Origin of the sequence: Paraburkholderia sp. BR10872 (genome assembly GCF_040965835.1) — a bacterium.
Classification (GTDB): Bacteria; Pseudomonadota; Gammaproteobacteria; order Burkholderiales; family Burkholderiaceae; genus Paraburkholderia; species Paraburkholderia nodosa_A.
Genome location: NZ_JBFRCN010000039.1, coordinates 1 through 57,671, shown reverse-complemented (window position 1 = coordinate 57,671; position 57,671 = coordinate 1). Strand labels below are relative to the sequence as shown.

General features: G+C 65.2%; 47 protein-coding genes (1 of these 47 running past the window's edge). 27 read left to right on the top strand and 20 right to left on the bottom strand.

The window, feature by feature from the left end:
• From AB4Y43_RS26895 to AB4Y43_RS26850, 10 genes are all read left to right on the top strand, one after another.
• On the top strand, positions 1 to 87 hold the end of the coding sequence (locus AB4Y43_RS26895; protein WP_368729175.1) for an aldehyde dehydrogenase family protein. 1,419 nt of this gene lie to the left of the window's left edge; the window shows 87 of its 1,506 coding nt (coding positions 1,420-1,506); the start codon falls outside the window, past its left edge; it ends in the stop codon at positions 85 to 87.
• A 146-nt stretch (positions 88 to 233) separates the two neighbouring features.
• Complete coding sequence (locus AB4Y43_RS26890) at positions 234 to 1,331, top strand: PotD/PotF family extracellular solute-binding protein (RefSeq protein ID WP_368619668.1); 1,098 nt, start codon at positions 234 to 236, stop codon at positions 1,329 to 1,331.
• Positions 1,332 to 1,336: 5 nt separating this feature from the next.
• Positions 1,337 to 2,263, top strand: coding sequence for an ABC transporter permease (locus tag AB4Y43_RS26885; RefSeq protein ID WP_368619669.1), 927 nt, complete (start codon positions 1,337 to 1,339; stop codon positions 2,261 to 2,263).
• Complete coding sequence (locus AB4Y43_RS26880; RefSeq protein WP_368729174.1) at positions 2,260 to 3,102, top strand: ABC transporter permease; 843 nt, start codon at positions 2,260 to 2,262, stop codon at positions 3,100 to 3,102. The genes AB4Y43_RS26885 and AB4Y43_RS26880 overlap by 4 nt, the downstream gene beginning before the upstream one ends.
• 41 nt (positions 3,103 to 3,143) lie before the next feature.
• Positions 3,144 to 4,217, top strand: a complete 1,074-nt coding sequence (locus AB4Y43_RS26875) for an ABC transporter ATP-binding protein (RefSeq protein WP_368729173.1) — start codon at positions 3,144 to 3,146, stop codon at positions 4,215 to 4,217.
• Positions 4,218 to 4,302: 85 nt separating this feature from the next.
• A complete protein-coding gene (locus tag AB4Y43_RS26870; protein ID WP_368729193.1) occupies positions 4,303 to 5,097 on the top strand; it encodes a transporter substrate-binding domain-containing protein in 795 nt (264 codons plus the stop codon).
• 43 nt (positions 5,098 to 5,140) lie between these two features.
• The gene (locus tag AB4Y43_RS26865) at positions 5,141 to 5,899 is read left to right on the top strand and encodes an amino acid ABC transporter permease (protein WP_368729172.1); all 759 of its coding nucleotides are present in this window, start codon (positions 5,141 to 5,143) and stop codon (positions 5,897 to 5,899) included.
• A complete protein-coding gene (locus AB4Y43_RS26860; protein WP_069267222.1) occupies positions 5,899 to 6,555 on the top strand; it encodes an amino acid ABC transporter permease in 657 nt (218 codons plus the stop codon). The genes AB4Y43_RS26865 and AB4Y43_RS26860 overlap by 1 nt, the downstream gene beginning before the upstream one ends.
• 39 nt (positions 6,556 to 6,594) lie before the next feature.
• The gene (locus AB4Y43_RS26855) at positions 6,595 to 7,320 is read left to right on the top strand and encodes an amino acid ABC transporter ATP-binding protein (RefSeq protein ID WP_069267223.1); all 726 of its coding nucleotides are present in this window, start codon (positions 6,595 to 6,597) and stop codon (positions 7,318 to 7,320) included.
• A 34-nt stretch (positions 7,321 to 7,354) separates the two neighbouring features.
• Positions 7,355 to 8,251: a LysR substrate-binding domain-containing protein gene (locus AB4Y43_RS26850; protein WP_368729171.1), complete on the top strand. Its 897-nt coding sequence runs from the start codon at positions 7,355 to 7,357 to the stop codon at positions 8,249 to 8,251.
• A 25-nt stretch (positions 8,252 to 8,276) separates the two neighbouring features.
• On the opposite strand, the gene AB4Y43_RS26845 is transcribed toward AB4Y43_RS26850, so the two are convergent.
• The 9 genes from AB4Y43_RS26845 to AB4Y43_RS26805 all read right to left on the bottom strand — a co-directional run bounded on the left by AB4Y43_RS26845 (position 8,277) and on the right by AB4Y43_RS26805 (position 18,958).
• A complete protein-coding gene (locus AB4Y43_RS26845) occupies positions 8,277 to 9,917 on the bottom strand; it encodes a Na/Pi cotransporter family protein (protein ID WP_069267225.1) in 1,641 nt (546 codons plus the stop codon).
• 62 nt (positions 9,918 to 9,979) lie between these two features.
• Positions 9,980 to 10,777 carry an ABC transporter permease subunit gene (locus AB4Y43_RS26840; RefSeq protein WP_368619674.1) on the bottom strand — a complete coding sequence of 266 codons (798 nt, stop codon included), beginning with the start codon at positions 10,775 to 10,777 and terminating at the stop codon, positions 9,980 to 9,982.
• Positions 10,761 to 11,657, bottom strand: coding sequence for a 2-aminoethylphosphonate ABC transporter permease subunit (locus tag AB4Y43_RS26835; protein ID WP_069267227.1), 897 nt, complete (start codon positions 11,655 to 11,657; stop codon positions 10,761 to 10,763). Before AB4Y43_RS26835 ends, AB4Y43_RS26840 begins: the two co-directional genes overlap by 17 nt.
• Complete coding sequence (locus tag AB4Y43_RS26830) at positions 11,650 to 12,804, bottom strand: ABC transporter ATP-binding protein (RefSeq protein WP_368619675.1); 1,155 nt, start codon at positions 12,802 to 12,804, stop codon at positions 11,650 to 11,652. Before AB4Y43_RS26830 ends, AB4Y43_RS26835 begins: the two co-directional genes overlap by 8 nt.
• Positions 12,804 to 13,835 carry a 2-aminoethylphosphonate ABC transporter substrate-binding protein gene (locus AB4Y43_RS26825; protein WP_342948051.1) on the bottom strand — a complete coding sequence of 344 codons (1,032 nt, stop codon included), beginning with the start codon at positions 13,833 to 13,835 and terminating at the stop codon, positions 12,804 to 12,806. Before AB4Y43_RS26825 ends, AB4Y43_RS26830 begins: the two co-directional genes overlap by 1 nt.
• An 89-nt stretch (positions 13,836 to 13,924) precedes the next feature.
• A complete protein-coding gene (gene phnY, locus AB4Y43_RS26820; protein WP_368729170.1) occupies positions 13,925 to 15,373 on the bottom strand; it encodes a phosphonoacetaldehyde dehydrogenase in 1,449 nt (482 codons plus the stop codon).
• Between the two features lie 87 nt (positions 15,374 to 15,460).
• Positions 15,461 to 16,732, bottom strand: coding sequence for a phosphonoacetate hydrolase (phnA, locus tag AB4Y43_RS26815; protein ID WP_368729169.1), 1,272 nt, complete (start codon positions 16,730 to 16,732; stop codon positions 15,461 to 15,463).
• A gap of 11 nt (positions 16,733 to 16,743) precedes the next feature.
• Positions 16,744 to 17,904 (bottom strand): 2-aminoethylphosphonate--pyruvate transaminase, encoded by a 1,161-nt coding sequence (locus tag AB4Y43_RS26810; protein ID WP_368729168.1) that lies wholly within the window; start codon positions 17,902 to 17,904, stop codon positions 16,744 to 16,746.
• Positions 17,905 to 18,136: 232 nt separating this feature from the next.
• Positions 18,137 to 18,958, bottom strand: a complete 822-nt coding sequence (locus tag AB4Y43_RS26805) for a DeoR/GlpR family DNA-binding transcription regulator (RefSeq protein ID WP_069267232.1) — start codon at positions 18,956 to 18,958, stop codon at positions 18,137 to 18,139.
• Positions 18,959 to 19,248: 290 nt separating this feature from the next.
• Here AB4Y43_RS26805 and AB4Y43_RS26800 point away from each other — a divergent pair, with 290 nt between their 5' ends.
• The 6 genes from AB4Y43_RS26800 to AB4Y43_RS26775 all read left to right on the top strand — a co-directional run bounded on the left by AB4Y43_RS26800 (position 19,249) and on the right by AB4Y43_RS26775 (position 28,045).
• A complete protein-coding gene (locus AB4Y43_RS26800; protein ID WP_368729167.1) occupies positions 19,249 to 21,729 on the top strand; it encodes an FAD-dependent oxidoreductase in 2,481 nt (826 codons plus the stop codon).
• A 71-nt stretch (positions 21,730 to 21,800) separates the two neighbouring features.
• Entirely contained in the window at positions 21,801 to 22,664 is an 864-nt protein-coding gene (locus AB4Y43_RS26795) for a LysR substrate-binding domain-containing protein (protein WP_368729166.1), read from the top strand.
• A gap of 83 nt (positions 22,665 to 22,747) precedes the next feature.
• Complete coding sequence (locus AB4Y43_RS26790) at positions 22,748 to 23,137, top strand: NUDIX hydrolase (RefSeq protein WP_368729165.1); 390 nt, start codon at positions 22,748 to 22,750, stop codon at positions 23,135 to 23,137.
• Between the two features lie 209 nt (positions 23,138 to 23,346).
• Positions 23,347 to 26,289: a molybdopterin oxidoreductase family protein gene (locus AB4Y43_RS26785; RefSeq protein ID WP_368729164.1), complete on the top strand. Its 2,943-nt coding sequence runs from the start codon at positions 23,347 to 23,349 to the stop codon at positions 26,287 to 26,289.
• A gap of 15 nt (positions 26,290 to 26,304) precedes the next feature.
• On the top strand, positions 26,305 to 27,039 hold the full coding sequence (locus AB4Y43_RS26780; RefSeq protein WP_368729163.1) for a 4Fe-4S dicluster domain-containing protein: 735 nt from the start codon (positions 26,305 to 26,307) through the stop codon (positions 27,037 to 27,039).
• 52 nt (positions 27,040 to 27,091) lie between these two features.
• Positions 27,092 to 28,045 carry a dimethyl sulfoxide reductase anchor subunit family protein gene (locus AB4Y43_RS26775; RefSeq protein WP_368729162.1) on the top strand — a complete coding sequence of 318 codons (954 nt, stop codon included), beginning with the start codon at positions 27,092 to 27,094 and terminating at the stop codon, positions 28,043 to 28,045.
• Between the two features lie 20 nt (positions 28,046 to 28,065).
• On the opposite strand, the gene AB4Y43_RS26770 is transcribed toward AB4Y43_RS26775, so the two are convergent.
• The gene (locus AB4Y43_RS26770; RefSeq protein WP_368729161.1) at positions 28,066 to 28,830 is read right to left on the bottom strand and encodes an IclR family transcriptional regulator; all 765 of its coding nucleotides are present in this window, start codon (positions 28,828 to 28,830) and stop codon (positions 28,066 to 28,068) included.
• 217 nt (positions 28,831 to 29,047) lie between these two features.
• On the opposite strand from AB4Y43_RS26770, the gene AB4Y43_RS26765 reads away from it, so the two are divergent.
• The 3 genes from AB4Y43_RS26765 to AB4Y43_RS26755 are packed head-to-tail and all read left to right on the top strand — an operon-like array spanning position 29,048 to position 33,604.
• Entirely contained in the window at positions 29,048 to 30,502 is a 1,455-nt protein-coding gene (locus AB4Y43_RS26765; RefSeq protein ID WP_368729160.1) for an aldehyde dehydrogenase family protein, read from the top strand.
• On the top strand, positions 30,499 to 32,163 hold the full coding sequence (locus AB4Y43_RS26760; RefSeq protein ID WP_368729159.1) for an AMP-binding protein: 1,665 nt from the start codon (positions 30,499 to 30,501) through the stop codon (positions 32,161 to 32,163). The genes AB4Y43_RS26765 and AB4Y43_RS26760 overlap by 4 nt, the downstream gene beginning before the upstream one ends.
• A 58-nt stretch (positions 32,164 to 32,221) precedes the next feature.
• Positions 32,222 to 33,604 (top strand): MFS transporter, encoded by a 1,383-nt coding sequence (locus tag AB4Y43_RS26755; protein ID WP_368619737.1) that lies wholly within the window; start codon positions 32,222 to 32,224, stop codon positions 33,602 to 33,604.
• Between the two features lie 94 nt (positions 33,605 to 33,698).
• Here the strand turns inward: AB4Y43_RS26755 and AB4Y43_RS26750 are convergent, their stop codons facing one another.
• From AB4Y43_RS26750 to AB4Y43_RS26735, 4 genes are all read right to left on the bottom strand, one after another.
• Positions 33,699 to 34,616 (bottom strand): NAD(P)-dependent oxidoreductase, encoded by a 918-nt coding sequence (locus AB4Y43_RS26750; protein ID WP_368729158.1) that lies wholly within the window; start codon positions 34,614 to 34,616, stop codon positions 33,699 to 33,701.
• Positions 34,617 to 34,748: 132 nt separating this feature from the next.
• Positions 34,749 to 36,068: an MFS transporter gene (locus AB4Y43_RS26745; RefSeq protein WP_368729157.1), complete on the bottom strand. Its 1,320-nt coding sequence runs from the start codon at positions 36,066 to 36,068 to the stop codon at positions 34,749 to 34,751.
• A 137-nt stretch (positions 36,069 to 36,205) separates the two neighbouring features.
• Positions 36,206 to 37,843, bottom strand: a complete 1,638-nt coding sequence (locus AB4Y43_RS26740) for a GMC family oxidoreductase (RefSeq protein WP_368729156.1) — start codon at positions 37,841 to 37,843, stop codon at positions 36,206 to 36,208.
• 197 nt (positions 37,844 to 38,040) lie between these two features.
• Positions 38,041 to 38,904: an IclR family transcriptional regulator gene (locus AB4Y43_RS26735; RefSeq protein ID WP_368729155.1), complete on the bottom strand. Its 864-nt coding sequence runs from the start codon at positions 38,902 to 38,904 to the stop codon at positions 38,041 to 38,043.
• A 331-nt stretch (positions 38,905 to 39,235) separates the two neighbouring features.
• Here AB4Y43_RS26735 and AB4Y43_RS26730 point away from each other — a divergent pair, with 331 nt between their 5' ends.
• The 4 genes from AB4Y43_RS26730 to AB4Y43_RS26715 all read left to right on the top strand — a co-directional run bounded on the left by AB4Y43_RS26730 (position 39,236) and on the right by AB4Y43_RS26715 (position 45,531).
• Entirely contained in the window at positions 39,236 to 40,651 is a 1,416-nt protein-coding gene (locus AB4Y43_RS26730; protein ID WP_368619734.1) for an NAD(P)/FAD-dependent oxidoreductase, read from the top strand.
• A gap of 631 nt (positions 40,652 to 41,282) precedes the next feature.
• The gene (locus AB4Y43_RS26725; RefSeq protein WP_368729154.1) at positions 41,283 to 42,752 is read left to right on the top strand and encodes an amino acid permease; all 1,470 of its coding nucleotides are present in this window, start codon (positions 41,283 to 41,285) and stop codon (positions 42,750 to 42,752) included.
• A 62-nt stretch (positions 42,753 to 42,814) separates the two neighbouring features.
• Positions 42,815 to 43,807 (top strand): AAA family ATPase, encoded by a 993-nt coding sequence (locus AB4Y43_RS26720; RefSeq protein WP_342948354.1) that lies wholly within the window; start codon positions 42,815 to 42,817, stop codon positions 43,805 to 43,807.
• Positions 43,804 to 45,531: a cobalt chelatase gene (locus AB4Y43_RS26715; RefSeq protein ID WP_368729153.1), complete on the top strand. Its 1,728-nt coding sequence runs from the start codon at positions 43,804 to 43,806 to the stop codon at positions 45,529 to 45,531. Before AB4Y43_RS26720 ends, AB4Y43_RS26715 begins: the two co-directional genes overlap by 4 nt.
• A 60-nt stretch (positions 45,532 to 45,591) precedes the next feature.
• Here AB4Y43_RS26715 and AB4Y43_RS26710 read toward each other — a convergent pair whose 3' ends face one another.
• The 5 genes from AB4Y43_RS26710 to AB4Y43_RS26690 form a co-directional block, all read right to left on the bottom strand.
• On the bottom strand, positions 45,592 to 46,353 hold the full coding sequence (locus AB4Y43_RS26710) for a sulfite exporter TauE/SafE family protein (protein WP_368729152.1): 762 nt from the start codon (positions 46,351 to 46,353) through the stop codon (positions 45,592 to 45,594).
• Positions 46,350 to 47,390, bottom strand: a complete 1,041-nt coding sequence (pta, locus tag AB4Y43_RS26705) for a phosphate acetyltransferase (RefSeq protein ID WP_342948029.1) — start codon at positions 47,388 to 47,390, stop codon at positions 46,350 to 46,352. The genes AB4Y43_RS26710 and pta overlap by 4 nt, the downstream gene beginning before the upstream one ends.
• Positions 47,391 to 47,556: 166 nt before the next feature.
• The gene (xsc, locus tag AB4Y43_RS26700; RefSeq protein ID WP_368729151.1) at positions 47,557 to 49,368 is read right to left on the bottom strand and encodes a sulfoacetaldehyde acetyltransferase; all 1,812 of its coding nucleotides are present in this window, start codon (positions 49,366 to 49,368) and stop codon (positions 47,557 to 47,559) included.
• Between the two features lie 157 nt (positions 49,369 to 49,525).
• A complete protein-coding gene (locus tag AB4Y43_RS26695) occupies positions 49,526 to 49,930 on the bottom strand; it encodes a nuclear transport factor 2 family protein (protein ID WP_342948028.1) in 405 nt (134 codons plus the stop codon).
• 151 nt (positions 49,931 to 50,081) lie between these two features.
• Positions 50,082 to 51,632: a PLP-dependent aminotransferase family protein gene (locus AB4Y43_RS26690; RefSeq protein ID WP_368729150.1), complete on the bottom strand. Its 1,551-nt coding sequence runs from the start codon at positions 51,630 to 51,632 to the stop codon at positions 50,082 to 50,084.
• 568 nt (positions 51,633 to 52,200) lie between these two features.
• On the opposite strand from AB4Y43_RS26690, the gene AB4Y43_RS26685 reads away from it, so the two are divergent.
• Genes AB4Y43_RS26685 through AB4Y43_RS26675 form a run of 3 tightly spaced genes read left to right on the top strand, consistent with a single transcriptional unit; the run spans position 52,201 to position 54,842 of the window.
• Positions 52,201 to 53,025 (top strand): ABC transporter permease, encoded by an 825-nt coding sequence (locus AB4Y43_RS26685; RefSeq protein WP_368729149.1) that lies wholly within the window; start codon positions 52,201 to 52,203, stop codon positions 53,023 to 53,025.
• A gap of 23 nt (positions 53,026 to 53,048) precedes the next feature.
• Positions 53,049 to 54,068 (top strand): ABC transporter substrate-binding protein, encoded by a 1,020-nt coding sequence (locus tag AB4Y43_RS26680; RefSeq protein ID WP_069267254.1) that lies wholly within the window; start codon positions 53,049 to 53,051, stop codon positions 54,066 to 54,068.
• A 36-nt stretch (positions 54,069 to 54,104) separates the two neighbouring features.
• Positions 54,105 to 54,842: an ABC transporter ATP-binding protein gene (locus tag AB4Y43_RS26675; protein ID WP_342948024.1), complete on the top strand. Its 738-nt coding sequence runs from the start codon at positions 54,105 to 54,107 to the stop codon at positions 54,840 to 54,842.
• An 8-nt stretch (positions 54,843 to 54,850) separates the two neighbouring features.
• Here AB4Y43_RS26675 and mdtD read toward each other — a convergent pair whose 3' ends face one another.
• Entirely contained in the window at positions 54,851 to 56,317 is a 1,467-nt protein-coding gene (mdtD, locus tag AB4Y43_RS26670) for a multidrug transporter subunit MdtD (RefSeq protein ID WP_368662039.1), read from the bottom strand.
• An 84-nt stretch (positions 56,318 to 56,401) separates the two neighbouring features.
• Between mdtD and AB4Y43_RS26665 the strand changes: the two genes are divergently transcribed.
• A complete protein-coding gene (locus tag AB4Y43_RS26665) occupies positions 56,402 to 57,262 on the top strand; it encodes a LysR family transcriptional regulator (protein WP_069267257.1) in 861 nt (286 codons plus the stop codon).
• Positions 57,263 to 57,671: the final 409 nt, after the last annotated feature.

Below are 57,671 nucleotides of genomic sequence, written 5' to 3'. Positions count from 1 at the left end.
TTCGGGCTCGCCGCCTTTCAGGAAATCAAGCAGGTGCTCATGCCTGCCGGGGCCGGCGCGGCTCCGGAAAACGTTCGCGGTGCATGAGCTTTTGTCATGGCGCGCATGCAGAGATTTCGTTTGTTGCGGGTTTTTGACGCACGTAGAGTCCATTCACGCAGCACGTTCGCGTGATTTTTGGTAATGGCAGCGCGCATCGGGCAGCGCCCATACGGTTCAATCAGGAGATGACCATGCAGGGGATCAAGCTGGGGAGAAGGCAGGCCATTCAGGCAATCGGCACGGCTCTGGCGGCATCGGCCTTGCCCATGCCATTCATCAGTACTGCCAGGGCACAGGAAAAGAGCTATGCGGGCAAGACCCTGCGGCTGCTCACCTGGTCCGACGACACCGGCGCAGCGGCCTTGCGCAACATCGCCGCCACGTTCAGCCAGAAGACCGGCGCGCAGGTCATCGCCGACCGCGCCGATGGCACCTCCGGCATGGTCGCGAAACTCAAGGCGGCCGGCGACCGGCCGACCTACGACGTGATCACGCTTGCCGGGGTCGGCGCCTCCGGTCTCGCCGATGCGGGCCTGCTGATGAAGCCGGATCTGAACAAGCTGCCCAACCTGAAAGACGTCGCGCCGCAATACCGCACGGGCGCCAATGGATTCGGCGTCGGCTACCTGCTGTGGTCGGACGGCCTCGTCTACAACACGTCCACCGTGAAGGCCGCCCCCTCGACGTACGAAGCCCTTTGGGATCCGAAGTATGCGGGACGCCTGTTCCTGCCGCCGCCCGAGTGGGCTGAAGCGGTCGATCTCGCGATCATCGCCGCGAAGATGGCGGGCGGTTCGCAGCAGAACATCGATCCGGGGTTCAAGAAGCTCGCCCAGTTGAAGGACCGCGTGCTGACGCTCGGCGAAAACCCGAACCAGGTCGCCGACCTGTTCCGCACCGGCTCGCTCGACATCGGCGGCATCTATGCACCGGCATTCTTCCCGGAGCAGATCCGCAAGCCCGAGTACAAGATGGCCGTGACCTATGGCATGAAAGAGGGCTTCGCAACCCAGCTGATGTTTACGGTGATTCCGAAGTCGCATCCCGGCGATGTCGATCTCATCCACGCCTTCATCGATCATTCGCTCGATGCCGGCGTGCAGGGCCGCATGGCCGCCGACGTGCTCAACGGTCCGGTGAACTCGCGCGCGGTCATTCCCGCCGAAAGCCGCGCCTTCGTGCCGTCGCCGCAGCAGATCGCCGAGAAGGCCGTGCTCCACGACGACAAGGCGCTCGCCGCGTTGCAGCCTGCGTGGATCAAGCGCTTCACCGAGATCTTTTCCGCGTAAGCGCCATGTCAGCCCTCTCTTCACATCGCGCGGGCACGCCGGCGCAGGCCGGCGAATCGACAGCCCAGCCCGGCACCGCAACGGCGCTGCCGCGTGTGCCGCCGTTGCTGCTGCTCGCGCCGATCCTCGCGTTTCTCGCCGTGCTGATCGCGGCGGCGCTCGCCGTGCTGCGCATGAGCTTTGGTGTGCCAGGCAACGAGTGGCATGCCTTCACGCTGCAGAATTACGTCGACCTCGGGGACGCCTACTTCCTGCGCTCGCTCTGGCTGACCTTGCGGCTGGCTTTCCAGAGCATGATCGTCGCCGTCGTGCTGGCGATTCCCGTGGCACTCGCGATGGCGCGTACGCAGTCGCGCACCGCGCGGCGCCTCCTGCTGGCCGGTGTGCTGCTGCCGCTGCTGGTCAATCTGCTGCTGCAGGGCTACGGGTGGCTCGTGATGCTGGGGCCGGCGGGCCTCGTCAATCACGTGCTCATGGCCACCGGCCTGATCGGGCGTCCGGTGTTGTGGCTGTATCGCGAGAACGGCGTGCTGCTCGGACTGATTCAAACGGCGTTCCCGCTCGCCGTGCTTCCCATCTCGAGCGCGATGCGTGCGGTGTCGCGCTCGTACGAAGAGGCGGCGGCTACCCTCGGCGCAAGCCGCTGGCAGACGATGCGCCACGTGATGCTGCCGCTGGCGATGCCTGGCATCGTCTCGGGCGCGCTGCTCGTGTTCGCCTATAACGCAAGCGCGTTCGCGGTGCCATTGCTGCTGGGCGGACGCCGCGTGCCGATGCTCGCCGTGCTCGTGCACGATCAGGTCGCGCCGTTGCTGAACTGGCCGGCCGCGTCTGCCTCGGGTGTCGTTCTGATGGCCGCGACGCTTGCGGTGATGGCCATCTCGCAACGACTGGTGCGCAACCTGCAACGCCACGCGGAGTCCCGCTCATGAATGCCTTGCGTATTCCCCTGACGATGCCCGGCCGCCTCAGCCGCGTGACCGGATGGTTCGCGACGATCGTGGTCTTTCTCGCCGCGCTGCCGATTCTGACGATGATCACGATGTCGTTCGGCAATTCGGACACGCTCGAATTTCCGCCACAGAGCTTCGGCCTGCACTGGTATCGGGCCGCATGGCACACGTTCGTGTCGCCCGATGCGAGCGATGTGCTGTCCATGGGCACGGCGCTCACGACGAGCCTCATCGTCGCGGTCTCGACGATGTTCATCGCCGCCGCCGTTTCCGTGCCCGCTGCCTACGCGCTCTCGCGCTACCGCTTTCGCGGCAAGGCCGTGATCGAGCAACTGGTCGCGCTGCCGCTCGTCTATCCGCTCGTGATGCTGGGGCTTTCGCTGCTGCTCGTCTTCAATGTCCTGCCGGTGGAACTGGGCATGGGGCGGCTCGTCATTGCGCACGTCATCCTGGCGCTGCCGTTCACGGTGAAGAACTGCGCGGCATCGGTTGCGTCGATCGGACCGGAGTTCGAGGAAGCCGCCTGCGTGATGGGTGCGAGCCCGCGGCGTGCGCTCGTCGACGTCGTGCTGCCGCTCATGCGTCCCGGCATTCTCGCCGGCATGCTCTTCGCGTTCATCATTTCGTTTAACGAATTCACGGTGACGTTCTTCCTCTACGGCATCAACACGATGACGCTGCCGGTCTGGCTCTACAGCCGCACCGTTTCGTCGCTCGACCCAACCGTGTTTTCGTTCGCGGTCTTCATCGTGCTGATCGACTTCGCCTTGATCTGGCTGCTCGAAAAGCTCGTCGGCGACGAAGGCGTGGCGCTCTGATCGCCGCCCCTCACGCGGTCCCCGGGCACAAAGGAACTCTCATGACTCATCTGTCTTTGCAGGCCATCACCAAGCGCTTTCACAACGCGTTCGCGGTCGACCACGTCGATCTCAACGTTCCGGACGGCAAGCTGGTGTGTTTTCTCGGGCCTTCGGGCTGCGGCAAGACAACCCTGCTGCGTATCATCGCGGGCCTGGAGACGCCGACTTCCGGATTGGTGATGTTCGCGGGGCGCGACCTCACGCAGGTGCCGGCCAACCGGCGCGACTTCGGCATGGTGTTTCAGTCGCTCGCGCTGTTCCCGCATATGACCGTTGCCGCCAATGTCGCCTATCCGCTGCGTTTGCGTGGCGTCGACAAGCGCGCACAAGCGAAGCGCGTGGCCGAACTGCTCGACCTGATCCAGCTTCCGCACATGGCGAACCGGCCCGTTACGCAGCTTTCCGGCGGGCAGCGCCAGCGCGTGGCGATTGCGCGTGCGATTGCCTCGTCGCCGAAACTGCTGCTGCTCGACGAGCCGCTTTCGGCGCTCGATGCGAAGCTGCGTGAAGCGATGCAGGTCGAGATTCGCCTGCTGCAACAGCGGCTTGGCATCACGACGATCATGGTCACGCATGACCAGCGCGAAGCGATGACGATGGCCGACGAGATCGTCGTGATGCAGAAAGGGCGCATCGCCCAGGTCGGCAGGCCGCTCGACATCTACCGCGATCCCGTGAATGAATTCGTGGCGGACTTCATCGGCCTCGGCAACATCTTGCCCGTGACGCTCGAAGCCGACGCCGGCATCGCGCTGCCGGGCGGCCAGCGGATCGCCGTCAATGCCGCGATGCGCGCGCCGGAGCGCTCGGGCGACATCCGCCTGCTGATTCGTCCAGAAGACGTGTGTGTGCGGCCGATGACTGCGAATCCCGGTCCGAACGTCGTGGCCGGCAAGGTGACGTTTGTTCGCGACGTGGGCGCGCAGATCGAAGCGACGATCGATTGTGACGGCTTCACGCTCACTGCCGCTACCACGCCTCGCGAGACGCCGGACCTCGAAGTGGGGCGACCCGTGCTCGCCGAGATGCCGGCCCACGCGTGCAGGCTGATTCCGGCGCATACCACGCACTGAAATTTCGCGTCGAAATTTTTACCCCCAAAGAAGCAGTTGGAAGGAGACATCCGTCATGAACACCACTCACGTCACCACGAACCCCATGCAGCGCCTCGCGGCTCGCACCATCGCAGCCTTCGCGCTTGCCGGCATGGCCGGCCTCAGCGCGTTCGCGCCGCTCGCGCATGCGGACGCGCTCGACACGATTGCGAGATCGGGCGTCGTGCGTGTCGGCGTATTCGAGGACTATCCGCCGTTTGGATCGATCGGACCCGACATGAAGCCGCAGGGCTACGACATCGACGTGGCCAATCTGATCGGCAAGGCCCTGAATGCGAAGGTCGAACTCGTGCAGGTGACGGGCGACAACCGCATGGCCTATCTGGCGGATCACAAAGCGGACATGCTGCTTTCAGTTGGCCAGACGCCCGAGCGCGCGAAGGTCATCGACTTCTCGCAGCCGTATGCGCCGTACTATCTCGCGGTATTCGGGCCGAAATCGCTGGCGGTGAAGAATGCGGGCGATCTGGCCGGCAAGACGGTCGCCGTCGCGCGCGGCACGCTCGAAGATCTGAGCGTGTCCAAGGTGGCGCCGCCTTCCGCGGTCATCAAGCGCTTTGACGACCCGAACGGCGCGATTTCCGCATTCCTCTCCGGTCAGGCCCAACTGCTCGTGGTTGGCAATGACGTTGGCGCGACGATCATGGCCCGTCATCCCGCCAACGATCCGGAGCAGAAGTTCTCCTTGTTCAGCTCGCCAGATCACGTGGGCCTGAACAAGAACGAGCCGCGCCTGAAGCAGAAGGTCGACGACGCCATCGCGGCCGCAAAGAAGGACGGCTCGATGAACGCCATCTCGCTCAAGTGGCTGCGTGCTCCGCTGCCGGCCAGTCTTTGATGCGCTCCGGCTCCCGCTTACCTGAACGACAGACGGCGCAGCGATGACTTACACATTCGACTTTAGTGACTTCGGTCTCTACGCGGGTATGCTCGCGCGCGGCGTGGAAGTGACGCTAGGCCTGACGGCGGTCTCGACCGTGCTGGGCGGCCTGCTCGGCATTGCCGGCGCGAGCCTTGCCGTTGCGGGCCCGAGGTGGGTGCGCGCGCTGGTTGCGTCCTACGTCGAGCTGATTCGCAATACGCCTTTTCTCGTGCAGCTCTTCTTCGTGTTTTTCGGGCTGCCGGGTCTGGGCGTGCAGATCAACGAGATGCAGGCGGCGTTTTTGGCGATGACCGTCAATCTGGGGGCCTACGCGACCGAGATCGTGCGCGCCGGCATCGACTCGGTCCCTCGCGGCCAGCGCCAGGCGGCCATGGCGCTCGGGTTGCAGGGGCGGCAGGTTTTCCGCCATGTCGTGCTGCCCCAGGCGCTCGCCAACGTCTTTCCGGCGCTGCTGGGCCAGGTGCTGATCGTGATGCTCGGCTCGGCCGTCGTCTCGCAGATTTCCGTGCCCGACCTGACGTACGCAGCCAACTTCATCCAGTCGCGCAACTTCCGCTCGTTCGAGAGCTACGTGATCGTCACGGTGATCTACCTTCTGCTGTCGATCGTCCTGCGGTTGCTCATCAACCGGCTCGGCAAGGGCCTCTTCGCCGGACGCACGGCACGCGGCGCCGGCGCCTCACGCACAACCCTGCGCGCGTGGTTTTCCGGTCGCGTCCGCATGGCTGCATCCGGCCTTTCGAAGGAGCGTTCGTAATGGTCGAGTTCACTCTCTGGGACATCGCGCGCAATCTGCTGCTGGCCGCGCGCTGGACCGTCCTGCTCTCGCTTTGTGCGTTCGTTGGAGGCGGCATCGCGGGCCTCGTGCTGCTGGCGATGCGCGTGTCGCCGTTGGCCTGGCTGCGTCGCATTGCCGTGCTGTACGTCGAACTGTTCCAGGGCACGCCACTGCTGATGCAGCTCTTCCTCGCGTTCTTCGGGCTGCCGCTCGTGGGAATCGAAGTGTCGCCGTGGCTCGCCGCAACGGTGACGCTCACGCTCTACACGAGCGCCTACCTGGCCGACATCTGGCGCGGCTGCGTCGAAGCCGTGCCACGAGGGCAGTGGAGCGCCGCGGCCAGCCTCGGCATGACATGGCCTCAGCAACTGCGTTACGTCGTCTGGCCGCAGGCATGGAAGATCGCCGTGCCGCCCACGGTCGGCTTTCTCGTGCAGGTGGTGAAGAGTACGGCGCTCACCTCGATCATCGGCCTGACCGAGCTGACCAAGACCGGGACCATGATCACGAACGCCGTGTTTCGTCCGTTCCCGATCTACGCGATGGTCGCGCTGCTGTACTTCGCGATGTGCTTTCCGCTCACGTGGTACGCACGTGTGCTCGAAGGCCGCCACCAGCGTGCCCGTCACCGCTGAACGCATGAACTTCAACGCTTTTCAGAAGCAGGTTTCCACATGATTACCATTAGCAACGTATCGAAGTGGTACGGTCAGTTCCAGGTGCTCACTGACTGCACGACGGAAGTGAAAAAAGGTGAAGTCGTCGTGGTATGCGGGCCGTCGGGCTCGGGAAAATCGACGCTCATCAAGACGGTCAACGGCCTCGAACCGTTTCAGAACGGCGAGATCAGGATCAACGGCGAGTCGGTCGGCGACAGGAAGACCAATCTGTCGAAGCTGCGCTCGAAAGTGGGCATGGTTTTTCAGCATTTCGAACTCTTCCCGCATATGTCGATTACCGAAAACCTCACGCTCGCACAGGTGAAGGTGCTTGGCCGGCACAAGGAAGAGGCCGCGCAAAAGGCCCTGGGGCTGCTGCATCGCGTGGGCTTGCGCGCTCACGCGGACAAGTTTCCTGCCCAGCTCTCCGGCGGTCAGCAGCAGCGTGTCGCAATCGCCCGCGCGTTGTCGATGGACCCGATTGCGATGCTGTTCGACGAGCCAACCTCGGCACTCGATCCGGAGATGATCAACGAGGTGCTGGACGTGATGGTCGAACTCGCCCAGGAAGGCATGACGATGATGTGCGTCACGCACGAGATGGGCTTCGCGAAGAAGGTGGCGAATCGCGTGATCTTCATGGACCAGGGGTGTATCGTCGAAGACGATCTCAAGGAGGCGTTCTTTGCGCAGCCGAAGTCCAGTCGCGCGAAGGACTTCCTTTCAAAGATCCTTCACTAGCCTGCTTCCGTCAAAGCGGAAACGCGAATCCCCCATGCGACGCCTTCCTCCACTCAACGCACTGCAGGTATTCGAAGTGGTCGCGCGCCACCGCAGCTTCACGTGTGCTGCAGAACACCTGTGTCTCACGCAGGGCGCTGTGAGCCGACAGATCCTCTCGCTGGAGGACTACTACAAGTTTTCGCTTTTCATCAGAGGAAAGAAGGGGCTCACGCTGACGACCGAAGCCGAGATGCTGCTGCCCGTCGTGAGGGAGGGCCTCGCACGCATCGAGGAGACGTCGGCGCGCTTGACGCGGCAGCGCACCGATCTCGCCATGAAGGTGCCGACCTGCATCATGCGTTGGATGTTGCCAAGAATCATGCGGTTTCAGGGCGAGCACCCAGACTTGCTGGTGCAGATTACGGCAACCTGGCAGCATGACGTCGACTTCCAGGCCGAGCCGTTCGACGCCGCGATCATCTACGGTTCGTCCCCGGGCGCCGATGTTCACGCGGTGCCGCTCTTCGACGAGCAGATCACGCCGGTATGCGCGCCGGAACTGCTGAACAGCAAGCCGCTCGCACAGTTCGACGATCTCTCGCAATTTACGCTGCTGCATCCGACGCGAGACCATCGTGACTGGAGACAGTGGCTCGATCAGGTTGGCGCGACCCAGGTGGACGCAAACATGGGTCCGAGTTTCGAAACGCTCGATCTGGCCACGAACGCGGCCATGCAAGGCTTCGGCATTGCGATCGGCGACCGCACGCTGGTCGACGACGACCTCGTGGCGAAGCGGCTTGTCATGCCGTTCGACACGGTGATCGAAACGGGCGCGCGCTATTACTTTGTCTATCCCGAGTGCGTGGCACATCAGCCGAAGGTGAAGCTCTTCAGCGAGTGGATGGCACGCAATCACCAACGACAACCGGCGATTGCGCCGGTATAGCAACCGCCAGGCGAGCGGCGCCCCCTCAAACCTGCGCCGCGGCTTCATCCGCTTTGTCGCGTTCCAGCAAAGGATAAGCGAGCGCGCAAATATGTGACTGGATGCGCACGAGATCGCGCAGCACGTCGAGATGCAGCGAACTCGAGGCCAGGCTGTCCGGCTGGCCGTCGCGCAACCGTTCGAGGTGGCGTTCGCGCGCCGATCGTTCGAGTTGCCTCAGGGCCTGCTTGTCGGCGATGAGCTGCGCGGCGGTTTGTGTGCGCCCCGACACGAGCAGGGCCTGGGCGCGGCGAAAGCTGTCGATCACCGAGTCATGCAGCATGCGCAGCTCTTCGGTGCCTTCCGCCGAAAAGCTCAGCTGCATCTTGATCTTCTTCTGTGCGATCTCGAGCAGATTCTTGTCGATGATGTCGCCGATATGCTCGAGATTGATCACGGCGGTCATGATGTCCGATGCCCAGCGCCGGTCCTCTTCGCTGAGCGGCTCGCGGGTCAGTTCGGTGACGTAGCGCTTGATCGCGTCGTGGAGCACGTCCACGGTGTCGTCACGGCTCGCGACATCGCTCACTGCGCGGCGGTCATTGGCAAGCAGCACCGGCACGCTCTCGCGCAGCATCGCCTCGACGATCTCGCTCATTCTGATCACTTCGCGCGCCGCGCACGCCAGCGCCAGCGGCGGAGACTGCAAGGCGCTTTCATCGAGGTAGCGCGGCGAGCACGCATCGTCGCCCGCAGCGGGCGAGGGCATGATGCGCTCCAGCAGACGCGCTACCGGATCGAGCAGTCCGATGAACACGACTGCGATGGCGACGTTCAGGCCAGTGTGAAAATCGGCGATCGTGCGGCTGGCGTCGCCGGGCAGCGTGTCGAGCAGGCGCGCGAGCGGCGAGCACACGGCGAGCAGCAGCACGCACACGCCGCCGCGCAGCAGCAGGTTGCCGGCGGGCAGCCTCCGGCGGCTGAGATCGTGCCCCTTCGCCGCCTCGAAGTACGGATTGAGCGCGCTCCCGACGTTCGCGCCGAGCACCATGGCGATCGCGATGTCCAAAGGCACGGTATGCAGCTTCGCGAGCGACATCACGAACAACACGACCGGAATGCTCGAATGCGCGGCCCACGTGAGCACGCACGCCAGCGCGGCGTTGAGCACGGGCTCGCCGGACAGCGCGCCGAGTACCGTACGCAGCGCGGGCGCGGTTTCCGCGGGCTGCACCGTCGAGACGAGCAGCGTGAGCGCGAGCAGCATGAGTCCGAGCCCGATCGATGCCCGGCCGATATCGCGGTTGCGCGAGCCCTTGCCCCTTTCGAACAAAGCCATGCCGATCAGCAGGCACGCGGGCGAAATCCAGCTGAGGTCGAGCGAGAACGCCTGCACGATGAGCGTCGAGCCCACGTTCGCGCCGAGCATCACGGCGAGTCCCGTCACCGCTCCCATCAGGCCGCGCGCCGCGAAGGACGACGCGATCATGCCGGTTGCCGTACTGCTCTGCAGCGCGCCGGTGATCGCGAGTCCTGCACAGAATGCATTGAAGCGGTTGCCGAGGCTGCGCGCCATGAAGCGCCGCAGCGAGGCGCCGAACGCGCGCATGAGCCCGGACTCGACCATGTGCAGGCCCCACGTGAGCAGGGCGACACCGCCCGCGAGATGAAGCACGATCAAGATCATCCGGCGCCTCCTTTGTGTTGTTTTCGGCTACACGCCTGCCTCGATTGCCTCCTCGAGTATCATCAGCGCACCGCCGCTTTGGTCGAGACGCGCGAGAGCGCGAGCAGCACGAGCAGCGTGCCGCCTCCCAGCACCATCGTGAGGGTCGACGCATCGAAGATCGCACCACGGTCGGACAGCGCGAAGATGCCCACGGGCAGCGTGACCCAGCCAGGTGGATAGATCATCAGCGTCGCGCCCAGTTCGCCCATCGACAACGCGAAGCTCAGGCTGAACGACGCGAGCAGATACGGTGCGATGAGCGGCAGTGTCACGCGGGTCAGCTGGTAGAACGGCCGTGCGCCGAGGCTTTCGGCGACCTCGCCGTACTCCGGCGCCAGACGCGCGAGCCCCGCCGACACATTGCCGTACGTGAACGCCGAAATCAGCAGGAAATGGGCGAGAAACACGATCGACGCCGTGCCGTTGAGCAGGACGGGCGGCTGGCTGAACGCGACGAGCAATCCAAGCCCGATGGAAACCGACGGCACCGCGCTCGGCACGAAGAAGACGACGTCGAGCACGCGTCTCGGCATGCCCTTCATGCCGCGCAACGCGAGTGCCGCCCATGTGCCGCTCACGAGTGCCGCCGCACTGGCGAGCGCCCCGGTGAGCACGCTCACGCGCAACTGGTCGGCCGAATCCGTGTGGAACACCCGCGCGTAGTGCGCGAGCGTCAGGTGGCTCGGCAGAATGCCGTTCCACTGTCCGCTCACGCTGGCGAGCGCGATCATCGCGACCGGCAATCCATAGATCGCGGCGAATAGCAGCGCCGTCGCACTCCAGGTCGACACCTTTGCCCATTTAGCCCAAAGCAGCACGGCGACCTCCGCAAAGTGACACGACTGTCCGGTAGCAGGCGTAGAGCCCGAGCGACAGCGCGATGTTGATGACGGCGATCACGCAGGCCGTGGTGTAGTCGAACTCCTGAATCGCCTTGCCGTAGATGAGCAGCGGCAGGGTGATCACGTCTTTCGCGCCGATGAACAGCACGATGCCGAACTCGTTGACGGTCAGCAGCAGGCAGAGGCTGCCGCCCGCGAGCAGCGCGGGCAACGCGGCGGGCAGGATGATCTGCCGGATGATGCGCAGCGGCTTCGCGCCGAGACTGCTCGCCACTTCGATCTGCGCGTTGTCGATCTGCGAGAAGCAGGCGAGCAGCGGGCGCATGATGAACGGCGTATAGACCGTCACCTCGGAGAGCACGACGCCCCACTGCGTGTACAGGAAGTCGACGGGCGGCAGGTTCAGGTGGAAGAACGTCATCAGCGACTGGTTCAACAGACCCGCCGAGCCGTACACGAACGTGAAGGCGAGCGCGACGAGAAAGGTTGGCAGTGCGATGAACGTATCGATCAGCCGACCGACGAAGCGCGCGCCGGGAAACGGCACGAATGCGATCACGAGCGAGAACACGAAGCCCAGCACGAGGCAGCCCACCGACGCGCTGACCGCGATGGCGATCGTGTGATAAAGCCCGCTCAGGAACTGTCGCGAATGCAGCACGGCGGCGAAGTTCGCGAGCGTGAGCGTGTGAGTGCTGGAGTCGGCCCCGCCGCCCAGGGCCTGCAGCGCGATGAGGCCGAACGGGTAGAAGAAGATTGCCGCCAGCACTACGAGCGGCGGCGCGATCCAGAGGCCGCGCCAGCTGGCCGGGGAGCGGCCGGCCGGCGCGGGCGGCGCAATGACGAGATCAGCCATGGCCTTCGACCTCCGGTACGAGCGTGACGTCCGCGGCGTCGAAGTGAACGGACATCGCCGTGCCGGGCTCCGGCGGGCTTTCGAGCGGCGCACGCGTAAGACGTAGCGCTTCGCCGCCGACATCGAGCACGACGCTGTGCAGTTCACCAAGCCATTGCACGCTCTGCACGACGCCCGTCACGCGATTGGACGCTTCCGTGCGCGGCCTGAAGTGCAGATCGTGCGGCCGCACGCATACGTAACACGCGCTGGCGGCGGGCAGGCCGTGATGATTGCGCCCGACGATCGAAAAATCCCCGCAGCGCACCCGCGCGTAGCCGTCGGTCGTGGGCACCAGCTGCTGCGCCGGCAACACGTTCGCACGCCCGAGGAATTCCGCCGCAAAACGGTTCGGCGGATGCCGGTAGAGCCCCTGGGTCTCGCCGTGAGCCACCAGCTTGCCGTCGCGCATGATGCCGATGTGGTTCGCGAGTGTGAGCGCCTCGGTCTGATCGTGCGTCACATAAAGCACGGTCAGCGAGGGGAGGCTGCGATGCAGCTTCGCCAGCTCGTCGAGCATCGAGCGCCGGATCTGCGCGTCGAGCGCGGAGAGCGGCTCGTCGAGCAGCAGCACCTGGGGCTGGATCGCGAGCGCACGCGCGATTGCCACGCGCTGCTGCTGGCCGCCGGAGAGTTCGCGCGGATAGCGCTTCGCATACTTCGACATGCCGACGAGGCCGAGGCACTCGGGCACCCGCGTGCGGATCGCGTCCGCGTCGGTGCCGCGTGCACGCAGGCCAAAGGCGACGTTGTCTTCCACGCGCATGTGCGGAAACAGCGCGTAATTCTGCACGACCATGCCGATGTTGCGTGCATACGGTGGCAAACGCGTGACGTCGCGCGCGCCGATCACGATGCGTCCCGCGCTCGGCTGCACGAAGCCCGCGACGGCCCGCAGCGCGGTCGTCTTGCCGGAGCCCGAGGGGCCGATGAGCGCGACGATCTCGCCGGGCTTCACGGTGAGCGTGAGCGAGTCGAGAATAGTCTGGCCGCCGTACGTCACCGAGACATTCTCGAAGCCGATTCCGCTGGCGCCGTGCGCGACCGCCGCCGGCACCGCGGGGGCCTGCGGCGCAGGCCCGCGTTCCATGGTGAAGGTATTGGCCATTAGTTGCTCGAGATCGCCTGGTTGTAAGTTGCCACGTCGGACTTCAGGTCGTGCATGACCTGGTTCCAGTCGGGCTCCCAGATTTCGACGCCCTGCAGCATCGCGCTGAGCGTCTTGAAGTTGGCGTCGGTGGGATGCACGTCGGTGCGCACGGGCATGCCATAGGCGGACTTGCTCACGTCCTGCTGGGCCTCGGCGCTCAGGAGGAAGTCGATCAGTTTCTTGCCGTTGTCCGTATGCGGCGCGCCGGCGACGAGACCGATGTAGTAGGGCAGTGAGAACGTGGCGCGGCGCCCGCTCGGGCCGGCGGGGAAGAAGACCGAAATGTTCGGGTTGTCGCGCATCTGCGAGAGGTTCATCTGCAGATCGCCATTGGCGACGTAGAGTTCGCCCTTGTTCACAAGCGCCGTGAGCTTGCCCGTGGAAGCGGACGGTCCGAGGTTGTTCGCCTGGAGCTTGCGCAGATACGCGAAGCCGCCGTCCTTGCCGTCGAACGCATGGAAGGTCTGCAACATCAGCGCGGTACCGTCACCGGCCTGGCCCGGCGTCGAGTACTGCACCTTCTGCTTGAACTGCGGCGCGAGCAGGTCCGTATAGGCCTTGGGCGCACTCTTGAGCACTGCGGAGTTGTAGATGAACGTGGGGTAGTTGTCGACCATGGCGACGTACAGCCCCCTGGCATCCTTGTCGCGCGCGGCGATCTTGTCGGCGCCAGCCGGAGAGTAGGGTTGCAGCAGGCCGTCGGCCGCGGCCTTCTGCATAAACGGCGGCAACGTCACGAGCACGTCGGCCTGAATATTCGACTTCTCCTTGCCGAGACGATCCACCACGCCGCTCGACCCGGCCTCGATATATTGCACCTTGATGCCCGTTGCCTTCGTGAAGGCTTCGAACTGGTTGCCGAACCAGCTGGGCGTGCCGTCGTGAAGACCGTCCGCGCTGTAGAGGGTCACGACGCCGGATTGTGCATGCACGGAGCCCGCTGCGAAAGCGAAGGCACAGGTCACCGCGGCGATCAGTTGAGTTTTCATATTCAACCTTCCTTGAGTTCGGATGCTGAAAAAAACCTCGTAGGGCCGCGCGCTGGCGGCTTGCATCGCAATCCTGCCGGATGCTGCAGTCACTCCCAGGGCATGGACCAGGTCCTGACGTTGGTGTAGCTCTTCATCGCCTCGACCATGCCTTCCTTGTAGCCGTTGCCGGAGTCCTTGATGCCGCCGAACGGCGACATTTCGGTGCGATAACCCGGCACTTCCCAGACGTTCACGGTGCCGACCTCCAGCTCGTTGACGAACTTCGTGGTGTAGTCGAGGCGGTTCGTGCAGACGCCCGAGGAGAGGCCGTAGGCGGTCGAGTTCGAGATGCGGATGACGTCTTCGATCTGGTTGGGAACCCGAATGATCGGGATGACCGGGCCGAAGGTCTCCTCGCGCACGAGTTCGCAGTCGTAGGGCACGTGATCGACGACGGTGGGGGCGAACAGCGCGCCCTGGCGTGGGGCGCCGTAGAGCACGCGTGCACCGTGCGCTTCGGCGTCGGCCACGCGGCGCTCGAACAGTTGCGCGGCCGCTTCGTTGATGACCGTCCCCACGTCGACACTGGGGTCCATCGGGTCGCCGCACTTGAGCTTCTTCGCGTGCACGAGCACTCGCTCGACGAAGGCATCCGCCACGCTTTCCACCACGAGAATGCGCTTGACCGCCGTGCAGCGCTGGCCGGAATTCCTGGTCGCGCCCGTCACCGCAAGCAGTGCGGCACGGTCGAGGTCGGCGTCTTCCATGACGATGAGCGGGTCGTTGCCGCCCAGTTCCAGCACGGTGCGGCGGTAGCCCGCGTGCTGCGCGATGTACTTGCCCACGCGTACCGAACCGGTGAACGTAACCAGATCGCAATGCGGGTCCGTGATCATGCTGTCACCCATCGTGCGAGGATTGCCGGTGACGACGCTCAGCATCTCGGGCGGCAGGCCCGCTTCGTAGAGCACGTCGGCGAGCGCGAGCGCGGTGAGCGGCGTGAGTTCGGTGGGCTTGAGCACCACCCGGTTGTTCGTTGCGATGGCCGGCGCGAGCTTGTGGCTCACCATGTTCAGCGGATGGTTGAACGGCGTAATGGCTGAAATCACGCCGAGCAGCGGCAGACGCGTCGTGAAGATCTTGCGGTTCTTGCCGTTCGGGCTGATGTCGCACGAGTAGACTTCGCCGTCGTCCTTGATCGTGAGCTGCGCGGCAAACGACCAGACATCGTAGGCGCGGCTTGCTTCGTAGAGCGAATCTTTCCAGCACAGACCCGACTCCGCGGTGATGAGGCGCGCGAAGTCCTCCTTGCGGTCGCGCAGCGCTTCGGCGGTGGTCTGAAGGATGCGCTGACGCTCGAAGCGCGTGAGGTGCGGGCGCGCGGCGTGCGCTTTGGCGAACGCTTCCTGCACGTGTTCGGGACGGCCCGCGGGCACGGTGCCGACCACTTCGTTCGTGTAGGGGTTGAAGACTTCGATCACTTCGTCGGTCGAGACCTGCCGGCCGGCGATGCGCATGGACTCGTGCTTGAATGCGGGTTTGGTCATGACGTTCATCGCATACCTCGTTCTATGATCCGGTTGGGCGCGCCCCCTCGCGGATGCGAGCGGCGGCGTGCGGGGGCCTTCGTGTTGATACGTGTGTCAAGCGACGGCGGCTTGTGCGACGTGGTTCAGCGCGACATCGAAGATGTCGAAATTGCGCAGCGCGCGGCCCTGCGGCCAGTCGGTCTTGCGGTTGACAATGAGCGGCACGTCCTGCTCAGAGATCCCGCCATGCGAGCGCAACGGCTCGGTCAGGCCGGAAAAGTCGTGGCGCGCGGCGCTCGTGCCGAACACCTTGGCGCGCGTGCCGACCACGACAATGTCGCCGATCCGGTCGGGCGGCAGCTCGAAGCGCTCGCATGCGGCATCGCTCGTCAGCGCGAGTTCCACGCCCGCGGTGTGGCGCAGCTTGTCGAGCAGCGTCGCCGCGCCTGCGGCGTCGGTGCCCTCCGGGAGGTAGATGGTGGCGAACGAGCCGAGCGCGCCGTGGTGCGCGACGTAGGGATCGGTGATCGGCAGGATCACGCGCGCGCGACCCTTCCCGGTCCACTCGTCGAACAGATCCTGGAGGTAGAGCACGTCGGGCTCCCCATTCGCGCGGTGCTTGTCGTTCATGCCGTGGTCCGCCGTGATCGCGAGTACGCAGCCTGCGGCGTCGAGTTCGCCCACGTAGCGGTCGAACATTGCGTAGAAGTCGTTGGCTTTCGGCGCTCCAGGTGCTGCCTTGTGCTGCACGTAGTCGGTCGTCGAGAGATACATCAGGTCGGGGCGAAACGTATCGAGAAGCTTCACGCCGGCGGCGAATACGAACTCGGAGAGATCGGCGGAGTAGACGTCGGGCAGCGGCTTGCCAACGAACGCGAGCACATCGCCGAGACCGTTCTGCTCGCGTGTCGCCTGATCGGCTTTTTCGGCCGAGAACGCGATGGCGCGGCCGCTCGCGAAGTTGAGCCCCTTGCCGAGCAGCGTGCGCAGTTTGTCCTTCGCGGTGACGACCGCCACCTTCGCGCCGGCGTCGTGGAACGCCGCGAAGATCGTGGGTGCGCGCAGGAAACGCGCGTCGTTCATCATCACTTCTTCGCCGCTCGCACGGTCGTAGAAGTAGTTGCCCGCAATACCATGCACTTTAGGCGGGCGGCCCGTGAGGATCGAGAGATTGTTCGGGTTGGTGAAGCTCGGAATCACGCACTGCGCAATGCGGCTCGTGCCGGTGCGCAGCAGCTTGGCCAGATGCGGCGCGCGGCCTGCCTTGATGGCCTCCTCGATATACGCCGGCTCGGAACCGTCGAGGCAGATCACCACGACGGGCGCGGCGGGAAAGCGGTATTCGCGACCGTTCACGGCCACTGCGGTGTCATTCAGCGTGCTCATTGCATCTCCATTCAGGCTGTTTTTTCGATCTGGCCGACCATGCCCATTTCCTCGAGGACTTCGCCGATCGCGGCGAGTGCGGCGCGTATTTCCTTTTCGCCGATCCGGCCAATACAGCCGATGCGGAACGAGTCGGCCACGGTCAGCTTGCCCGGATAGATCACGAAGCCGCGCGCCTTCAAACTTTCGTAGAACTGCGCAAAGACGAAGAGTGGGTCCTCGGGCATATGGAACGTGACGATGATCGGCGCCTGCAGCGCGTCCGCGAGCAGCGGCCTGAAGCCGAGCGCGCGCATGCCGTCGAGCAGGATCCGGCAGTTGTTGCGATAGCGTCCCCCGCGACCGGCTACGCCGCCTTCGGCATCGAACTCATCGAGCGCCTGGTGGAAGGCAACGATCACGTGCGTGGGCGGCGTGAAGCGATACTGGCTCGTCTTCTCCATGTTGAGCCACTGGTCGTGCAGGTCGAGCACGAGCGTGGTGGCGTTGCCCTGTGTGCGCTTGAGCGCTTCGACGCGGCAGATCACGAAGCCGAGTCCCGGGACGCCTTCGATGCACTTGTTGGACGATGCGGCGACCGCGTCGATGTGCATGGCCTGCACGTCGATGGGCAGCGCGCCGAAGGCACTCATCGAATCGACGAGATAGCCCTTGCCGTATCTGGCCGCCAGTGCGCCGATCTGCGCGATGGGGTTGAGAATGCCCGAGGTCGTCTCGCAGTGAACGGTGAACACGTGCGTGATGGACGGGTTGCTCGTCAGCAGCGCTTCGACCGCGGCGAGGTCCGGCGGCGTGTCCTCGGCCGTTTCGTGCACCACGGTCCTGCGCCCGGCGATATCGAGAATGCGCTTCGCCCGCTTGCCATAGGCGCCGTTGATCAGCACGAGGACCTCGCCGTCGGCGGGCACGAAGGTCGTGAGCATGGCCTCGACGGCGAAGGTGCCCGAGCCTTGCATGGGCACCGTCGCCCAGTCGTCCGAACCGTTCGCTATCCTGACGAGTCGCGTGAGCACTGAGCGGTTGATTGCGATGAAGTTCGCATCGCGCGAGCCCCAGTCGTGAACCATTGCCGCTTTGACGGTGCGCGAGGTGGTGAGTGGACCGGGCGTAAGGAGCAGCGGATCGCCGGTTTCTGAAGCTGCAGGGGAGGAAGCCGTGGAAGATGCCGTCATGGGGTGTCTCCGTGAAGGTCTGTTCTGACTGTCTGACTGCGTGTTGAAGTCACTTTAGGCCGCGCAACAAAAACAGTCAATACGCCACTATTTGCCACAACACCAGGGGATACGCGGATGCGTTGCCAGCGATTGCGTCAGATGCGGCGCGGCAAGCGGCAGCGCGACCCGGCACTACGTGCGCGCTGAGGAACGATGGGGAGATGGATGGGCAAGCGCCCGTGTGTGCGGCTCAGCGCTCGCCGCGCGCGACGATCACTCGCCACTGCTGCAGTTCGAACGCACGAGCGATACGCGGGGGCGGCGGCGCATCGACGACGACGCCTGCGATGTGCGGCACGGGCGTGATCCGCACGGGCGTGCCGTGCTCGAACTTGGTGTGGTCGGCGAGCACGTAGACCGCCTTGCCGGCGTTCATCATCAGATGCCGCTGCTCGGCGGCGAGCCGCGAGTAATCGGTGAATTCGCCCTCCGGTGAGATGCCGCTCACGCCGAGAAAAACAAGGTCGACGCGATAGTGGGCGAGCGCGGTCATCGTCTCGATGCCGAATGCCGCTTCGTCGTTCGGCTCGATGTCGCCACCGAGCACGATCACTTTCACGCCGGGCGCGCGGCACAGGAGCAGGCCGATCGGCAGGCTGTTGGTGATAACGGTGAGGTCGCTGTGGTTCGTGAGCGCAGCGGCGAGGCCCAGCGTGGTGGAGCCCGAATCGAGCAGCACGACCATGCCGTCGGCGACGAGCTGCGCCGCCGCGGCGCCGATGGCCGCCTTGCCCGCAGCGTTCGCCGCTTCGCGCGTGGCAAGCGACGGTTCGTCAACCGCGCGCTTCGCCGCGCCGCCGTGGACGAGACTCAGGCGGCCCTGTTCCGCGAGCGCCTTGAGGTCACGACGGATCGTTTCGCGCGAGACGCCGAGCGTCATGCTCATGTCGGCGACACTCACTGAGCCGCTCGCATCGAGGCTTTGCAGAATGTAGTCGGTGCGTCCGACGGCGAGACGGCGGTTCAGCGGCATGGGTGGAGCAAGGGGTGGGGCGGCGCGGTCATCTGGCATGGTGTTGCCTTTCAGGAAAGGAAAGCGCGGCGGTGCCCGTGAACTGGACGCACGAGGATAAGCCACAAAATACCACAAATTGCCGAGCGATTCGTTCCTCTCGAAGAGGGGTGAATCGTCGTTGTATTTTGGCAGGTTCGTGATGCCAAGCCGCCCAGACCAAGCAAATATCCCCCATCAAGCGCGCCCGTCTTGTGGCAAATTGAGTTGTTTTGTGTGGCATCTTGTTGCATTATTTGGCCTGGTAGCTGTCCTCGCAACGCATTTCACTCCGCATCGAGGCCCACCCTATGCCTACCCCTGTCCCTGCGCATGCGCGCGTCGTGATCATCGGCGGCGGTATCGTCGGCTGCTCCGTGGCTTACCATCTCGCGAAACTCGGTTGGCGCGACATCGTGCTGCTCGAACAGGGCGTGCTGTCGTGCGGTACGACGTGGCACGCGGCGGGTCTGGTCGGCCAGTTGCGCGCGCAGCACAGCATGACGAAGCTCATTCGCTACTCCACAGCCCTTTATGCCGAACTCGAGGCCGAAACGGGGCTGGCCACCGGCTGGAAGCAATGCGGGTCGCTCTCGGTGGCGCGCACGCCGGAGCGGATGACCCAACTGAAACGCACGGCCGCGTCGGCGCGCGCCTATGGCGTGACCTGCGACGTCATCGGGCCGCGGGAGGCGGGCGAGTTGTGGCCGGTGATGCGCACCGACGACCTGCTTGGCGCCGTCTGGCTCCCGGGTGACGGCAAGGCGAATCCGACGGACCTGACGCAATCGCTCGCGCGCGGCGCGCGCATGCGTGGCGCCCGCGTGGTCGAGAACACGCGAATCACCGCCGTGCACACGGCCGCCACGCGCGCGGGGCGAGTCGTCACCGGAGTCACGTGGCGCAACAAGGACGGCGACGAAGGCACGTTGCAGGCGGATCTCGTCGTGAACTGCGCGGGGCAATGGGCGAAGGCGATCGGCCGGCTGGCCGGCGTCACGGTGCCCCTGCATTCGGCGGAGCACTATTACATCGTGACCGAGCGCATCGCGGGCGTGCATCCCGATTTGCCCGTCATGCGCGACCCCGACGGCTTCATCTACTTCAAGGAGGAAGTGGGCGGCCTCGTAATGGGCGGCTTCGAGCCGAATGCGAAGCCGTGGGGTATGAACGGGATTCCGGAGAACTTCGAGTTTCAGCTGCTGCCCGACGACTGGGATCAGTTCGAAGTGCTGATGGAAAATGCATTGCAGCGTGTGCCGGCGCTTGAAACCGCGCAGGTTCGCCAGTTCTACAACGGGCCGGAATCGTTCACGCCGGACAACAATTTCATTCTCGGTGAGGCGCCCGAGTTGCGCGGCTTCTTCGTGGGCGCGGGTTTCAACTCGATGGGCATCGCCTCGGCGGGCGGCGCCGGCATGGCGCTAGCAGAGTGGATCGTGGCCGGCGAGCCGACCATGGATCTCTGGCCCGTGGACATACGCCGCTTTGCGCGCTTCAACGGCAACGACACCTGGCTGCACGACCGCGTCAAGGAAACACTAGGCCTGCACTATGCGATGCCCTGGCCAAATCGGGAACTCGACACGGCGCGGCCATTCCGTCGCTCGCCGCTCCATGCGCTGCTCGCCGCCGATGGCGCCTGCTTTGGCAGCAAGATGGGCTGGGAGCGCGCGAACTTCTTCGCGCCAAAGCCCATCGAGGCGCGCATCGAGTACGCGTTCGGCCAGCAGAACTGGCTGCCGTGGAGCGGCGCGGAGCACCGCGCCTGCCGCGAACGCGTCGCGCTGTTCGACATGACGTCGTTTGCCAAGCTGCTCGTCAAGGGGCGTGACGCGGAAGCTGTCCTGCAGGGCATCGTCGCCAATGACGTAGCCGTGCCGGTCGGCACCACGATCTATTCCGGTATCCTGAACGATCGCGGCGCTTACGAGTCGGACGTCACGCTCACGCGCCTGGCGGAAGACCAGTATCTCGTCGTCACAGGCTCCGCGCAGGCGACGCGTGACTTCGACTACCTCGAGAAGGCGATTGGGCACGAGCGGCACTGCGTGCTCGTCGACGTCACCAGCCAGTACGCGGTGCTTGCCGTGATGGGGCCGCACTCGCGGGCACTGCTGCAAAGTGTTTCGAAAGCAGACTGGAGCCCCGCGGCGTTCCCGTTTGGTCAAAGCCGCGAGGTCGATATCGGTTACGCGACCGTGCGCGCAACGCGCGTGTCCTACGTCGGCGAACTGGGCTGGGAGCTATACGTTCCCGTCGAATTCGCCGTAGGCGTCTACGAGACGCTTCATGCGGCGGGCGAAGCGTACGGCCTTGTGAATGCGGGCTACTACGCGATCGAGTCGTTGCGCCTCGAGAAGGGCTACCGCGCGTGGGGCCGCGAACTCTCGCCCGAGCACAATCCCTTCGAAGCCGGGCTCGCATTTGCATGCAAGCTCGACAAGGACATCGCCTTTCGCGGTCGCGACGCACTTCTGCGGCTGCGCGACCAGCCCTTGCAGCGTCGGCTCGCCGTCTTCAGCGCCGACGGCGCAAGCGATCGCATGCTATGGGGCGGCGAAGGCATTCTGCGCGACGGCAAGCCGGTCGGCTCGGTAACGTCGGCCGCCTTCGGCCACACGCTCGGCTGCCCGGTTGCCATGGGCTATCTCTCGCGCCTGGACGGGCCTGTCGATGCCGCGTGGCTCGCCCAGGGGCGCTATACGATCGACGTGGCGGGAGAGCCGATTCCGGCGACGCTGCATCTGCAAGCGCCATACGACCCGCGCTCGTTGCGCACGAAGAGTTGACTGAGTCATTGCGGGCAACTGAAGGGCTGCACGCGAGCGGGTCAACGGCATCGTCCTCCCAGGGTGGCAACATGCATTACGCGCAATTGCGGGCATTTCATGCGGTGGCGGAGCAGGGCGGCTTTTCGAAGGCCGCCCGTGCGCTTGCGCTGACACAGCCGGCGATTTCCGATCACGTGCGGCGCCTCGAACAGGACTATGGCGTACGACTTTTCGAGCGCACCGCGCGGGGTGTCGAACCGACGGACCTCGGCCGGCGCCTCTACGCGGTGACGCGCCAGATGGTGGCCTGCGAGCGCGACGCCCGCCGCCTGCTCGAAGCCGCGGGCGAGCTCGAGTCGGGCGAGCTTTCCCTCGCTGCCGATGCACCGGACCTGGCGATGAGGCTGATCGGCGCGTTCCGGATGCGCCATCCGGGGATCGTGGTGAAACTCTCGGTGGCCAACGCGACCGAGTGCATGCAGCGCGTGCTAGCCGGTGTTGTCGATGCCGCGATCTCTGCCGCGCGGGTCGTGCATGCCGGCCTGGAAACGCGGGTGCTGTGCGAGGCGCCGCTTGCCGCCGTCGTTCCTGCCAGCAGCGCGCTCGCCACACAGGCAGCGCTCAGCTACGAGGCGCTCGTGCGCGAACCGATGATCTTCCGCGAAACGCAATCCGTCACGCAGCAACTGCTCGAAGCGGAGCTGGTGCGCAAGGGCCTGCAAGTGCGTCCCGTGCTGTACGTGGAAGGTCGCGAAGCATTGCAAACCGCCATCGCGCAGGGCGTTGGCGTGGGTGTCATCGCGCGTACGGAGTTCGGTGGCTCGCCGGGCGTCCGCGCGATTGCGCTTGCCGACTGCCGGGTCCGCATGATCGAGTCGCTGGCGCGGCTCGCCGACCGTCCGGCGTCGAACCTCCTCGATGCACTGTTTAGTACCGACCCCGTATCGACCTGACTTCGGGCTCGATGCTTGCTACCCGAGGCGGAACAACGATCGACTCATACGAAACAGATGGTCTCTATCATGAAACGCGAAGCATGAAAGAACGAGCAACTGTCGTGTGCTGGCAGCAAGGACGGATTCTCCTCGTCGAACGGGGGCGATCGCGATGGTCGCTGCCCGGCGGCACGATCCGGCGCGCGGAGTCGCCGGCGGACGCTGCCGTACGTGAACTCAATGAAGAGACGACGCTCGAGGGCTGCGAACTGGGATACCTGTTCCAGTTTGGCGGACTCAACAAGCGGCACCACGTCTTTTTCTCCGTGCTGCACGACGACGCGAGACCTATGCCGAATAACGAGATTCTAAGGTGCCGATGGTTTCGTCCCCAGAAGGTCTCTACGCTGATTACCAGCGTGCCGACACGGGAAATCGTCGATCTCCTGTTCGGTCATGAAATCAAGCAAACCACGCTCGTGCGCGCGTAACGCGCTCTGCCGCCGAGCGGCCTCGCTGACCGCAGCGCTGTCCAGTCATCGAATCCAGACGCCAATCCCCGCGCATCGCCCGCAACTATCGGGCGGGCTGATGAATGAGATCGCAAATTGCGAGTTTTTCTATTTGCCGCTCATTTATACGATATTCATTGTCCGCACAGTGTTTGTGCGGCCGCACCGCAAGCGCATCTGGAGGAGCGATGGAACATCAGCCCCGCACGCAGAACGAAAAGCTCGAGGTCAAGACCACGACGTGCTACATGTGCGCGTGCCGCTGCGGTATTCGCGTGCATCTTCGCGACGGCGAGGTTCGGTATATCGACGGCAATCCCGAGCATCCGCTTAATCAGGGTGTAATCTGCGCCAAAGGCTCGTCGGGCATCATGAAGCAGTATTCGCCGGCGCGCCTCACGCAGCCGCTGCTGCGCAAACCGGACGCCTTGCGCGGCACCGCCCAGTTCGAGCCCATCTCGTGGGAAGCGGCGTTCGACATGCTGGAAAAGCGCCTCGCGCGTTTGCGCGCGACCGACCCGAGGCAATTCGCGCTCTTCACGGGCCGCGACCAGATGCAGGCGCTCACAGGCCTGTTCGCCAAACAGTTCGGCACCCCAAACTATGCGGCGCACGGCGGCTTCTGCTCGGCGAACATGGCGGCCGGCATGATCTATACGATGGGCGGCTCGTTCTGGGAGTTCGGTGGGCCGGACCTCGACCGCGCGAGACTGTTCTTCATGATCGGCACGGCGGAGGACCATCACTCGAATCCGCTGAAGATTGCGATTTCGAAGTTCAAGCGCGCGGGCGGCCGCTTCATCGCCATCAATCCGATCCGCACGGGCTACGCGGCAATCGCCGATGAGTGGGTGCCGATCCGTCCCGGCACGGATGGTGCGCTGTTCATGGCGCTCATGCGTGAGCTGATCGAACAGAATGCGTATGATCGCGAGTTCGTCGAGCGCTATACGAATGCCGGTGAACTGCTCGATATGCGCGCCGACAGCGATACGTACGGCCTGTTCGTGCAGGACCCGACGGTCGAAGTGTGCAACCCGCTGTTTCCGCAGAATCACCTGTGGTGGGACGCCGCGAGTCAGCGCGAAGTGCCGCATCATGCGCCGGGCGTGCGTCCCGCGCTGGAAGGGCGCTATACGCTCGCAGACGGCACGCCGGTCGCGCCATCGTTCGGGTTGCTGCGCGAGCAGGTTGCCGACTGCACGCCGGAGTGGGCGGCGCAGATCACCGGCATTCCCGCCGCCACGATCCGCCGGCTGGCTCAGGAAATGGCCGATGTCGCGCGCGATCAGAAGGTCACATTGCCGATTCAGTGGACCGACGCCTGGGGCGAGACGCACGAAACCGTGACGGGCGCGCCCATTGCCTTTCACGCCATGCGCGGGCTCGCCGCTCACTCGAACGGCTTTCAGTCGATACGCGGCCTCGCCGTGCTGATGTCGCTGCTCGGCACGATCGACCGGCCCGGCGGTTTCCGGCACAAGTCGCCGTATCCGCGCGCCGTGCCGCCTTCGGCGAAGCCGCCCAACAGCCCCGACGACGTGAAGCCGAACACGCCGCTCGCGAATGGTCCGCTGGGCTGGCCCGCCGCGCCGGAAGATCTGTTTATCGACGCCAAGGGCGAGCCCGTGCGCATCGACAAGGCGTTTTCGTGGGAGTACCCGCTCGCCGTGCATGGCTTGATGCATAGCGTCATTACGAACGCGTGGCGGGGCGATCCGTATCCCATCGATACGCTGTTGATCTTCATGGCCAACATGGCGTGGAATTCGTCGATGAACACGGTGGAAGTCCGCAAGATGCTCGCGGACAAGCACGAGAACGGTGAGTACAAGATTCCGTTCATCGTGGTGTGCGATGCGTTCCAGTCGGAGATGACGGCCTTCGCCGACCTGATCCTGCCCGACACGACCTACCTCGAACGCCACGACGCGATGTCGATGCTCGACCGGCCCATTTCCGAATTCGATGGTCCGGTGGACTCCGTGCGCGTGCCGGTCGTCCCGCCGACGGGCGAATGCAAGCCGTTCCAGGAAGTGCTCGTCGAACTGGCGAGCCGCCTGAAGCTGCCGGCTTTCACGACGCCCGAAGGCACGCGCAAATACCGCGACTATCCGGACTTCATCATCAATCACCAGACGGCGCCGGGCTCGGGCGTGGGCTTCCTGATCGGCTGGCGCGGCAAGGACGGCGAGAAGGCGCTGGTTGGCGAACCGAACCCGCGGCAGTGGGATGAGTATGCGAAGCACAACTGCGTCTACCACTACACGCTGCCCGAGTCGCTGCAGTACATGCGCAACTGCAACGGGCCTTATCTGGACTTCGCTGTCGAAAAGGGCTTTCGCAAGTTCAACGAGCCGATCGTCATCGCGCTTTACTCGGACGTGATGCAGAAGTTCCGGCTCGCCGCCCAAGGCAAGACCAAGGGCCGGCAACCGCCCGAGCATTTGCGCGCGCGCATCGAGCAATACTTCGACCCGCTGCCGTTCTGGCATCCGCCGCTCGAGCACGACGCGACCGATCACGCGCAGTATCCGCTCGCGGCCGTCACGCAGCGTCCCATGGCGATGTACCACTCGTGGGACTCGCAGAACGCCTGGCTGCGGCAGATTCATGGCGAGAACTATCTGTACATGAATCCGCGCACGGCGGCGGCGCAGGGCATCGAGGACGGCGGCTGGATCTACGTCGAATCGCAATGGGGCAAGGTGCGCTGCCTCGCGCGCTACAGCGAGGCGGTCGAGCCGGGCACGGTCTGGACGTGGAACGCCATCGGCAAGTCGGCGGGCGCGTGGAATCTCGGACCCGACGCGAACGAATCGCAGCGCGGCTTCCTGCTGAACCACCTGATCGCCGACGAGATTCCCGTCAAGCGCGCCGATCACACGCGCACGTCGAACTCCGATCCGATCACGGGGCAGGCCGCGTGGTACGACGTGCGCGTGCGCATCTACCCGGCGGAGGCTCACGCCGACCACACGCTGCCGCAGTTCGCCGCCATGCCCGCGCTGCCCGGCTCCGTCGGCGCAGGGGCGGGGGCAGGGGGCATCATCCATCGCGTCGCGCAGGCGTATTTCGCCGGGCGCGGCGAGTTTGCCGCGCGGCTTGCGAAAGCCGCGCAACGCAAGTGAAACGGAGAGCATGCGATGACACAGATGGCGCTCGTGATCGATCTGAACGTCTGCGTGGGCTGCCACGCGTGCGTGACGAGCTGCAAGGAATGGAACACGTCGGGCGAGGCGGGCAGTCTCGCCGACTTTCGCCCGTATGACGCCGATCCATCGGGCACGTTCTTCAACCGGGTGCAGACGTTCGAAGCGGGCGAGTTTCCGCTTGCCGACACCGTTCATTTTCCCAAGTCCTGCCTGCACTGCGAGGACCCGCCGTGCGTGCCGGTCTGTCCGACCGGGGCAAGCTACAAGCGCAAGGAAGACGGCCTCGTGCTGGTCGACTACGACCGCTGCATCGGCTGCAAGTACTGCGCGTGGGCCTGCCCCTACGGCGCGCGCGAAATCGACGAAGCGCGCAAGGAAATGACCAAGTGCACGCTGTGCTCCGACCGCATCTACAACGAAGCGCTGCCGGAGCGCGATCGCAAGCCCGCGTGCGTGCTGGCGTGCCCGACCTCGGCGCGCCTCTTTGGCGACATTCACGATCCGGAGTCGGTCGTGTCGAAGGCGATCCGCGAACGGGGCGGCTATCAGCTGATGCCCGAGTGGGGAACCCGGCCGTCGAATCACTATTTACCGCGTCAACCGGTGACGTCCTGCGGTAGCGGCTCGTGTTCGTGCAAGACAGCGGGCGCGGGGGAGACCGATACGCTGGAAGCGCAGGTCGAACACGGCGCGCTCAATCTCGCGTCGGTCGCCACGCGCGTATGAGCACGCCAGCGCGCCCGCATGGCGCACCCCGAATCGTAGAGTGGAGAACGGTATGAATCCGGCATTTTCCGTGGTGTTTCTCACCACGCTGAGCGGCGCGGGCCAAGGTTTGCTGATTGCGCTCGTCGGCGTGGAGCTGGCGCAACGGCTCGGCTTCGGCGACGTGGCAGCGGTTCCGGCGATGTTCTATGTCGTCGGTGCGGCGCTTTCGTGCGCGCTGGGCGCATTGGGGCTCGTGGCGTCGTTCTTCCATCTCGGCCATCCCGAGCGGGCTTGGCGGGCCATTGCGATGTGGCGTACCTCGTGGCTGTCGCGCGAATGCCTTTGTCTTCCCGCGTTTCTGGCCTGCACGTTCGCTTATGGTCTCGCGCACCTGCTTGGGGCCTCGTATTCGCTGGCAATAGGGGGCGTGGCTGTCGTCGCGAGCCTGCTGCTGTTCGTGTGCACCGCGATGATCTACGCCTGCCTGCGCTTTCTCCAGGAATGGGCGACGCCGCTCACGCTGGTCAATTTCGTCTTGCTCGGCTGCGCGTCCGGCTTCACGCTCGCAACCGCGTGCGCCGCGAGATTCGCACCGGCCATGGCGGTGCCGCTCGCCGTCTGCGCATGCGTGTTGACGCTGGCGGGCTGCGCGTCGCGCACGGCCTCGCTGGTCCGCAATGCGCGTCTGCGTCCGAAATCGACTGTGCAAAGTGCGACCGGCATTCGCACGGAACGCGTCGAGCAGAAGTCGCGCGGGTTTACGGCAGGCGCCTTCAATCTGCGCGAGTTCTTTCACGGCAAGACGCCAGGCGCGCTCAAACGCATCAAGTGGACGTTCCTGATCGCGGCGTTCCTCGCTCCTTTCTGCCTCGTGGCGATCGGCGGCGGCATTCGATCCGTTGGGCTATCGTTCGCGGTGTTTTGCCTGGCGGCTGTGATCCAGTACGCGGGCCTGGTGGCGGAGCGCTGGTTTTTCTTTGCTGAAGCGCGGCATCCGCAGAATCTCTACTATCAGCGTTCATAATTCGCGCGCTCCACGTCCCTCTACTCGCGGAACGTTTTCGCGGTTTCCGTTGCGGCATGCCTCAGGTCGGGCACGAAGGCGAGCAGGTCGTCGAGCGCGACGCGCCCAACCGGCGCCTGGACGGCGATTGCCGCGCACGCACGGTTGCGGTCCAGCATCACGGGCACGGCGATCGCGATCAAACCCGGTAAATGCTCCTGATTGTTGATCGCGAGCTGCCGCCGGCGCGTCACCGCCAGCTCTTTGCGCAACGCTTCGCGGTCGGTGATCGTTTGCTCCGAGTGGGCGCGCAGCGGCAGCGTGTCGATCATACGGTCGCGCCGCTCCTTGGGCAAAAAGCTCAGTAGCAGCTTGCCGCTTGCCGAACAGTGCAGCGGCACGTGCGAGCCCGGCTGAAGATGCATGCGCAGCGGCCATTCGGTCTCCACGCGGTCGACATAGACCACGTCGTTGCCGGCGAGCATGGTGAGATTGCAGGTCTCGCCAATCTTTTCGACCAGCTGCTCGAGCAGCAAGTGCCGCGCCGCCGCCGGCCCCGCGTGCATCAGCACGTTCACCGCCATCATTCTCACGCGTGCCGAACATTCGTAGAGCTTGTCGTTGGCGCCGCGTGTGACGAGCCACGCGTCGGTGAGCTGGGCCAGGATTCGGTGCACCGTCTGCTTGGGCAAGCCGAGCGCATCGACCAGATCCGTCATCGCCAAAGGACGGCCCGCCTGGGCTAGCGTTTCCAGCACGCGAAACGCGCGCACTGCCGCCGCATTCGATTGGTTCGATGTGGACACGCTTGTCTCCTGCGTCGGTTGCCTTGTGCGGTCGACGCTAGCTTTCCCGTCATTGTGCATCTCCCGGTGCGATTTCCGGGACTGGTGAAAGTCCCGAAAATCGCATATTCCGCGCCTTGGTCGCCGTGTGTCTGCGATTGCGCGGGAATCGGGACTCGCATTCACGCGCCGATGAATAGATTGGCAGTACAGCCAATTATTTGATCGGAGCGCGCCGATGAATGTGAGAGAGACCGTCGCCAACGCCGCCGGTGCGGGCAAACCCGAAGCGCCCGCGCCGCAGATCGCCGCGCTCGTGGCGCGCGCGCGTGCCGCGCAGCAAGCGTTCGAGTTCGCCGGGCAGGCAACCCTGGACACCGCTGCAGCAGCAGCCGCGTGGGCGATCATGGAGCCCGGCCGAAACCGCGAGCTAGCCGAGCTGGCGGTGCGCGACACGGGACTCGGGAACGCCGACGACAAGTTCCGCAAGAACTACCGCAAGACGCTCGGGCTGCTGCGCGACCTGCATGGGAAAAGGACCTGCGGCGTGATTGCGCGTGACGAGGCCACAGGCATCGTCGAAATCGCGCGCGCGGTGGGGGTAGTCGCGGCGATCACGCCCTCCACCAATCCGGCCGCGACGCCCGCCAACAAGATCGTCAACGCGCTCAAATGCGGCAATGCGGTGATCGTCGCGCCTTCGCCGAAGGGCTATGGCGCGTGCGAGGCGCTCATCGGCTTCATCCACGCCCAGTTCGCCAAGGCGGGACTGGACCCGGCGCTCGTGCAGATGCTGCCCGCGCCAGTGGACAAGGCCGCCACCGCGGCCCTGATGCGCGACGCCGACCTCGTCGTCGCGACGGGCTCTCAGGCCAATGTGCGCATGGCCTACGCCAGCGGCACGCCGGCCTTCGGCGTGGGGGCCGGCAACGTGGCGTCGATCGTGACGCGCACGGCGAAGCTTCGCGAGGCGGCGCACAAGATCGCCGCGTCGAAGACCTTCGACAACGCGACGAGCTGCTCGTCGGAGAACAGCGTCGTGATCGACGAGGCGGTTTACGACGCGATGCTGCACGAACTCGCCGCATGTGGCGGCGTGCTGCTCGACGCGCGGCAAAAGGCGCAATTGCAGGCGGCGATGTGGACCGACGGCAAGCTCTCGACGCGCTGCACCGCAAAATCCGCGGCGCAGATCGCGCGCGCCGCCGGCCTCGACGAGGTGGCAGAGGTCGCGGCGCACACAGGCGCGTTCCTGATGGTCGAGGAGAGCGGCTTCGGCGCGGCGCATCCGTTTTCGGGCGAAAAGCTCGCGCCGGTGCTCACGGTCTATCGCGCGCGCGATTTCGACGCTGCGGCGGATATCGTGCGCAGCCTCTACGCGTATATGGGAGCGGGTCACTCGGTCGGCCTGCACACCGACGACCCGGATGAAGCGGTGACGCTCGGTTCGACGCTGCCGGTGGCGCGCGTGATCGTCAACCAGGCGCATTGCTTCGCGACGGGCGGCAACTTCGACAACGGCCTGCCGTTCTCGCTCTCGATGGGCTGTGGGACCTGGGGGCGCAACAACTTCTCGGACAATCTCGGCTTTCGCCAGTACCTGAATGTCACGCGCGTGGCGTACCCCATCACGGAGCGCGTTCCCGAGCTCGACACCTTGCTCGGCGACTATTTCCGGAGGTTCGGCCCATGAGCGCGCCCGCCACGATCCGCGCGCTGATCGAAACCCGCGCCGCACAGTATCCGGACAAGCCCTTCCTGCTGGCCGCGCCCGACGAAGGCGCCAGCGAAGACGCCGGCGCAGTCGCCGAGAGCGCCACGGCAGGCGCGACGTTGACCTTTGGCGCGCTGCTCGAGCGTTGCCGCACGCTCGAGAGCCGCTTTCGCGACGCCGGCCTCAAGCCGGGCGATGTCGTTTCGGTCCTGATGGGCAACAGCATCCAGACTGCCACGCTGCTGCTCGGCGCGATGTACAGCGGACTGATCGCGCATCCGCTCAACCTGCTTTGCCAGGCGTCCCAGCTCGCCTATATCGTCGAGCACTCGGATACGCGGATGATCTTCGCGAGCGCGCAGACCAGCGGCGCGCTCGAAGCGGCGCTCGCCGCGCTGCGCGAGCAGGGCATGTCGCGCCACATCGCGCTCGTGCGCACGCAGCCGGATGCCGTTGCGTTGCCGGTGCTGCCCGCACTCGAAACTGTGGCCCATGAGGCGAGCGCTGTGCCGGCGGCGGCGAGCCTCGCGGGCCTCCCGGCCCTGGAATCCGCGCCCGTGGAAGAAGCCCGGTCCGGGCCCGATGCGGCCGACATCGCCCTGCTGATGTACACCTCGGGCACGACCGGCGCGCCCAAGGGCGTGCTGCTCAGCCACGCAAGCCTCCATGCGAACGCGCGCAACATCAGCCTCGAGCACCGGCTCGCCGACGACGACCGCGTGCTGGCATCGCTGCCGCTCTATCACATCAACGGGCTCGTCGTGACCTTGCTTGCGCCGCTCTGGCACGCGGGCTCGGTCGTGCTGACGCCGCGTTTCTCCGGGCGCACGTTCTGGCGCGACGCCGCCAGCTACGGCTGCACGTGGATCAACGTGGTGCCGACCATCGTCGCCTATCTCCTCAACGGCGACGAACCGAGCGGACTCGACCTCTCGGCGCTCAAGTTCTGCCGCAGCGCGTCGGCTGCGCTGCCCGCCGACCATCATCGCGCGTTCGAGGCGCGCTTCGGCATCGGTGTTATCGAAACGATGGGGATGACCGAGACCGCCGCGCCTGTCTTTAGCAATCCGTACGATGCATCGCGGCGCCGCATTGGCAGCATCGGGCTGCCATCGGGCGGCGAAGCACGCGTGATCGACCGTGACGGCCGTGAATGCGGACCGAACGAGTGCGGCGAAATCGTGCTGCGCGGCGCCCAGGTCATGCGCGGCTACTACAAGCGCGGCGAGGACACGGCGAAGGCGTTCACCGCCGACGGCTGGCTGCGCACCGGCGACCTGGGCTATCGCGACGACGAAGGCTACTTCTATATCAATGGCCGCTCGAAGGAACTGATCATCAAGGGCGGCGAGAACATCGCGCCGCGCGAGATCGACGAGGCGCTGCTGCGCCATCCGGGCGTGCTCGACGCGGCGGCCGTCGGCGTGCCCGACCCCGTCTATGGACAGGAGATCGTCGCGTTCGTGGTGGCGCGCGAGGCGCACTGGCAGGGCGCGCCCGACGCGGACGCCCTGCGCGAGCACTGCCTGCGCGAACTGGGCCGCTACAAAACGCCAAAAGAGATCCGCTTCGTAAGCGAACTGCCGCGCGGCCCCTCGGGGAAGGTCCAGCGGCTGAAGCTCGTGACGCCCTCGGGCTGAGACACGACTAGACGCATCCGACCCGGCGACACAAAAGAGAGACTCAGGAGACGACGACATGAAGCAGCACGCGCAGCGCGTCAAGACGCGCCATATCATTCTCGCGGTCATGTGCCTGATGTACTTTATTTCGTACATCGACCGCGTGAACATCGCGGTCGCGGGACCGCTGATCCGCCACGAAATGGGCCTGAGCGCGGTACAGCTCGGCCTGGTATTTTCCGCATTCGCCTATCCCTATGCCGTCATGCAGATCATCGGCGGCTGGCTTTCGGACAAGTTCGGTCCGAAGATCGTGCTCACCGTGCTTTCGTTGATCTGGGGCGCGGCGACGCTCGCCACGGGCTTTGCTGGTAGTGTCGCGATGCTGGTGGGGCTGCGCTTCGCGCTCGGCGTCGGCGAGGGCGGGGCGTTTCCCACGGCCACACGCGCTTTCACGTACTGGATGCCGGTGGGCGAACGCGGCTTCGCGCAGGGCATCACACACAGCTTCGCGCGCCTGGGCGGCGCGGTCACACCGCCGCTCGTGCTCGCGGTGGTCGTCGCAGGCGGCTGGCGCGACGCATTCATCCTGCTCGGCATCGCGAGCCTCATGTGGACGGTGCTCTATCTGTTCGTGTTCACGAATTCGCCCGAACAGAACCGGCGCGTCACACCCGAAGAGACCGCCGAGATCGGCTATTGCAAGGGCGACTGCGACCGCGCGAAGCGCGCGGCGACACCGTGGCGCAAGCTCGTGCGGCGCATGTGGCTCGTCACGTTCGTCGACTTCTGCTATGGCTGGCTGTTGTGGGTCTATCTCACGTGGCTGCCGTCGTATCTGAAGGAGTCGCGCGGCTTCGACCTCAAGCAGCTCGCGCTCTTCACGGCGCTGCCGCTGCTCGCGGGCGTGGTGGGCGATACGCTCGGCGGCGTGGTCTCCGACCGGATCTACAAGTGGACGGGCCGGCTGCGCTTCGCGCGCTGCTCGGTGCTCGTGACGGGCATGGGCGGCTCGCTCATTTTCCTGCTGCCGATGGTGTCTGTCGCGAACCCGATAGTCGCGGTGCTCTACCTCTCCGCTTCGTTCTTCTTCCTGGAGATCACGAATCCGGTGCTGTGGACGCTGCCGCTCGATATCGCCGGCAAGTACGCGGGTACGGCGGGCGGCATGATGAACACGGGCTTCGGCATTGCGGGGATGGTGTCGCCGGTCGTGTTCGGCTACCTGATCCAGCACACCGGCAGCTACAACGTGCCGTTCATGATCTCGGCGGGATTGCTGGCGCTGGGCATCGTCGCGGCGCTCTTCATCGATACCTCACGCACGGTCGAGGCCGACGAGGAACGCGAGCGGCGCATGGGCCCGGAAGAGGCAGGGGCCTTCGCGTTCCTCGACAGCATGCCGACGGTGCGGCTCGAACGGCACACGCTGCGGCGCCCGCTGCGCTGGTGGCGCTGAGCCTCGCGGGGTGCGAGGCGTGAGGCAGGGCATGCGGCGGCCCTGAATGCACCCAGGGGCTTCCGGTGCCTTGCGAGGGCCGCCCAGGTACGTCTTATGCGCCGCCGTCGAGCTTGCGCAGACGCCAGATGAGGCTCGACGTGTCGAAGCGGCTGCCGCCCAGGCGCTGCACGTCGCCATAGAACTGGTCGACGAGCGCCGTGACCGGCAGCGCCGCGCCGTTGCGCTTCGCTTCGTCGAGGCAGAAGCCGAGGTCCTTGCGCATCCAGTCCACGGCGAAGCCGAAGTCGAACTTGTTGGCCATCATGGTCTTGCCGCGGTTGTCCATCTGCCAGCTCGCGGCCGCGCCCTTGCCGATCACGTCGAGCACGAGCGCCATGTCGAGCCCGGCGCGCTCGCCGAAGTTGATCGCCTCGGAAAGCCCCTGCACGAGGCCCGCGATGCAGATCTGATTGACCATCTTGGCGAGCTGGCCGGCGCCCGCCGCGCCCACCAGCGTCACGGCCGCCCCGTAGTGGGCGAGCGTGGGCTTCGCGCGCTCGAAGGCTGCGGCTTCGCCGCCGCACATGATCGTGAGCTTGCCGTTCTGGGCGCCCGCCTGGCCGCCCGACACGGGCGCGTCGATGAAATGCAGGCCATGTTCGGCGGCTTGGGCCGAAAGCTCGCGCGCCACGTTGGCGGAGGCGGTCGTGTGGTCGGCAAACACGGCGTCGCGCGCCATGCCGGCGAAGGCGCCGTGCGCGCCGAGCGTGATGCTGCGCAGGTCGTCGTCGTTGCCGACGCAGGCGAGCACCAGATCGGCGCCCTGGGCCGCTTCGCGCGGCGTGGCGGCCGCGCGGCCGCCGTATTCGGCGACCCATTGCGCGGCCTTTTCAGCGGTGCGGTTGTAGACCGTGACGTCGAGCCCGGCCTTGGCGAGATGACCGGCCATGGGATGGCCCATCACGCCGAGGCCCAGGAACGCGACACGGCGTACCGGATTGGGGGCGGACGAGGATACGGATTGGCTCACAGTGGCTCCTTGGGGTGGGGTTTGAGGCTGGGGCGCTCTCATTATCTCAGCTATCGGCGCGGCGCCTGGGCGGCGTCGGCACGAGGCGGCGCCGGCCTGGACTCAACCTGGACTCAAGGATAGGGCCCCTCTTCACCGCACCCCGCTGATGGCGAGATGCCGCGTGTGATGGCGGCGGCCCACCCAGGCGGCCGAGAGTGCGCTCACGAGACCCGCGAACATCGTGTAGAGGCAGATGAGCCACGGATCGCCGCCGTTGCGCTGCAAGAGCCAGGTCGCGATGATCGGGCTGATGCCGCTCGCGAAGATGCCGGAGAACTGATAGACGAACGAGATGCCGGAGTAGCGCACGTTGGCATCGAACAGCTCCGCGAAGAGCGCCGCCTCGGGCCCGTAGACCGAAGCGTAAATGACGCCCAGCGGAATGATCACGGCGATCCACACGAACACCGGCGAGCCGCCGCTGTGCTTCATGAGCCAGAAGCCGAAGAACGACGACAAGCCCGTGAAGAGCGAGCCCCAGAAGTAGATGCGCGTCCTGCCGACGCGGTCCGAAAGGCGGCCAAAAAACGGAATCGTGAAGATCATCGTGAAAGCGGCCGCCATCACGGCGAGCAGGGCGTCGGTGCGCGAGAGTTTGAGCGTCTGCGTGAGATAAGCGATCGTGAAAACGGCGAAGACGTTGAAGAACACACCATCGATGAAGCGTGCGCCCATGCCGGCGAGCACGTTGCCGGGATAGCGGCTGAGCACCTCGGCGATCGGCACGCGGACTTCGGCGCCCTGTTGCTTCACGCGTTCGAACTCCGGTGTTTCCGGCACACGCAGGCGGATATACGTGCCGATCGCCACGAGCGCGAAGGAAAGGAAGAACGCCACGCGCCAGCCCCACGCGAGAAACTGCGCATTGCTGAGCACGGACGAAAGCAGGGCGACCACGCCCGACGCGAGGCAGAGCCCGATCGCGAGACCGATCTGCGGAATGCTCGCATAGAGGCCGCGCTTGCCTTCGGGCGCGTATTCGAACGACATCAGCACGGCGCCGCCCCATTCGCCGCCAAGGCCCAGGCCCTGCGCAACACGCAGGACGAGCAGCAGCGCGGGCGCCCACAGGCCGATCTGCGCATAGGTCGGCACGGTGCCGATCAACACGGTCGCGACGCCCATGATCGACAGCGTCAAGATCAGCATGCTTTTGCGGCCGAGCCGATCGCCGAAGTGACCGAACACGATGCCGCCGAGCGGACGGCTCAGGAAGCCCACCGCGAAGGTGCCGTAGGCGAGCATCGTCGAGATGAGGGGATCGCCGCTCGGGAAATAGAGCTTGTTGAATACGATGCCGGCGACGACGCCGTAGAGGAAGAAGTCGTACCACTCGATGGTCGCGCCGATCAGGCTCGCGACGACCACGCGCCTCATCTGCCTGGCGTCGGTGCGGGGCAATGCGTTCATGGCTGTCTCCTTTTTGGGCGCACCCGGTGCGGTGCGGTTCCTTGAAAAGCAGGTTTTTTCGTCAGGTATCCTTTGTTTGCTGCGTGTCGTTTCGGTGCTGCATGGACTACTTGCCTGAGCCACTGCGTGTGGTGACTTCAGGGGTGGGCCTCGGCATGCTCCCGTTGCGGCTCGGTGAGGCTCGCGTGGTCCTCGAGAATCATATCGGCGGCTTTCTCCGCGATCATGATCACGGGGGCGTTGGTGTTGCCTGAGACGAGCTCGGGCATGATCGACGCATCGACGACGCGCAGCGCAGCGACGCCATGCACACGCAGGCGTTCGTCGACGACCGCGCTCGCGTCGCGGCCCATCTTGCAGGTGCCCGCGGGGTGATAGATGGACTGGCTGAACTGGCGCGCCGCATCGAGCAATTCGGCATCGCTTTGATACCGCTCGCCGGGCACGAACTCGGACACGATGTGCGGCGCAAGCGCCGGCGCGGCGGCGATGCGGCGCGCCACCCGAATGCCGCCGATCACGACGGGATGGTCGCGCGGATCGGACAGATAGTTGGCGCGGATGGCGGGGTACCGGAGCGGGTCGGTGGAGCGGATTTCGACGCTGCCGCGGCTATGGGGCCGCAACTGGCAGACGGACGCCGTGAACGCCGAAAAGGGATGCGCGCCCTGGCCGGGCTTGTCGGCACTCAGCGGCTGCATGTGGAACTGGATGTCGGGGCGCTCGACCGCGGGGTTGGAGCGCGTGAAGATCGCCACCTGGCTGGCCGCCAGCGTGAGCGGCCCGGTGCGCCAGAGCGCGTATTGCAGGCCGATCCACGCCTTGCGCAACGGATGGTTGACCTCGTCGTTGAGCGTGCGTTCGCGCGTGCGGAACACGAGCCGCACCTGAAGATGGTCCTGCAGGTTCTGACCGACGCCCGGCAAATCGTGCAGCACGGCAACGCCCGCATTGCGCAAGACGTGCGCAGGACCAACTCCGGAGTGCTGAAGAATTTGCGGCGAGCCGATCGCGCCCGAAGCGAGAATCACCTCGACGCGCGCCCGCGCGGTCTTCTTCACGCCGTCCTGCAGATACTCCACGCCGACCGCGCGGCGCCCTTCGAACAGGATCCGGCTCGCCTGCGCCCGCGTTTCCACGATCAGGTTGCTGCGTTTGCGCGCGGGTTTGAGAAAACCCTTCGCAGTGCTCCAGCGAAAGCCGTTATAGGCGGTCTGCTGAAAGTAGCCGACCCCTTCCTGGACCGCGCCGTTGTAGTCCTCATTGAGCGGGATGCCGATCTCCTGCGCCGCGGCGATGAAATGATCGGCGATGGGGCGGCGCAAGCGCAGGTCGGAGACTTTCAGCGGTCCACCTACGCCGTGCCACGCGTTCGCGCCGCGCTCCTGGTCCTCGGACTTCCTGAAATACGGGAGAACGTCCGCATAACTCCAGCCGCGATTGCCGAGCGCCGCCCAACGATCGTAGTCCTCACGCTGCCCGCGCACGTAGAGCAGGCCGTTGAGCGAACTCGATCCGCCGAGCACCTTGCCGCGCGGCCAGTCGATCTGCCGGCCGGCCACGCCTTCGTCCGGCTCGGTGCGATAGCACCAGTCGAGCGCGGGGTTGTGCATGGTCTTGAAGTACCCGACCGGGACGTGGATCCACGGATTGTTGTCCTCGCCCCCCGCTTCGAGCAGCAGCACGGCGTTGCGCGCGTCGGCACTGAGCCGGTGGGCAAGCACGCAACCGGCCGATCCGGCGCCGACGATCAGGTAGTCGACCTCATGGTCCATGAATCCCGTCTCCTCGAAATCCAGGGGCGGCATGACGCGCCGCGTTTTCGGATCAATGTCGGGGAAGGGGATGCCGACCGCAAGCGGCGATCGTGCGCACGGGCCGAAAGTGAAACGGAAACTGCCGAAACGGAATCAGAAAGCCACGGCGCAGCGCGTACCTTTTGCCGCCGAAGCGGCGCTGCGCCGGGGCCCGCTCAGGCGAGCGAGAGCCCCTGGAGCAGCGGCGCGAGCCGGCTCGCCGTCTGCTTCATGCGGCCCACCGACTCCAGCAGTTCCTCGAGGGTCGCGCGCGCGGTCGGGGCATGCACGGCGAGCGCGGCGAGCACGCGCTTGCTGTCGGGGTCGCGCACGGGCACCGCGATCGCCACCATGCCGCGCACGAACTCTTCGTTGTCGATGCCGATGCCGCGCACCGCGAGCTGTTCAAGCTCGGCCGCGAGCGCCTTGGGAGCGGTCAGGGTGCGGTGCGTCATCTTCGTCAGCACGAGGCGTTCGAGCAGCGCGTTGCGCTCGAGCACGCTCATCTGCGAGAGAAAGAGCTTGCCGCTCGCGGTGCAGTGCAGCGGAACATGCATGCCCGGACGCATCTCCATGCGCAAGGGCTCCGTCGTCTCGACGCGCTCGATATAAAGCACGCGGTCGCCGTCGAGCGCGGTGAGATTGCAGGTTTCGCCGAGCGATTCCACGAGGGTGCGCAGCAGCACGCGGCACGAACGCGTGAAGGTGTTGTTGGCGAGCGTGGCGAGCGCGAGCTGCGCCGCACGCGGGCCCAGCGCGATGCTGCGGTCGTGCCCGCGCGAATCGGGCATATGGATCACGTAGCCGCGCGCTTCGAGCGAATCGATGAGCCGCAGCAGCGTCGCCTTGGGAATGTGCAGCCGCGCGGACAACTGTGAAAGCGTGTACGGCTGGCCCGCGGACGCCAGTTGCTCCAGCACCACGAGCGCGCGCAGCACGCGGGCGTCGTCCGCCGACGTCTCTTCGCGCAGCGCGGGGGCGTGGTCTTGCGCCCTGATTTGCGGTGGGGTTTGCGTCGTCGCTCGCGCTGTGTCGCGCATCGGTCTCCTCCTGAAGAGCGTGGAAATGAAACGAATTGTTCGAGTTTCCGGGCTTTTTTTAGTATGAGCGCAAAGTTCGCGGCGTTACGTAGCGGATTACCCCGATATGTCATGCAAATGATTCCCGCGCCGTATCAGGCCGCTGTACCAGGCGATACCGGTCCACTGGCTCTACCTGCGCAATTCTGGTCTGCCTAGAATTTTCCCAACAGAGCGCCAAAGAACGACGACAGCTTTGCAAGGAGACAGGCATGACGAACAGGCAGTCGGCAGGAACCGCTCTCGCAGCGGAGCGTGCGAGCGTCTTCACGAAGCCTGTGGAGCATTGATCATGGGATACAGCACAGTCGATCCCACCGCCGCCGGCTTTGCCGCGAGCGATTGCGGCTCCACGAAGTACGACCCCAGGTACGATCCGCTCGTCTCGCCGGGCCCTGGCGTCGGCAAGGATTACGCGCCGACCTACTGGGTCGCGACGGCGGGCAGCCCGCCGCCCGACGACGGGCCCGTCACGAAAGATCTCGACGTGGATGTCGCGATCATCGGCGCGGGTTACACGGGGCTCGCCACGGCGCTCTGCCTCGCACGCGAGCATGGCATCAAGGCCGTGGTGCTGGAGGCGAACCGCACGAGTTGGGGCTGCAGCAGCCGCAATGGCGGACAGGGGCAGAACGCCTCGGGCCGCCTTTCGCGTTCGCAATGGATCGAGCGCTGGGGCAAGGATGTCGCCCTGAAGATGCACGACGAGATCCAGCAGGGCTTCGATCGTTTCAAGGAACTCGTTGCCCAGATCGACTGCGATCCGCAGCCGGGCGGTCACTTCCTGATCGCCCACCGGCCGCGCATCATGGCGAAGCTCGCCGCCGAGGCGAAGGTCTGGAAGGACGTATTCGGCTACCCGTCTGAGCTATTGAGCGCGCAGACGTTTCGCCGCGAGTTCGTCGACGACCACGAGGCGGCCGGCGCGCTGCACGAGCCCGAAGGGATCGGCATTCACGCGCTGAAGCTGGCCTTCGGTTATCTGCGCCTCGCACGCGCTGCTGGCGCGAAGGTCCACACGAGCAGCCCGGTGATGGGATGGGAGACCATCAACGGCGTGCATCACTTGCGTACGCCGGGCGGCATCGTGCGGGCGCGGGCGGTGGGCATTGCGACCGGTGCGTACACGGCGCAGACGCTGCATCCCACGCTGCGCAGCAAGGTCATGCCGATTCTCTCTAACTCGATGGTCACGCGTCCGCTTACCGAAGCCGAGATTGCCGCTTGCGGCTTTCGGACGACTCAGGTGCTTACGGATACGCGCACGTTGCGCTTTTACTATCGGTTCTTGCCCGATTTGCGATTGCAGATTGGCAGCCGTAGCGCGATTACCGGCGAGGATGCGCCTAATCCGCGGCATCTCGAGCTGCTCAAGGAAGGCATGGCGCGCAAGTTTCCGGCGCTGCGTGGCGTGCAGATCGATTATTCGTGGTGGGGGTGGGTCGATGTGAGCCATGACATGATGCCTCGCGTATGTCAGCCCGATCCGCGGCAATCGGTGTTTTATGCACTTGGCTATGGGGGTAATGGCGTGTCTTATTCTCAGCAGGCGGGGAGGCGGCTTGCTGAGCGTATCGCGGGTAAGGGTGGACAGCTTACGCTGCCGATTTTTACTACGCCGTTGCCTGGGCATCCGTTTGCGCCGTTCCGGCGGATCGGGCAGAGGATGCTTTATTTGCAGTATTTCAGGCGGGATGAGAAGGCTTGAGGTTTGGGTTTTGGGTTTTCTTGTGTTCGCGTCGGTCTGCATGCGTTGCCCCTGTGCGGGGCGGCACCTACTTTCTTTGCGGCGGCAAAGAAAGTAGGCAAAGAAAGCCGCTCAAACCGCCAGCGCCGGCCACAGTTCACATCTCGACGTACATGGTGAATGGCTCCGGAGCGTCTGTCACCTCTCGCCCCCAAACGGAGTGACAAGGCGCTCATCCTTCCGGCGGCGCTCCGCGCGCCGAAGGGCATAACCAAACACCAACGGGGCACGAGTTTTCGCGAATGCACATTCATGCCCCCCGTTTTCCCTTGCAGACCCAACCGCAGCGCGCGAAGCGAGCAGCGGGATGAATGAGCGCATTGTCACTGACATTGAAGGTGCGAGGCGACAGACGCTCCGGAGCCATTCACCATTTATGGCGAGATGTGAACTGTGGCAGGCATTGGCGGTTTGAGCGGCTTTCTTTGCCTACTTTCTTTGCCGCCGCAAAGAAAGTAGGTGCCGCCCCGCACAGGGGCAACCCAGGCAGACCGACGCGAAAACAAGAAAACCCACAAAACCCAAAACAAACAAAAAAAGCGCCACCCAAAAAGGCGCGCCGAAAACCGAATCCGATATCTGTGGAGGTGACATGCAACCCCCGAAGGAAAACCAGGAACTGAAGTGCGGCCTAAAGCAGCGCCACATGACGATGATCGCGCTAGGCGGCGTGATAGGCGCCGGCCTCTTTGTCGGCAGCGGCGTCGTGATCCAGCAAACCGGCCCCGCCGCCGTGCTCTCCTTCCTCATCACCGGCGGCCTCGTCGTGCTAGTCATGCGCATGCTCGGCGAAATGGCCTGCGCCATGCCCGCAGTCGGTTCGTTCTACGAATATGCACGCCTCGCCTTCGCCACCTGGCGCGGACCGGGCAAGCTGGCCGGCTTCCTCACCGGCTGGATGTACTGGTACTTCTGGGTCATCGTGGTCGCCGTCGAGGCGGTGGCAGGCGCCAAGCTCGTCCAGTTCTGGCTGCCCGACGCGCCCGCGTGGCTCATCAGCCTCGTATTGCTCGTGCTCCTGAGCGCAACGAACCTGATTTCGGTGGGCAGTTACGGCGAATTCGAATTCTGGTTCTCCTCGATCAAGGTCGCGGCGATCATCGTTTTCCTCTTTCTCGGCGGCCTCTATGTCCTTGGATTGTGGCCATCGTCGCTGCATACGACTGCCGTATTGCCGACGCTGCTCGGCCATGGCGGCCTCATGCCGAAGGGCATCGGGCCGGTGTTGAGCGGCGCCGTCGCGGCAACGGGCTTTTACTTCGGCGCGGAGATCGTCACGATCGCAGCGGCCGAGGCGCGCGAGCCCGCCAGGGCCGTCGCGAAGGCCACGAACTCGGTCATCACGCGCGTGCTCGTGTTCTACGTGGGTTCCGTGCTGCTAGTGGTCGCGCTCGTGCCGTGGAATTCGCCGGCCATGGCGACGCCCTATGTGAGCGCGCTCCAGGTGATGGGCTTGCCCGCCGCCGCGAACATCATGAACGCGATCGTGCTGACCGCCGTGCTCTCCGCGCTCAACTCGGGGCTCTATGCGGCCTCGCGCATGCTGTTCGCACTGACCCGCCACGGCGACGCCCCGGCGGCGCTCGCGAAAGTCAACCGTCGTGGCGTGCCGGTGCGCGCGATCCTGCTTGGCACCGTGTTCGGCTATGTGTCGGTCGTGATGTCGTACGTGTCGCCGGATACGGTGTTCGCGTTCCTCGTCAACTCGTATGGCACGGTCGCGATCTTCGTCTATCTGCTGATTGCCCTGTCGCAACTGCGCCTGCGCAAGCGCCTCGATCCGGCAGCCGTTGGCGAACTGCGCGTGAAGATGTGGTGCTTCCCCTACCTCACGTGGGTGGCGATTGCCGGCATGGTGGGCATTCTCGTCGCGATGGCGTTCATCCCCGAGCAGCGCAAGCCGCTCTGGCTTGGCGTGGCGAGCCTCGCCGTGCTGCTCCTCACCTATGCATGGTTGCAGCGCCGCGCGCGCATCCGCGAGCGTGCCCGCGAGTACGCGCCGTCCTTCGCGACGTGGCCGCCCGCCGCAACCGGGACGGGCGCGGGCCGCTACGGCAAATGAATCCGCAGTCTGCATGCAGTCATGAACGTGACAAGGAGAACGCGATGACCACGGAACGCGCGATGGAGGGCCCGGACCGCCTGGTGTCGGTGCGCGAACGCTTCGGCTTCGATTCGAATCTCATGGTGCCGGCCTTCGGAGGCGAGCGCGACGCCCACGTGCCGGACGTCGATGAGGCCTATCGCTTCAACCCCGAAGTCACGCTCGCGATACTCGCCGGCTTCACGCGCAACCGGCGCGTGATGGTGCAGGGGCTGCACGGCACGGGCAAGTCCACGCATATCGAACAGGTCGCCGCGCGCCTGAACTGGCCCTGCGTGCGCGTGAATCTCGACGGCCATATCAGCCGGCTCGATCTCGTCGGCAAGGACGCGATCGTGGTGCGCGACGGCCGTCAGGTCACGGAGTTCCAGGAAGGCATCGTGCCGTGGGCGCTGCAGCGTCCGGTCGCGCTGATCTTCGACGAATACGATGCGGGGCGCCCCGACGTGATGTTCGTGATCCAGCGCATTCTCGAGCGCGACGGCAGCTTCACGCTGCTCGACCAGAATCGCGTGATCCGCCCGCACGCCCACTTCCGCCTTTTCGCGACCACCAATACGATCGGCCTCGGCAATCTCAACGGCCTGTATCACGGCACGCAAATGCTGAATCACGCGCAGATGGACCGCTGGAACGTGGTCGCCACGCTCAATTACCTGCCGCGCGAGGAGGAGGCCGGCATCGTGCTCGCCCGCGTGCCGGAGATGACCGACGACGCGGGCCGCCAACTCGTCGATTCGATGATCAGCATGGCGGCAATGACGCGCAAAGGCTTCGCGACCGGCGATCTCTCCACGCTGATGTCGCCGCGCACCGTGATCGACTGGGCCGAAAACTGCCAGATTTTCCGCGATCCCGCGCTGGCGTTCCGGCTCACGTTCCTGAACAAGTGCGACGAGGCGGAGCGGCCGATCGTCGCCGAGTATTACCAGCGCTGCTTTGGCGTCGAGCTGGACCCAGCGTCCACAGCGAAGGGCGGGGAGGGCGGCGAACCGCGGGAGCCGCGCGCGTGAGCACCACGCCCACACCCGAGGCCGTGCGCACCGCGCTGCGGCGCGAGTCGCTATGCGCGGCCGCCGTGCGCGCGCTCACCGGCGACGCCGCGCTCCACTATCGCGGCGGCCGGCTTTGCCGCGAGCCGCAGCCCTTGCCGCTCTATGCGCCGCATCTGCGCAGCAACGTCTACGAGGACGAGTTCGCCTCGCTGCGCGGTGCCGCGGACGCCGCAGCGCAACGGCTTCGCCATTCCGACGCGGCATTGCACCGCCTGCTGGCTCCCGAGGCGCCGACCGAGCGTCTGCTGTTCGATCTGTTCGAGCAAGTGCGCTGTGAGGCGCTATTGCCGCCCGGCATGCCGGGACTCGCGCACAACCTGCGACATCGCTTCGAAACGTGGTCGCGCGCATATTGCCGGGCGGGCTTGACCGAAGGCCATCTCGGCATCCTGCTCTATACGGTGGCGCAGATCGTCTGGTCGCGCGTGAGCGGCTGGCCCGTGCTCGACGAGACCGAGGATCTGATCGAAGCGACGCGCGCCGGCATCGTGCCTGCAATCGGCGTGCAGCTTGCGGGGCTGCGTACGACTCGCGCAGATCAACGCGCCTATGCTGCGCATGCGCGCGAGCTGGCACGCCGCGTCGCGATGATGCTCGACGATGCGCGCGCGGCAAATGCAGGGGACGACGCCGAGGAAGCCCGCGCACCCGACGACGCCTTGACGTCGTTCTCGCTGTGGGTCGACTTCGACGAAACGAGTGTCGAGCTGCCCGCACTCGCGCCGACCGGCGTGAGCCGCGTGCTGGCCGAAGCGGCGAATGGCTATCGCGCATACACGACGCAGTACGACCGCGAGATCCGGCCCGCCACGCGCGTGCGCGAAGCGCTGCTGCGCGAGTATCGCGAGCGGCTCGATGAGCGCATCGCCGCGTGCGGCATCAACGTTGCGCGCCTGGCGCGCGCGCTGCAGACGGCGATTGCGGTGCCGCAGCGCGATGGCTGGCTTTTCGGCGAAGAGGACGGCCGCATCGACGGCAGACGCCTCGCGCAGGTCGTCAGCTCGCCCGCAGAGCGCCGCGTGTTCAGGCGCGAGCGATTCGAGCCGCGCAGCGATTGCGTAGTGGGCTTCCTGATCGATTGCTCGGGGTCGATGAAGGCGCATATCGAGCCCGTCGCGATGATGGTCGATCTGCTCGCCCGTGCATGCGAGCAGGCGGGAATCGCGACCGAGGTGCTCGGCTTCACGACGCTCGCCTGGAACGGCGGCCGTGCGCGTGCGGACTGGCTCGCGGGCGGGCGGCCACCGCATCCGGGGCGCCTGAACGAGACCTGCCACATGGTGTTCAAGTCCGCCGACGAGAGCTGGCGGCGCGCTCGCCCGGCCATCGCCGCGCTGCTCAAGGCGGACCTGTTTCGCGAGGGCGTGGACGGGGAGGCCGTCGAATGGGCATGCGCGCGGCTCGCGGGCCGCGCCGAGGCGCGGCGCATTCTCGTCCCGATCTCGGACGGCAGCCCGATGGACACGGCCACGGCGCAGACGAACGACGCGTTCTATCTCGACAATCACCTGAAGGAGGTGGTCGCGCGCCACGAGGCAATGCGCGACGTCGACGTGATCGGACTCGGTGTCGGGCTGGACCTCAGTCCTTACTACCGGCATTGCGTTGCGCTCGACTCCGCTGAGCCTCTGGACATCAAGCGGCTGATCGCTCTCGCGCAATGGATCGGTGCGCCGCGTTAGCGCGATGGAGGCGCCCTGTGCACAGGTGTCGATTCCTGCACGGGCCATCCGCAGCTCACATCAAACCAACAGTTCCTTCACCGCACACAGCACGAGCGAGGCGCCGATGATCATCAGCACGCCGAACGCCAGCCTGCGCATCGCGATGGAAGACAGCGGCGGCGGGTAGTGGCGCGCCGCGAGCGTCATCAGCATCACGACCGGCGCGGCGAGCGCGGCCTCGATGCAGATCGAAGCGGGAAGCTCGCCCTCCCAGGCGCTGAACATCACACGTACGAGCGACGTGACCGTAAAGAGCAGGATCAACGCGCAGCGAATCTCGACCAGCTTGAGCGGCTGCCGATAGAACTGGAAGATGAGCGGCGGCCCGGACACGCCGAACATGCCGCTCAGCAGGCCGCCGAATACGCCGCTCACGAAAAAGCTGCGGTTCCCCGAGCGTTGGGCGAGCGGCACGGGCCGCAGCGCGGCGCTCAAACCGCCATACAGCACGACGGCGCCGAGCAGCAATTGCAGCATGCCGGAGGCCGAGGCGCTCAGGTAGTCGAGCACCATCACGCCCACTACGACCGAAGGCAGCACGCCGAGCGTCGCGGCGCCCACGGCCCGCCAGTCGATATGGTGGAGCTTGCCGGGCAGTGCGGCCGCGCTGTTCGCGAGCGTAACGAGGCTCAGCAGGGTGGCGATGCTTGCGAGCGGCGCGAGGCTGAAGCCGCTCGTGGCGCCCATGACGATCATGCTGAGGCCGAAGCCTGTGATCGTCTGAAAATAACTGGCTGCGCCGATCAAGGCGATCAGCACCAGGACCTTCTCATGCGTCATGCTGCGTGGGGTTCCTTCGAGTGAGTGACGTCGCGTTGGCGGGCCGTCTGCGCCTGGACCGCCGTGGTGGCGATCACGTAATAGATATCCTCGGGGCAGCAGCCGCGAGAAAGATCGTTGGCAGGCCGGTTCAGGCCCTGCATCAGCGGGCCGATGGCCTTTGCGCCGCCAAGACGCTCGGCGAGCTTGTAGCCGATATTGCCCGCATCGAGATTCGGGAAGACCAGCACGTTCGCGTGGCCGCCGCACTGCGAGTGCTCGATCTTGCGCTCGGCGATCTCCGCCACGAGCGCCGCGTCGAGCTGCACGTCGCCGTCCACGCAAAGGGCGGGGCGCTGCTCGTGCACGCGCCGCGTCGCCTCGATCACCTTGTCCACGTTCGCATGGTGGGCGCTGCCGCTCGTCGAGAACGACAGCATCGCGACGCGCGGCTCTTCCATCAGCAGGCTGCGCGCGCTGTCGGCGGCGGCCATGGCGATCTCGGCGAGCTGTGCGGCGTCGGGGTCCACCACGAGCGCGCAGTCGGAAAAGATCAGGCCGCCTTTGTAGCGATGAAACGGCTCGCACAGCATCATCAGGAAGAAGCTCGAGACGAGCTTGAACGACGGCTCGACGCCGATCAGCTGGATGGCCGCGCGCACCACGTCGGCGCTCGTGTGAACGGCGCCCGCCACCGAACCGTCCGCGTGGCCGAGACGCACCATCAGGTTGGCGAAGACGAGCGGCTTCGCGGCCTCGTCCCACGCGAGCGCGGGCGTCATGCCCTTGGCACCGCGCAGCGCGACCAGTTCGTCGGCGAAGGCCGCGCGCCATGGGCTCTTTTGCGGATCGACCAGCGCGATCTCGCCGAGATCGACTGACTCGCGCGCGGCGGCCGCGCGAATCGCGCCCGGGTCGCCGACGAGCATGATGCGCGCGATGCCCTCCTGGTGCGCGCGCGCCGCGGCGGCGAGCACGCGTGGGTCATCGGCTTCGCACAGCACGATGCGCATGGGCACGAGGCGGGCACTTTCGACGATACGGTTCAGGGCTTTCATGGTGTCATGGGCTCATGGACGCACAAACGGACGGACTCACGCCAGCAACTGGCGTGTCCAGACGAAAACCGGCCACAAGCGGATGCTCCGCCTGCGGCCGGCGACCGGAGGCAGCCCGCGCGCACCTGCCTGCAACGTACGGCGCGCGCGGGCTGCGGCTGGCCCTTCAGACGAAGTCCTTGTACTTGTCGAGCAGGCGCACGGGCTTAGAAAGCGCGTCGCGGCGGAACGGATCGCCGAGTTCGCGCGTGCACATGATCTCGACGATGGTCGTCTTGCCCTGGTTCATCTGCAGATCGATCGCGCGCTTGAGCGCCGGGCCCACGTCCTCGAGCTTGTCCACCACGATGCCTTCCGCGCCCATCGCCTTCGCAATGCCGGCGAAGCTCGGGCTGTCCAGCTCGCCTGCCACGAAGCGGCGATCGTAGAAGTCCACCTGGTTCTTCTTCTCGGCGCCCCATTGGCGGTTATGGAACACAACGGCCGTCACCGGAATGTTGTGGCGCACGCAGGTGAGCGTTTCCATCAGGCTCATGCCCCAGGCGCCGTCGCCCGCATACGAGATCGCGGGGCGATGGGGTGCGGCCACCTTCGCGCCGATGATGGTCGGGAACGCATAGCCGCAGTTGCCCCAACTCATCGCGGCGAACAGGCTGCGCGGCTTGTTGAAGCGCAGATAGCTGTTCGCGACGGAGTTGATGTTGCCGATGTCGGTCGACACCATGACGTCCTCGGGCATCGCCTTCTCGAGCTCGCGCAGCACCTGGCGCGGATGCAGATACTCGCCGCCTGTCGGCGTGCGCTCGTGCTTCTGCTCTTCGATCATGTCGAGGCTGTAGGCGTCGCGCTCGTGCGTCCACGAGTCGAGTTCCTTTTCCCACGCGGCCTTTTCGGTGGCGATCTGGTCGGCGCGCTCGGCGCGGTTGGCGTCGCTCGCGAGGGTGCGGTTCGCGAGGCGCTCGGTCAGCGCCTGAGCCGAAGCCTTCGCGTCGCCGCAAATGCCCACCGAAATCTTCTTCACGAGACCGAGCATCTTGTGATCGGCGTCGATCTGGATGATCTTCGCGTCTTTTGGCCAGTAGTCCATACCATGTTGCGGCAGCGTGCCGAACGGTCCGAGGCGCGAGCCCAGCGCAATCACGACGTCCGCGCGCGAGATCAGCTTCATCGCGGCCTTCGATCCCTGGTAGCCGAGCGGGCCGCACCAGAGCGGATGATTCGCCGGGAACGAGTCGTTGTGCAAGTAGCTGTTCACGACGGGCGCACCGAGCCGTTCGGCGAGCGCCTTGCACTCCTCGATTGCATCGCCCATCACGACGCCGCCGCCCGAGATGATGACGGGGAATTTCGCGGCCGCGATCAGATCGGTCGCTTCGTTGAGGCTTTCGGCGCCGCCGGGGCCGCGGTCGAGCCGGCGCGGCTGCGGAATCTCGGCCTTGATCTTGCCGTAGAAGTAATCGCGCGGAATGTTGAGCTGGGTCGGGCCCATTTCGGACATGGCGCGGTCGAAGCAGCGCGCGGTGTACTCGGCCATGCGCGCGGGGTTCGTCACGTGGCCCTGGTACTTCGTGAACTCCTGGAACATCGGCAACTGATTCGCTTCCTGGAAGCCGCCGAGACCGATGCCCATCGTGCCGGCCTCCGGCGTGACGATCACGACCGGGCTGTGGGCCCAGTACGCCGCCGCGATGGCTGTCACGCAGTTGCTGATGCCGGGACCGTTCTGGCCGATCACGACGCCGTGGCGGCCCGATACGCGCGAGTAGCCGTCGGCCATGTGCGCCGCGCCCTGCTCGTGAACGACGGGAATGAGGCGAATGCCGGCGGGCGCGAAGATGTCCATCGCATCCATGAACGCGGAGCCCATGATGCCGAACATGTCGGTCACGCCGTTGGCCGCGAGGGTTTCGACAAAGGCCTCGGACGGGGTCATGTCCTGCGGGCCGCTGGCCGTCTGGGTAGGGGTCTTTTCGCTCATCAACTGTCTCCGGTTATCGTTGGACGGAATGCCGTTGTTTGAATGCTATTCGGCGCCCGATGAGGGTCAAGGGATTCCGTCCTTGAGGGGTGAATCTGAAATGGAATGGAATGATTCGTTTCAAAACACTGGCGACCGCTGCGCCGCTGTACGCGGGTCAGGCGGACTGCTTCGGCCGTTCCTTGCGGAACGCGCGCTTCACGGCGATCAGGCCGTCGCGGAACTCGAAGAGATCGCAGCCTTCGGCTTCGATCCGCCAGCCTTCGGCATGCGTGCCACTGAACAGCCATTCGGATACGCCGCGTTGGCCCGCGACGTAGTGGCGGCCCTTGCCCCAATGGGCGTCGGGGAACGTGCGGAAGACCGCTTCGAAAGCAGCGCGCACCGCCTCACGCCCGACGAAGCGGGTGCCATACACTTCGGGACCGCCGGCCGCATCGAACACGCAGTCTTCGGTCATGAACCGCATCAGCGCGTCGGCGTCATGACGGTTGAAGGCATCGGAAAAGGCGGCGAGCGTGTCGGCCGTGACGGCGGGTTGGGCGCTGAGCGTGTCTGCCATACGTGTCTCCAGTGGAAAAGCTGGTGCCGCGCGGTGCGCGAGGACTCGCGCGCGGCACGGTATAGCGACACGTTAGGGTTTGCGAGGCGAGGGCGGTAGCACCAGTGCGGAGCTTTCGCCTGGGCCAGCGCCCGGAGACTTCCTGAGAGACTCAAGCGGGCCGCTGCTTGCGCACAACCTCGGCGAGCGCGCGCACGCCGGGTTCGATTTTCTCGAGCTTGATGGCGGAGAAGCCCATGCGGAACCATGGGCTGTGTTCGGCCTCGTCGGCGAAGAACACGCCGCCGGGCTCGATCAGGATGCCGGCCTCGCGCGCATCGTCGGCAAGGCGTGCGGAGTCCAGCCACGCCGGCCCCTGGACCCAGCACGAGGCACCACCGCCGATCGGCACGTATCGCACCTCGGGCAGATGGGTGTCGAGCGCCGCCATCAACGCGCGGGCGCGCTCCTTGTAGGCATGCGCGAGCCGGCGCAGGAGCGCGTCGTGGTGTCCGAGCGCGAGGAACGTCGCGAACGCGCGCTGGATATAGGCCACCGGGTGGCGGACCATGAGGCGGCGCAGCGCGCGCAACTCGCGCACGAGTTCCAGCGGGCCGACCACGTAACCGAGACGCAGGCCCGGGGCGAACGTCTTCGAAAGGCTACCCACATAGATCACGCGATCGGCGGTGTCGAGGCTCTTCAAGGCGGGATGCGGCGTGCCGGAAAACGTGTTCTCGCTCTCGTAGTCGTCTTCGATGATCACGAAGTCGTGCTGCTGGGCGAGTTCGAGCAGCGCCTGACGGCGCGCGATGGGCATGGTGGCCGTGGTGGGGCACTGATGGCTCGGCGTGACGAACACGTAATCGCAACGGGCGAGCGAGTCGCGCAGGCGCACCGGGTCGATCCCTTCGCCGTCGATCGGCAATTCGAGCAGCTGCGCGTTGCGATTCACGAAAATATTGCGTGCATCGGGATATCCCGGATTCTCGAAGCCGACCGTCGTGTTCTTGCCGCAGAGCAGGTCGGCGACGAGATAGAGTGCCTGCTGGCAGCCGTTCGTGATGATGATCTCCTCTGGCATGGCGAACACGCCGCGCCGCGGCAGCACACGCGTGCGGATCTGCTGGATTAGCGACTCGTCATCGCGTTCGATCAGGTCGGGCGCCCAGTTGCGGATCTCCATGATCGAGAGCGCTTTCAGGCAGCACTCGCGCCAGTCGTTGGTCGGAAAGAGCGATTGATCGAACTGCCCGTAGATGAAGGGATATGCGTAGTTCTGCCAATTGGCGGGTTTGACGATGTTGCGCTGGGCGGAGGGCGGCCGCACGATGCGCGAATTCCATGAGGGTGGGGCACGCAAGCCGGCGTCATGGGGCTCGACGACGTCGGGCTGCTGCACTCGTTGTTGCACGCGCTTTTGCACCGTTACGCCGTGCAGGCCCTCCAGCATCTCGGGGTTGACGAAGTGGCCGCTGCGTTCGCGTGAGACCAGATAGCCTTCCTCCACGAGCATCTGGTAGGCGAGCACCACAGTGTTGCGCGCCACGCCGAGCTGCTCGGCCAGCTCGCGGCTCGAAGGCAACGCGGAGTCCGGCGGCAGTTGCCCGTCGAGGATGGAGGCCACCAGCATCTCGCGGATCTGGTGCTGCAGACTTGTCTTCGACTCCGATGACCGTCGGAATTGCTGTGCCCACAGGGCGGACGGGGTACGGGTCGGCATGCTGGCTCCTGTGATTGATGGCGGCGGCGAGACAACGTTTGAGCAACCGTATTGCAGCAAAATCGGCCAGTCAATCGACACACGATATTCAACACTGGCCGTCCAGGTCGATTAGGTAAATTTCGGAGCGACGGTTTGCGACAAGACGGTCAGCGCTGCGCTTTCGAAAGAAACTCGAGATAGACGCGCACGACAGGCCCTTGCTGCGGCGCAGCGCGACCGGCTGGCGGGCGTTGGGGCGGCGCGCGCGCGGAGTAAAAATAATCGGAAGAAATCGGCTGGACGGTGCTCGCGGCGCTTCGGGAAAGCGGCAGACAGCGGTCATCCGCCACTGGCCCCATCGGAACTTCCTGCCTGGTACTACCCGCCGTTTTATTGATTGAGAATGCTTGACTAAACGGGCGAGTTCGCGAGTGCGAAATGAAAGAAGCCGAAATTCGCCCTGGTAGCCGCTGACTATACTTGAATTGAGACGGAACCCGAAGCGGACGTGGAACTTCGCGCTGGCGTGCGCATAGTTTTTCAACTTGAGGAGACGGCGGTGAGAGCCCTACCCAGACTAAAGACGATGAAGCATCAAGCGGATTCGTCGATCGAGCCGGTCATCAAGATCCGCCGCGGCCGCGGGAAAATGAATGCCTGGTGGCTAACCACTGCAGTGCTCGTGATGTGCGTCGTGCTCTGGCAGGCCGTATCGATGGCGCGCATCTTCCCGCCGTTCGCGCTGCCCTCGCCGGTGGCGGTATGGCAGGCCTTCGTCGAAATCGTCCACAACGGATACGGCGGCCAGTCGCTCGTCAGCGACATCCTGATTAGTTGCTTTCGCATCGTTATTGGTTTTGCGGGCGCGATTGCGATCGGCGTACCGATCGGGCTGCTGATGTCACGCAACAAGATCGTGTTCGACATCATCGATCCGCTGCTGCAGTTCGTGCGGCCGGTTCCACCGCTTGCCTATATTCCGCTGCTGGTGGTGTGGTTCGGCATCGGCGAATTGCCCAAAGCCATTCTGATACTGGTCGGCACCATTCCTGTAATCATCATCGGCACGATGTCGGGCGTGAAAAGCACGCCGCCGCTGCGCATCGAGGTTGCCCGCACGCTCGGCGCGACCAACGCACAAATCTTCCGCAAGGTCGTGCTGCCCTCGGCCATGCCGGAGATCTTCACCGCGATGCGCGTGGGTATCGGCGTGGCGTGGACCTGTCTGGTCGCCGCGGAACTGATCGCGGCGAGCAGCGGCCTTGGCTGGCTCGTCCAGTTCGCCGGACAGGCCTTGCAGGTTGCCATCGTGATCGTCGGCATCGTGATCATCGGGTTGATCGGATATGCAATGGAGCTGGCGATTCGCAAGATCGAAAATATCGTCGTACCGTGGCGCGGACATAACTGATCGGGTGACTGGAGGAGACGACAATGAAAAAGAGGCAATGGGTCTATGGCATGAGCGCGGCTGTGCTGGCGAGCAGTTGTCTGGTTCCTGGCGCGGTGCATTCGCAGAGCAAGCCCGAGGTGATCATCGGCTACGAGGACAACGGCGCCGATCCGTACATGGTATCGATGGCCGAGCATCTGTTCGAAAAGCAGATGAACGCCGATGTCCAGTACAAGCTCTTCAGTTCGGGGCCGGCGGCGATGAGTGCATTGGCATCGAACAGTCTCACGTTCATGTGCGGACTGGGCGTGCCGCCGCTCGTCACGGCGATCGCACAGGGCTTGCCGATGACCATCGTATACAACCAGGAGCGCTATACGAATGCGGCCGGCATCGTGGTCAAGCCGGACAGCGGCATCCACGACGTCGCGGGGCTGCAAGGCAAGAAGATCGCGATCGTCGCCGGCTCGCAGGCCTCGTTCGAGCTGGCGACCTTCCTGGCTGCAGCGCATGTGCCGTATGCGTCCGTCACGCAAATCAACATGGCGCCGCCGCAGATGCGCACCTCATGGGTGACCGGTGCGATCGATGCGGCGATCGTCTGGGATCCGGTATTCAGCGCGCTGCGTACGTCTGGCGGCAAGGCGATCAAGACGGACGGAGACTTGCCGCGTGAAGCCTCGAGCTACAACGTCTGTATCGCCAACTCTGACTGGGCGAAGGCGCATCCGGACCTGGTCCGCGGTTTCGTGGCGGCGCTCGACCAGGGCTATCAGGTGACGATGAAGGATCGCGACAAGGCGCTCGCCGAGATGGCGAAAGCAACGGGCGTGACGGTGCCGGTGGCGACGAGCGAACTCGCCGGTTATGAGCTGTTTTCCGGCGCCGATCAGACCACGCCGAAAGTCATGGGCCTCGACGCGGGCGTCAAAACCTCCGCCACGTACCTGACTCTGGTGAATACGGCCAAGGTGCTGAACTCGATTGGCCGCATTCCGAGCGTGCCGGCGAGTTTCGACAACAACGTCGCGCCGCAGTACTCGAAACATCTGGCGCATTGATCCATTGACTGTCTGACTGTCGAGCAGGAGACGAACTTGAACATCGTCATCGATTCTCTGTACAAGACGTTCGGCGCCACATCGGCACTCGAAAACATCAATCTGCAGTTCCGGGGCGGCGAATTCATCACCGTGCTCGGCGCCTCGGGCTGTGGAAAAACGACCTTGCTGCACCTGCTCGCCGGTCTGACTTCGCCCACCAAGGGCAACATCTATATCGATGGCGAGATCAAGGACCAGCCCGGGGCCGACCGAGTCGTCGTATTCCAGCAGGCCGGCTTGTTTCCGTGGCTCAGCGTGGCAGAAAACATCGAGTTCGGGCCGTCGCTGCATGGGGTGCCCAAGGCGCAACGGCACAAGGAGTCGGCGGACATTCTGCGCATCATCGGTCTGGAATCTTTCGCACGACACAAGCCCTATGAGCTATCGGGCGGCATGCAACAGCGCGTGGCAATCGCGCGGGCACTCGTGATGAAGCCGAAGGTGCTGCTAATGGACGAGCCCTTCGGCGCACTGGATGCGCAGACGCGCAGTTCCATGCAGACGTTCTTGACCGCGCTGTGGGAGCAACTCCACTGCACGGTGGTCTTCATCACCCATGACATCGACGAAGCGATCTTTCTCGGTACGCGTCTCGTTGTGCTTTCGGCGCGGCCGGGGCGGGTGGCACTCGACGTGCCCATCGAACTGGACAGACCGCGTACGCCAGAGGTCGCATTCGAACCGCACTTCCTGGATCTGAAGAAGCGCGCGATGGGCATTCTCGCGCACTGATCGCGCGCTCAGCGGCGAGCGGCCGTCGACGCCATCGCGGAAGGCGCAGCGGCGACGCGCGTCTGCGTGTCGATGCGGCGGAAGACCAGGGCGGAGATCAGCGTGATCGCGCCCACGCCGGCGAAGCTCATGCGAAAGCCGGGCGCAACCGATCCCCACTGTGCCTCGCCAAGGCTCACGAGCGCGCCGCCGATGGTGACGCCGAGTCCCATCGCGAGCATTTGCACCATCGAAAAAAGGCTGTTGCCGCTGCCGGCGTCTTCGTGCGAGAGGTCCTTGAGCGTGACGCTGTTCATCGCGGCGAACTGCATCGAATTGGCCGCGCCGAAGATGGCCAGCACGACCATCTCCACCGCAACGGGCGTGCCGCGCGAGATCAGTGCGAACGCAACGATCGATGCGCCCACGATCAGCGTGTTGACCAGCAGGAATGTCTCGTAGCCGTAACGGCGGATCAGCGGCGCAATCCAGCGTTTGGCGACCGTCCCCGCGAGCGCGGCGGGCAGCATCATGAGGCCCGAGCGCAGCGGCGAGTAGCCGAGCTCGAGCTGCATGAGCAGCGGCACGAGAAACGGCACGGCACTCGAGCCGACGCGGCAGACGAGATTGCCGATCAGGCCGACGCTGAAATTCGGCTCGCCGAACAAGCGCAGCTTGAAGAGCGGTTCGCGGTGGCCGCGTGCATAGGCCACGTAAGCGAAGGCCGCCGCGATGCCGACTGCGAAGAGCCCGGCAGACCACGCGGCGCGATGCGTCTGGACCGGCGTGTCGAAGGCCAGCGAGAACGCAATCATGCACAGCGACACGAGTGCACATCCGGCGAGATCGAATGGAGGCGCCGCAGTGCTCGACGCGTTAGGCAGATAGCGGTGCACGGCGAACACGCCGGCGAGGCCGATCGGCACGTTGATCAGGAAGATCCAGTGCCACGAGATCGCCTGCACGAACCAGCCGCCGAGCGTCGGGCCGACGATCGGCCCCACCTGGCCCGCCACCGAAATGAGCGCGAGCGCCGAGACATACTGCTCGCCGCTCACCGCGCGCAGCACCGCGAGCCGGCCGATCGGCATCAGCATCGATCCGCCGATGCCCTGCAGCACGCGCGCGACCACGAGTTGCGCGAGGGTGTGCGCACTCGCGCAGCATAGCGAGCCGAGCACGAAGATCAGAATCGCGACGAAGTAGACGCGGCGTGTGCCGAAGCGGTCGGCAAGCCAGCCCGAAGCGGGCGTGAGCATGGCCATGGTCAACGTGTACGCGACGATGACCGGCTGCATCACGAGCGGTCTTACGCCAAGACTGCGCGCAATCGAGGGGAGCGCGGTGTTGACGATCGTCGTGTCGAGCGTCTGCATGAAAAAGCCCGCGGCGACGATCCATAGCAGCGCCGTGTGGCTCGAATTTTTGTTCATCTGGAACTTCTCGGCGCGCCGCGTGAGGGGCGGGAACGGCTTTGCGGCGCAATTGTCATCAATGGCGTCATGATATTGTTACCGTCGCTCATCGGGAACCCCAGTAGAGACTTTGACTGTCATCGGCATTGCCGATAACCATCCGCCATGCTCAATCCCATCTGGCTCAGGACCTTCGAAGCGGTCGCGCGCTGCCACAGTTTCACAGAAGCGGCGCGCCAGCTCGGCCTCACGCAGTCGAGCGTGAGCGACCACGTACGCCGGCTCGAAGAGTCGATTGGCCGCCGCCTGTTTATCCGCGACACACATTCGCTTGCCATCACGTCCGATGGCGAGGCGATGCTGGCGCATGCCGGCAGCATCCTGCAGGCGATCAACCGCGCCGAATCGCAGTTCCGCGCGCCGCGCCTGCGCGGGCGGGTGCGGCTCGGCTGCTCCGACGACGTTGCGCTCGGCCCGCTGCCCGCCGTGCTGACGGCGTTTCGCAACGCGCATCCCGACGTGGAGCTGGAAATCACCATCGGCATGACGGGCCGGCTTTACGAGCTGCTCGATTCCGGCGCCATCGACCTGATGGTGGGCAAGCGGCGGCTGGGCGACAAACGCGGCACGGTGCTCTTCACCGGACGGCTCGAATGGCTCGCGCGCGCCGGCACGACGATGGATCTCGCGCAGCCGCTGCCGCTCATCCTCGTCGCCGAGCCGAGCGTGACGCGGGCCGTGGTGCTCGACGCGCTTGCGCAGACTGATTTCCGCTGGCAACTGGTATGCACGAGCAGCAGCCATTCGGGCTGCGTGGCGGCGGCGCGCGCCGGCCTCGGCGTCACTGTGCGGCCCCAATACCTCGCCGCGCGCGGACTGGCGCCGCCCGTGAACGTCGCGAGCCTGCCGGCGCTGCCCAACGTCGAATTCATCGTGCTCGCGGCAAAGCGGCTTTCCCGCCCGGCGCAAACGCTGCTGCAGCTCATGCACGACAGCGACTTGCGGGGCTCGTGGATTGGGGAGTGAGCGCGAGGCGGGAGGGGTGGGAATGCGGGGTGGTGCGCGGATCAGGTGCCGCCGGATTCGAACGCGCTTTCCGCACGCAGCACTTCGACGAACGCTTGTTGGACGGCGGTGCCGAGCCAGTCGGTGCGGCGCTGAGTTTCGGCATCATGCGCGCGCTGCTTGTTTATCGGCGCAAGAGCCGGGGGTTGCGAGTTTGATGGGGCGTGGCTGCGTCTGGGTGGAGGTGTCCCACAGCGCATTTTATGTTTTATTTAACATAATATAATTTATCGCAGTTTTTGTTTGTACGGGCTAAGTTGTAGTGTCCGCTTTGGGGGTGCGGCGGAATTCTTGGACTATTAGGAGCTGGCCCATGTATTCATACGAAGAACGCATCCGAGCGGTCAAACTCTACTTGAAGCTTGGAAAG

Excerpts from the sequence above, each read along its gene's own strand:
- AB4Y43_RS26890 (WP_368619668.1), top strand. The coding sequence starts at position 234 with ATGCAGGGGATCAAGCTGGGGAGAAGGCAGGCCATTCAGGCAATCGGC.
- AB4Y43_RS26885 (WP_368619669.1), top strand. The coding sequence starts at position 1,337 with ATGTCAGCCCTCTCTTCACATCGCGCGGGCACGCCGGCGCAGGCCGGC.
- AB4Y43_RS26880 (WP_368729174.1), top strand. The coding sequence starts at position 2,260 with ATGAATGCCTTGCGTATTCCCCTGACGATGCCCGGCCGCCTCAGCCGC.
- AB4Y43_RS26875 (WP_368729173.1), top strand. The coding sequence starts at position 3,144 with ATGACTCATCTGTCTTTGCAGGCCATCACCAAGCGCTTTCACAACGCG.
- AB4Y43_RS26870 (WP_368729193.1), top strand. The coding sequence starts at position 4,303 with ATGCAGCGCCTCGCGGCTCGCACCATCGCAGCCTTCGCGCTTGCCGGC.
- AB4Y43_RS26865 (WP_368729172.1), top strand. The coding sequence starts at position 5,141 with ATGACTTACACATTCGACTTTAGTGACTTCGGTCTCTACGCGGGTATG.
- AB4Y43_RS26860 (WP_069267222.1), top strand. The coding sequence starts at position 5,899 with ATGGTCGAGTTCACTCTCTGGGACATCGCGCGCAATCTGCTGCTGGCC.
- AB4Y43_RS26855 (WP_069267223.1), top strand. The coding sequence starts at position 6,595 with ATGATTACCATTAGCAACGTATCGAAGTGGTACGGTCAGTTCCAGGTG.
- AB4Y43_RS26850 (WP_368729171.1), top strand. The coding sequence starts at position 7,355 with ATGCGACGCCTTCCTCCACTCAACGCACTGCAGGTATTCGAAGTGGTC.
- AB4Y43_RS26845 (WP_069267225.1), bottom strand. The coding sequence starts at position 9,917 with ATGATCTTGATCGTGCTTCATCTCGCGGGCGGTGTCGCCCTGCTCACG.
- AB4Y43_RS26835 (WP_069267227.1), bottom strand. The coding sequence starts at position 11,657 with ATGGCTGATCTCGTCATTGCGCCGCCCGCGCCGGCCGGCCGCTCCCCG.
- AB4Y43_RS26830 (WP_368619675.1), bottom strand. The coding sequence starts at position 12,804 with ATGGCCAATACCTTCACCATGGAACGCGGGCCTGCGCCGCAGGCCCCC.
- AB4Y43_RS26825 (WP_342948051.1), bottom strand. The coding sequence starts at position 13,835 with ATGAAAACTCAACTGATCGCCGCGGTGACCTGTGCCTTCGCTTTCGCA.
- phnY (WP_368729170.1), bottom strand. The coding sequence starts at position 15,373 with ATGAACGTCATGACCAAACCCGCATTCAAGCACGAGTCCATGCGCATC.
- phnA (WP_368729169.1), bottom strand. The coding sequence starts at position 16,732 with ATGAGCACGCTGAATGACACCGCAGTGGCCGTGAACGGTCGCGAATAC.
- AB4Y43_RS26810 (WP_368729168.1), bottom strand. The coding sequence starts at position 17,904 with ATGACGGCATCTTCCACGGCTTCCTCCCCTGCAGCTTCAGAAACCGGC.
- AB4Y43_RS26805 (WP_069267232.1), bottom strand. The coding sequence starts at position 18,958 with ATGCCAGATGACCGCGCCGCCCCACCCCTTGCTCCACCCATGCCGCTG.
- AB4Y43_RS26800 (WP_368729167.1), top strand. The coding sequence starts at position 19,249 with ATGCCTACCCCTGTCCCTGCGCATGCGCGCGTCGTGATCATCGGCGGC.
- AB4Y43_RS26795 (WP_368729166.1), top strand. The coding sequence starts at position 21,801 with ATGCATTACGCGCAATTGCGGGCATTTCATGCGGTGGCGGAGCAGGGC.
- AB4Y43_RS26790 (WP_368729165.1), top strand. The coding sequence starts at position 22,748 with ATGAAAGAACGAGCAACTGTCGTGTGCTGGCAGCAAGGACGGATTCTC.
- AB4Y43_RS26785 (WP_368729164.1), top strand. The coding sequence starts at position 23,347 with ATGGAACATCAGCCCCGCACGCAGAACGAAAAGCTCGAGGTCAAGACC.
- AB4Y43_RS26780 (WP_368729163.1), top strand. The coding sequence starts at position 26,305 with ATGACACAGATGGCGCTCGTGATCGATCTGAACGTCTGCGTGGGCTGC.
- AB4Y43_RS26775 (WP_368729162.1), top strand. The coding sequence starts at position 27,092 with ATGAATCCGGCATTTTCCGTGGTGTTTCTCACCACGCTGAGCGGCGCG.
- AB4Y43_RS26765 (WP_368729160.1), top strand. The coding sequence starts at position 29,048 with ATGAATGTGAGAGAGACCGTCGCCAACGCCGCCGGTGCGGGCAAACCC.
- AB4Y43_RS26760 (WP_368729159.1), top strand. The coding sequence starts at position 30,499 with ATGAGCGCGCCCGCCACGATCCGCGCGCTGATCGAAACCCGCGCCGCA.
- AB4Y43_RS26755 (WP_368619737.1), top strand. The coding sequence starts at position 32,222 with ATGAAGCAGCACGCGCAGCGCGTCAAGACGCGCCATATCATTCTCGCG.
- AB4Y43_RS26745 (WP_368729157.1), bottom strand. The coding sequence starts at position 36,068 with ATGAACGCATTGCCCCGCACCGACGCCAGGCAGATGAGGCGCGTGGTC.
- AB4Y43_RS26740 (WP_368729156.1), bottom strand. The coding sequence starts at position 37,843 with ATGGACCATGAGGTCGACTACCTGATCGTCGGCGCCGGATCGGCCGGT.
- AB4Y43_RS26735 (WP_368729155.1), bottom strand. The coding sequence starts at position 38,904 with ATGCGCGACACAGCGCGAGCGACGACGCAAACCCCACCGCAAATCAGG.
- AB4Y43_RS26730 (WP_368619734.1), top strand. The coding sequence starts at position 39,236 with ATGGGATACAGCACAGTCGATCCCACCGCCGCCGGCTTTGCCGCGAGC.
- AB4Y43_RS26725 (WP_368729154.1), top strand. The coding sequence starts at position 41,283 with ATGCAACCCCCGAAGGAAAACCAGGAACTGAAGTGCGGCCTAAAGCAG.
- AB4Y43_RS26720 (WP_342948354.1), top strand. The coding sequence starts at position 42,815 with ATGGAGGGCCCGGACCGCCTGGTGTCGGTGCGCGAACGCTTCGGCTTC.
- AB4Y43_RS26710 (WP_368729152.1), bottom strand. The coding sequence starts at position 46,353 with ATGACGCATGAGAAGGTCCTGGTGCTGATCGCCTTGATCGGCGCAGCC.
- pta (WP_342948029.1), bottom strand. The coding sequence starts at position 47,390 with ATGAAAGCCCTGAACCGTATCGTCGAAAGTGCCCGCCTCGTGCCCATG.
- xsc (WP_368729151.1), bottom strand. The coding sequence starts at position 49,368 with ATGAGCGAAAAGACCCCTACCCAGACGGCCAGCGGCCCGCAGGACATG.
- AB4Y43_RS26695 (WP_342948028.1), bottom strand. The coding sequence starts at position 49,930 with ATGGCAGACACGCTCAGCGCCCAACCCGCCGTCACGGCCGACACGCTC.
- AB4Y43_RS26690 (WP_368729150.1), bottom strand. The coding sequence starts at position 51,632 with ATGCCGACCCGTACCCCGTCCGCCCTGTGGGCACAGCAATTCCGACGG.
- AB4Y43_RS26685 (WP_368729149.1), top strand. The coding sequence starts at position 52,201 with ATGAAGCATCAAGCGGATTCGTCGATCGAGCCGGTCATCAAGATCCGC.
- AB4Y43_RS26680 (WP_069267254.1), top strand. The coding sequence starts at position 53,049 with ATGAAAAAGAGGCAATGGGTCTATGGCATGAGCGCGGCTGTGCTGGCG.
- AB4Y43_RS26665 (WP_069267257.1), top strand. The coding sequence starts at position 56,402 with ATGCTCAATCCCATCTGGCTCAGGACCTTCGAAGCGGTCGCGCGCTGC.